The organism is Gammaproteobacteria bacterium, assembly GCA_024235095.1.
Lineage (GTDB): Bacteria > Pseudomonadota > Gammaproteobacteria > Competibacterales > Competibacteraceae > UBA2383.
Map to the genome: position 1 here is coordinate 2,061,893 of JACKNC010000001.1, position 57,671 is coordinate 2,119,563.

Consider the following 57,671-nt stretch of genomic DNA (forward strand, 5'->3'; position numbering starts at 1 on the left):
GGGCATCCATGATCGCTTGCATATCGAAGCCAGGAATCTTCATGTCGCCGAGCATCTTGGTGACGTCGAATTTGCTCATATCGAACTTGCTGAAATCGACGTTGGCGAATGGATTGAAGGGGTTGGGGGTAGACATGAGGGTTTCTCCTCTCAAGTGAATGACCAAGTTAAAAAGTTTGTTTTTTGTGCAATGCAGCACGATGGGTGTATTTTGCATACTGCAAAGCCAGTGTCAACTCTTTTTTTGCAGTGCAGCATTATTTTTTGCCCCATTATTTTACTCCCAGGCTTTTAGCGGCAATTTCATAGACATCTGGTGACAGTTCCGGCGTCGCCAGCACCCGCTCCAACGCATGGCGCATCCCTTCTTGACGCACCGGGTCGTAATGACGCCAGCGGGTGAACGCTCCCATCAGCCGCGCCGCGATTTGCGGGTTGAAAGTGTTCAAGGTCAATGCCTGGTCAGTTAGAAAAGTATAGCCGCTGCTATCAGCAGCGTGAAAATGAATGGGGTTCGCCTGACAGAAAGCGCCAATTAGCGCCCGCACCTTGTTGGGATTGCGCAAGTTAAAGGCCTCGTGCGCCATAAGCTGCTGAACCCGGTCCAATGTGCCGGGCTGGCGGGAGGTCGCCTGTAGAGTCAGCCATTTGTCGACGACCAGGGGTTCATTGCGCCAACGGTTGTAGAACACGGCCAGCGCATCATGCCGTTCGGGTCCGGCGCTGTTGACCAGCGGCGTTAATGCTCCAAGCTGATCGGTCATGTTGCGGGCGGTGTGGAATTGTTCGAGGCAGCGGGTCCGTAACTCAGGCTCCTCCAGCTGCATCAAATAATCCAGGCAGATGTTCTTCAGCGCCCGCTGACCCATAGCGGCGGCGTCAATGCGATAGCCTTCCTGCTCGCGGGCATGCAGGGTTTCGTAGGCCGTCAGCAATGGGTCGCGCAAGCGTTCCGCGAGGGCGCGCTGGACAAAGCGCCGGGCCATGTGAATGCCATCCACATCCACCACCGTCATCTGCTCCGCCAGCCAGGTTTCGCCAGGTAAGCTTAAAACCTGGGCTAACAGCGCCGGATCCGCCCCGGAATTTAGCGCGTGACCAAAAGTGGCGCTGAAAGATTCCGGTAGCCTCTTGGCCTGTCCCTGTTGGCGATCCTCGACCAGCGCCAGAATGAGACGAGTTGCCAGGGTCTGGCTAGCATCCCAGCGGTTGAAATCATCGCTGTCATACGCCAGTCGGAAGCGCAGGTCATCGTCGCTTTCGGCGCTGTTCATTTTCACCGGCGCGGAAAAGCCCCGCAGCAGCGAGGGAACTGGTCGCGCGGGAATATTGATGAAATGAAAGACGTGTTCCATTTCACGCAGTTCCAACACCCGGTTCATTCCCTGCGGCTCCTGCTCCCCAGCGAGTTGTAAGGGCAGGTCGCGCCCATCTGCGTCCAACAAACCCATCGCTAACGGGATGTGAAACGGTTCCTTATGCGCTTGGTCGGAAGTGGGCGGACAGGACTGCCGAATGGTCAATGTATAACGACGGGCATCGGGATCGTAGGCGTCGCTTACCATCAGTTCTGGCGTACCGGACTGACTGTACCAGCGCTTGAACTGGGTGAAATCAGCGCCATTCGCATCGGCGATGGCGGCGGCAAAATCGTCACAGGTCACCGCCTGCCCGTCGTGGCGCTGGAAGTAGAGGTTCATGCCACGCCGGAAACCTTCCCGGCCCAGCAAGGTTTGCATCATGCGGATGACCTCGGCGCCTTTGTTGTAGACGGTGACGGTATAAAAATTGTTGATCTCGATATAGGAATCCGGTCGCACCGGATGCGCCATTGGCCCGACGTCCTGCGGGAACTGACTGCTGCGCAGGATGCGGACATCCTCAATGCGCTTGACCCCGTGCGAACCAAGATCGCTGGAAAATTCCTGATCGCGGAATACGGTTAACCCTTCCTTGAGGCTGAGCTGGAACCAGTCGCGGCAGGTGACCCGGTTGCCGGTCCAGTTGTGAAAGTATTCGTGACCGATCACGCCCAGGATGCCTTGATAGTCGGCGTCGGTCGCGGTTTCCGGCTTGGCCAGCACATATTTGGTGTTGAAAATGTTAAGCCCCTTGTTTTCCATGGCCCCCATATTGAAATCGCCCACCGCTACAATCATGTAGAGATCGAGGTCATATTCCAGGCCGAAGCGCTCCTCGTCCCAGGCCATCGCCTGCTTGAGGGAATACATGGCGTGTTCGCACTGGTCGATGTTTTCCGGCTCCACATAAATATGTAGCGCAATCTGGCGTCCCGAACGGGTGGTAAACTGATCTTCGACCGCTGCCAGATGTCCCGCGACCAAGGCGAATAAATAACAGGGCTTGGGAAAGGGATCATGCCAGGTCGCCCAGTGGCGACCGTCGGTCAGTTCGCCATGATCAACAAGATTACCGTTCGACAGCAATACCGGGCAGCGGCTTTGGTCTGCAACGATTGTGGTGGTAAAAACGGCCATGACATCCGGGCGATCAAGAAAATAGGTGATGCGGCGAAAACCCTCGGCTTCGCATTGGGTGCAAAAATTGCCGCTGGATTGGTAGAGACCCTCCAACGCCGCGTTGTCCTGAGGGCGAATGCGGGTCACGGCTGTCAATTCAAACTCGGCGGGCGGATCCAGCAGCGTCAAAGAATCAGCGTCGAGTTGGTAACGGTTGGCGTCGACTGGCAATCCGTTGAGTTCCAGCGCCATCAATTCCAGGTGTTGACCGTTCAGCGCCAGGGGCGCGCCGGCGGGCGCACCCTCAGCGCGGATAATATGCAATTGGGAACGCACGATAGTGAAGTCTTCGCCCAGTTCAAACCGCAAGGCAATTTCTGGAATGCGGTAGCAGGGTGGGGCGTAATCCTTGAGATAGGTAGTCTTGGGAATTTGGTTTGACATGAGGTTGCTTTTGCATTGGAGAAAAGGACATGAAATGCTTGGAGGACAGACTGTCAGATTTGTTCGGGATTTGATTCAATCAGGGCGGTTCTGATCCAACTTGCTGCACTCGTTAAATAGAGCCAAGTTCACGATTGATCAAATTCATTACAAAACAGATAAAATTCACTGAATACCGCTAGGAGATGAATGCATGATTCCAAGGCCGATTTACGAAGTTCTGCCGTATGCTTACATGCTGGTCGGGGCATTCGCGATCATCAGTATCGATATCATTGTCGCCAAGGTCTGTGGACTTATTCTTATAATTCTTGGAGGGTTTATCTATCAAACCAGAAGGCGCTATCGCCACCGAAAAATGCGACTTGAGGATATGAAAGGCGCCAAGGCCCGCGCTAAAAAGACATTCGGCGGCGGCAGGCAGGATACCTTGAAATCCCAGCAGGATTTCCAGAAAGGCGAGGACTGCTTCGAACAGGGCGATTATTCGGAGGCGGTGAAGTGGTACCTGAAAGCTGCTGAGCAGGGTAATAGCTCAGCTCAGGTCAATTTGGGCGCGATGCACGCCGAGGGCTGGGGAACGCCTCGGGATTTCCAGGAAGCGCTGTTCTGGTATCGCGCAGCGGCCCAGCAGGGAGACGCCGTCGCTTTTTTTAATCTGGGGGTCATGTATGTCGAGGGCCAGGGTGTGCCGCGCGATCTTCAGGAAGCGCTTAAATGTTATCGGAAAGCAGCGGATCAAGGCAATGCGCTGGCCCAATTCAACCTGGGAATGATGTACGAACAGGATGACGATGCGCTGTCTCTTCAGGAAGCTGTTAGCTGGTATCGAAAAGCGTCTGAACAGGACTACGCGCCGGCGCAGGTTAACCTGGCGGTGATGTATGTCGAAGGGCGAGGCGTCCCGCAGGATATGTTGGAAGCGTTAAAGTGGTATCAAAAGGCTGCTGCGCAGGATTATGCGCCGGCTCAGTTCAATCTCGGGGTCATGTATTTTCAAGGCCAGGAAGGCATACCCAAGGATCTGGGCATGGCCTATGTCTGGTTTTACCGGTCAGCAGATCAAGGGGATGAGGATGCCCGGATCATGCGGGACAAGGTCGCAAGTCGTTTAACATCCGAGCAAAGAACCCATGCCCAGGAACTTTTGCAAGTGCTAGTTGAATAATACTGTTTCTTAACGGAAATTGAGCGGTTGTAAGCGATATGATCATGAGACTGAATCAGCGTCAACGACTACCCCTGGCATTCAATTTTCACCACGAAATCGCGCGCTTCGGTGGCAATCTCGGCTGTACCGCGGGCAGAACGGGGCGCGCGGCTCTGGCAATCCACACCCACGGCGTCCAGGAAGCTGCGCGCTAGGGCTGCCTTGATGGCAAAGTTGACATTTTGCGGAATGTCGCCGGTCATTTCGTGGACGCGCACGGCGTTCAGTTTGGAGCTGACCACGCCAACAACCGCGCCGTCGCCATCCAGCACCGGGCCGCCGCTGTTGCCGGATTGAATCGGCGCGGTAAATTGCAACGAGCGGGTATCGTCGCCGGGGCCAATCAGCGAACTGACGTTACCGGTAGTCACCTGGGGGCCGGAACCGAGTAAACCGCCAAGCGGATAGCCCACGACAATCACCGCTTCACCGAGTTGCGCCTGTCGTCCTTCGCGGAAGACCGCCACGCCTGGCCATGTCGTATCCGCCCGCAACAGCGCCAGGTCGTTGGTGGGATCAGCGAACACCGGCTCCAACCGACAGCGTTGACGAGGGGAGCGGGCCAGGATTTCTCTTGCGCCTTCAATGACATGGTGATTGGTTAAAATATAGCCCTCGGGATGAATGCAAAACCCCGTGCCGCTGAACGCGGTGAGACCGATGGGTTGACCCGAGCCATGCCGTGGTCCGGATCCGGCAATCGGTTGTGCGCCCGGCGCCGGTTGGGGGACCCGTAGCCCGAAATGCGCCGCCAGCGCCGGCAGTCCGGCGACAAATCCCTGCCCTACCGCTCGAAATTTCCATTGACCCTGGTGACGATACAGCTCCGCCATGATCATTGCGGTTTCGCCGCGACGGGCCGGCGGCAGCGGGAACAGCAACAACGGCTTGTCGGCTGCATCGGTCAGCCAGGCCCGAATCGCAGTGAAGACGCCAAAGGTCACGCCCGGCGGCATGCCCGGCTTGATCGCCAACACGATAGCGATGCGGGCGACAGCAGACGGCAACGCATCCAGTTCGATACGAAACGCGGGGGGATAACCAGCAAATGTCACTGAACCATCGGGAGAATCGGGTTGTTCGGCGCTGACCAAATCAGATAGGTCGCGCGCCTGCCCATCGACGCCCAGCAACACTGCGCCAGTCTGGGTTTGAGCCTCGAAATCCTCGCGCGGCTCGCCGCTGACGCCGACCACGACCCGACCGCTACCAATCGGTTGATTCTGTCCTGCTTGCAGTTCACGCATGACGCCCCCTCACGCCTAACCCGTCGCCTGTGCGTCCCCCTCAGCCTCGTTCTTCAAAGGGAGGAAGGTAAACGCCTATGTAATAGGCAGTAAATCAGAAAAATCATGAATAGCTGGAAATCCGTCCGGTGTCCGGGGCGGATCGACAGAATCTGGCCGCAGCACCGATACCAAGCGTCTGACGCCATAATCCCGCGCCGTGCGCAGAATCGATAAATTATCGTCCACCAACAACGTCGTCGCCGGATCGAAAGGCTCAATTTCCCGCAGCCGCGGCCAAAATTCCGGTTGTTCTTTGACCAACCCAAGGTCATGGGCGCAAATCATGGCGTCAAAATGTCCGGTCAATCGGGTCTTCTCCATCTTCAGCGCCAGGCTGTGCTGATGCGCATTGGTGACCAAGAGAATCCGCTTGCCGGCAGCGCGCAAGGCCATGAGAAATTCTACAACATGGGGATGGACCGCAATCAGGCCCTCGATTTCACGTTTCAGCGCCATAATGTCCAGCGCCAGTTCCCGCGTCCAGTAATCCAGGCAATACCACTCCAGTGTCCCCTCAATCGCCCGGGTGCGCGTCTTGATCTCGACGCGCGCCTGATCCAGTGACAAACCATGACGTTCGGCGTAGCGTTTCGGAATTAATTCCCGCCAGAAATGATTGTCGAAATGCAAATCCAGCAAAGTGCCGTCCATATCCAGCAGCACCGTGTCAATCTCTGGCCATGGCAACCGCAGGTCATGAGTCATGGAAAAACTCCGCCGACAAGCGGCTTGGGGTGAATTTTGTGTAGAATTAGTGCGTGAATGCAGATGGTTGATACGCACTCCACATCATTATAACGACCCACGAGGTTTTTCATGTCATGAACGACGTCCCTCCTATCGAATTGTCCGCCCTGGCGGAGCCGGTTCAGGCCATCGCCCGGGAGGCGGGACGCCGCATTTTGGACGTGTACGCCGGTTCCTTCAGTATTATCGAAAAAGCCGATCAAAGCCCGGTCACCGAGGCGGATCTCGCCGCTCATAACTGCATCCTGCGTGGCCTGATTCGCCTGACCCCTCAGATTCCGATCCTGTCCGAGGAAGCCTCCGAAATCGGTTTCGCGGAACGCAGCCAATGGGAATGGCTGTGGTTGGTGGACCCCCTCGATGGCACTCGCGAATTTATTCGACGCAGCGATCAGTTCTCCGTGAACATTGCGCTGATTCACCAACATGAGGCTGTGTTCGGACTGGTTCTCTCGCCTGTCGACGGCGTCTGTTACTACGCCTGGCGCGGCGGCGGCGCCTGGAAGAAACCCCGCAGCGGCAAACCCGCCTGGCGTATCCAGGTCGCCCAGAGCAGCCATCAGCCTCCCCGGGTGACTAGCAGTGAAGCTTCTTACCGGAGTCGCCGCTTGCAGGATTATCTGAAACAACTGGGCGACTATCGACATCTGTTCATGGGTAGCGCGCTGAAATCGTGCCTGATTGCTGAAGGGAAAGCAGATCTTTATCCGCGCTTCGGGCCAACCGGCGAATGGGATACGGCTGCTGCGCAAATCATTATCGAGGAAGGCGGAGGTCAGATGACCGATATGCAACTGCGGCCGCTGCGCTATAACGCCCGGCCTGTGCTGATTAACCCCGATTTCTTTGCATTCGGCGACACCGGACGCGATTGGTCCCGCTATCTATCGCAACGCCAATCCCGTGCGGTTAGTAATTAGTGATTTGTCAAAAGCAAACCAGACTTTATTGAGTTCCGCTATGCCCTACGAACGTTATCGCCTTGATCTGGAAAGGGAAGGATTCCAGCATGATCCTGCCCAGGAACGAGCTATTCTGCACTTGCAGAAAATCTACGATCAATTGATGGCTCAACCGGAGCCAGCGCCCATTAAGAAGACCGGCGGCCTGTTGAGCCGGTTAACTGGTCGCGATAAACCTGCCGCCGTCAGTAGCAGCCCTGCGATTCGCGGACTCTACATGTGGGGCGGCGTCGGTCGCGGCAAGACCTATCTGGTGGACACTTTCGTCGATGCGTTGCCTCTGGAGCACAAGCAGCGCATTCACTTTCACAGTTTCATGCGTGCGGTTCACGGTGAACTTAAACAGCTTAAACAGCAACAGGAACCCTTGCGCATTGTCGCTCAGCGCTTTGCCGAAAAAGCGCGCGTCATCTGTCTGGATGAGTTCTTTGTTTCCGACATTACCGACGCCATGTTGCTGTACGGTTTGCTGAAAGAGTTGTTTGCCCGTGGCGTGACGTTAATTACGACTTCCAACATCCCGCCTGATGATTTATACAAGGATGGCTTGCAACGAGCGCGCTTTCTACCAGCGATTGATTTAATCAAGCAACATCTGGATATTTTAAATGTGGATGGCGGCACCGATTATCGGTTGCGCTATCTGGAAAAGGCCGAGATTTATCATTATCCGTTGGATGACCGGGCCGAGCAGATTTTGCATGAAATATTCAGCAACATTGCGCCTGAGCCGGGGCATCGCGGCGGCGATTTGGAAATTGAAGGCCGTTTTATTCCCACCCTGCGCGAGGCAGACGATATCGTCTGGTTCAACTTCCGGGCGATTTGCGATGGGCCGCGCGGCACGAACGACTACATCGAAATCGCTCGCTGTTTTCATACGGTGCTGATTTCCAATATCCCGGTCATGGATTGGCAAATGGAGAATCAGGCGCGGCGTTTCGTGAATCTGGTCGATGAATTTTACGACCGGAGCGTAAAACTGATCATCTCTGCCGCCGCGCCGCCCCACGAACTTTATACCGGCCAAAAACTGAAATTCGAGTTCCAGCGCACGGTGAGCCGCTTGCAAGAAATGCAGTCGCATGAATATCTGGAACGGCCGCATGTGCCGTAGATTCTGCGATTCCGCTACTCGTTGTGCGTCCGCTCAAGGCGCATCCCAATAATGCCGGTTCCTGCTTCGCTCGCGTTCCGGCACTAACGGTTGACCCGGCTCCAGGCGAAAGGTCAGCGCGCCTTCCCAGGAGGAATCGAGCAAGGCCGCGCCGGTAGCCTGGTATCGAGCCACGGTATCGGCGCGCGGGTAGCCGTAGCGGTTGTGGTAGCCGGTTGCAAACAGGATGTAGCGTGGGTGAATCGCATCCAGAAAGATCGGCGTGGATAGATTACGGCGACCCTGATGCGGGGCGACCAGCACCTCAGCGGTTAACCCGTTCCCATAGGTTTTCGCCAGCGCGATTTCCGCACGGGTTTCGATATCGCCGGGCAGCAGCACTCGACCTGTGATCCCCTCGACTTTGAGAACGCAGGAGGCATTATCATCGCTGAAACCCTGCGGGGGCGGATGCAGCACCTGAAAGCGCACTCCATCCCATTCCCAAACCTGGCCGGCCCGGCACGGTTCCGCGCCGTCAATGGGCATTTGCTCAGGCACCGAGGTCAGAATGCGCTCTACTGGCAACAACTCTCGCAGTGAGCGCACTCCGCTCATATGCTGGCTATCGGCGTGGCTGACGATCAGCGTATCGACCCGCTCCGCGCCCTGCCAACGCAGGAAAGGCGCCAGTACTGCGCGTCCAGCGTCCAACGTGAAACCGAGCCGCCGGCCCGTATCGTAGACCAGGATATGATTCCGGGTGCGCACTACGGCGGACAGACCCTCGCCAACATCCAGCAAGGTGAACCAGAATCCGCCGGAGGCCGGTAACAAAATCGGCGGCCACAGCAACGGCAAACATAGAGGGATGCCCAGCCAGCGCCCCGGTAGGCCGCGAGGCGCCAGGAGCCAGGCCACACCGATCAGGGCCAGCGCCAACGTCCAAACTGGCGGTGTCGGACGGTGCAACACCAGATCGGGCCATTGATCCAACCCGCGGAGAATGTGCCATAACCCTTCCATGGTCATAGCCGCTAAATTCAGGATCAGCGACTGCAAGGCCGTGCTCACCGGCGTCAGCAGCGCCGCCAGCAGACTTAGGGGCAGCACGGTCAAACCCACCCAGGGAATGGCGATCAGGTTGGCAACCGGCGCTATCAACGGGAACTGTTGAAAGAACAAGAGCGTTGGCGGCAACAGTCCCAAGGTGATATTCAGTTGCAGGCGGACCGTTTGACCAAACGCATGGCGTTCATGCCAACGACCGCTGACACTGTAGAGAATCACCGCCACGGCTCCGAAGGACAGCCAGAATCCTACCCCCATGGGTGCGCCAGGATCGACGATCAACACCACCAGCAACGCCAGCGCCAGAATGCGTCCCGCCGCCACCGGACGCAAGGCGATCAACGCGAGCATGGCCACAGCCACCATGAGAAAGGAACGCTGGGCAGGCACCGCCAATCCGGACAACAGGGTATAACCACCGGCCCCGAACAGCGCGCCCAGCGCCGCCGCGCGAGTGGCCGGCCAGCACAGCGCCCAGGCGGGGACTCGACTCCATAGGTTCCAGACCAGCACAAACGCCAGGCTGGCGATCAAACCGACATGCGTCCCGGAGATCGCCATCAGGTGACTCGTGCCCGTGCGCCGGAAAGTTTCCCATTGCCAGGGACTGATGCCGCCTCGTTCACCCACCGCCAAAGCAGTCAAAATACCAGTATATGGATTGCCGGGTAACGCCTGTTGAAAACGGTCGGCGATCAATTGGCGATAACGGTTCACCGGATAACGCTCGGCTTCGGCCAACCGGCGCGGCGACGGGTGGGGGCGAATCGAACCGGTGGCGATGATACCCTGAGCGTATAACCAGCGTTCGTAATCGAAGCCGCCGGGATTGCGCAGTCCCCAGGGTTTTTTGAGTCGCACGGTGAATTGCCAGCGATCACCGACTCGCAAGGCCGGATCGGCGGCGGAGTCGGCTTCTACATCATCAGCTTCGCCATTATCCCACCAGGACAGACGCAATCGATGACTCGCCAGGAGCATCGAAGATTGCTCGTTGCCGTCAATCGAAGCAACCTCGAATACGAAGCGGATACTGCGACCTTCATGCTCCGGGATCGTCGCGATCCAGCCCTCGACCGGAAGTTCCATACCTTCCAGTTCATTAGGTAACATGGCAACCGAAGGGGCTAGTAACAAGGCCCATAGAAATCCTGCCAGGCTCCAAACCGGCAATCGCAACCAGGGGACGCGCCATACAATAAGCGCGACGCCGGGCAACGCCAGCGCCCAGCGTCGATCAGGCAATTCCGGGAACGCTTCCAGGAGCAGAATGCCAATCAAAAAAGCGATGGCGCCCAGGCGCATGGAGTATTAAATACCCAGTTGATTTCCAAAAAGAACCTTATGTGGTAAAGGGCGCTGTTCCATATTCATAATGAAGAATGCGGTTTCGCTGGTCATCAAAAGCGCCAGCACGATTCCGCTGAAAACATGATCTATAATTCTACTATGGCAGCTTTTAACGCTGCCGTTTTGATTTTGGAGAACAGCTTGCGAACGGTGCGCCCCAGGAAAGCGTGCCTTCCGCAAGCCGGTTTGCAATCATTTAGAAGGGCCGGTCATCCGGCTTTGCAGCGAAATCCCTATAATGAAAACACGCCATTTTCTCAGCCTGTTTGATTTAACTCCGACTGAATTGCGACAGATCCTGCAGCGCGCCAATGAATTTAAGATGCTGCGCCAGCGTGGGGAATATTCCGCGCCGTTTCCAGGCAAAGTGTTGGGTATGATTTTTGAGAAAGCCTCCACGCGCACACGGGTCTCCTTCGAGGCGGGCATGGCGCAGCTGGGCGGCAACGCGATTTTCCTGTCGCCGCGCGATACCCAGCTGGGCCGGGGTGAACCGATTGAGGACACCGCCAGGGTCGTGTCCAGCATGGTAGACCTGGTAATGATCCGTACCTTTGCCCATGCAAGCATCGAACGTTTCGCTGAATATTCCACCGCACCAGTGATCAATGGGTTAACCGACCACAACCATCCCTGTCAGTTGTTGGCGGATCTGCAAACTTTCATTGAACATCACGGCGAAATTCAGGGTCGAACCGTGGCCTGGATTGGCGATGGTAATAATATGTGCAACAGCTATCTAAGCGCCGCTTGTCAATGTGATTTCCAGTTGCGCATCGCAGTACCCCTAGGTTATGAACCGGATGCCGAGTTGTTAAAACGCGCGGCGGGTCGAGTGGTTCTGTTGCGCGACCCGCTGGCCGCTGCCCGGAATGCGGACCTGGTGACCACCGACGTATGGTCCAGCATGGGTAAGGAAGAGCAGCAAGAGCGGCGGATTCGTGATTTTTCGCCCTATCAAGTGACGTCTGAAATCATGGCCCAGGCTAAGCCTGACGCCCTTTTTCTGCATTGCCTGCCCGCCCATCGCGGCGAGGAAGTCAGCGCTGAGGTCATCGACGGACCACAAAGCCGGGTCTGGGATCAGGCGGAGAATCGCCTGCACGCGCAAAAGGCGCTCATGGAATTTTTGTTGCTTGCAAAATGAACCGACTTTGAACGCTCATTTATGAAAGAGTATGCGCTGATCCTGATCGGCACGATCCTGGTCAATAATTTTGTGCTGGTGAAATTTCTGGGGCTATGTCCCTTCATGGGCGTATCCCGCAAGCTGGAAACCGCCCTGGGCATGGGGCTAGCGACGACTTTCGTGCTGACCCTGTCATCCATTTGCGCCTATCTCACTGACGAGTATCTGCTGGCGCCGTTAGGACTCGAATATCTGCGGACCATCGCTTTCATTCTGGTCATTGCCGTGGTCGTCCAGTTCACCGAGATGGTCGTGCATAAAACCAGTCCGCTGCTGTATCAGGTGCTGGGAATTTATCTGCCGCTGATCACCACGAACTGTGCGGTGCTGGGCGTCGCCCTGCTGAATGTCCAAACCCGGCATGGCTTTGTTGAATCGGGCTTGTACGGCTTCGGCGCAGCAGTGGGTTTTTCGCTGGTGATGGTGCTGTTCGCGGCCATGCGCGAGCGCATCGTGACCGCGGATGTGCCGATCCCGTTTCGAGGTGCGGCCATCACCCTGGTAACCGCTGGATTGATGTCGCTGGCGTTCATGGGCTTTGCCGGTTTGGTGAGAGGCTAAGGAAGAATGATTGCCGCAATTATCGTGTTAAGTGCGCTGGCCGGCGTTTCCGGCCTGCTGCTGGGCTTTGCCGCCGTCCGTTTCAGGGTGGAAGGCGATCCGATTGTTGACAAGATCGACGCCATTCTTCCGCAAACTCAATGTGGGCAATGTGGCTATCCAGGGTGCCGGCCTTACGCCGAAGCCATCGCCGCCGGGGAAGCCGACATCAATCAATGTCCGCCGGGTGGTGAAAACGGCGTTGCCGCTTTGGCTGACCTGTTAGGCCGCGATCCCAAGCCGCTGAGCGCCGAGCATGGGGTTGCGAAACCGAAAATGCTGGCGGTGATCGACGAGCAGAACTGCATCGGTTGCACCTTATGCATCCAAGCCTGTCCGGTGGACGCCATTCTCGGCGCGGCCAAGCACATGCATACGGTGATCGCCAGCGAATGTACCGGTTGCGAGTTGTGTCTGGCGCCCTGTCCGGTGGACTGTATCGACATGGTCCCGGTCGCGCAGACCATTGCCACCTGGAAATGGACTTATCCCGACGTGACTGTTAAAGCCGCTGCATGAGCCGCTTGTACCCCTTCCACGGTGGGTTGAAAACCGTTCGCCATAAAACCGAATCCAATCAACAGCCGATCCAGCGTGCTGCGTTGCCGCGCCGACTGACCGTGCCGCTACGCCAACACATCGGCGCGATGGCCAAACCTCTGGTTGAATCCGGCAAGCACGTTCTAAAGGGCCAGATGATTGGCCAAGCTGACGGGTACATCAGCGCCGCGGTCCATGCACCCACATCCGGTGTAGTCACTGCGGTGGAGACCCGGCCTGTGCCGCATCCTTCCGGCTTGCCCGACCTGTGCGTGGTGATCGACAGCGATGGCGAAGAACGCTGGATCGAGCGCCAACCGGTGGATTATCGGACTTTACATCCCAGTGAATTGCGCAATGTCTTGCGTAACGCGGGCATCGTCGGTCTGGGCGGGGCGGCGTTTCCCAGTGCGGTCAAGCTCAATCTCGGCGGTCACTGCGAGCATCTGGAGACCTTGATCCTGAACGGCGCAGAATGTGAACCATGGATCACCTGCGATGATCGGCTGATGTGCGAACAGGCGGCGGGCATCGTCGCTGGATTGCATGTCATGGCTCACCTGCTGGCGCCGCGCGAGGTGTTGATCGGCATTGAAGATGACAAGCCGGAAGCGATTGCTGCTATGACCGAGGCATGCGTCGGAACCGGTTATGAAGTCCGGCCCGTACCCACCCGCTATCCCAGCGGCAGCGTCAAACAACTGGTCAAGCTGCTGACGGGTAAAGAAACGCCCGTCGAGGGCTTGCCGGTCGATGTCGGCGTACAGTGCTTCAATGTCGCTACGGCCTACACGGTGCATCGCACGGTCGATCATGGCGAACCGGTCATTTCCCGAGTGGTGACGGTAACCGGCCATGTCAGTCAGCCGGGCAATTTTCAGACGTTACTCGGTACGCCATTCGCTGAACTGGTTGAACAAGCGGGCGGTTATCGGGAAGGCGTGGAGCGGCTGATTATGGGCGGACCGATGATGGGTTTTGCCCTGCATAGCGACGAAGTTCCGCTGACCAAGGCGGCCAACTGCATTCTGGCGGCCAGCGCCGAGGAATTGACTCCGACGCAACCGGTCATGCCCTGCATCCGATGCGGCGCCTGCGTGGATGTTTGTCCCGCCGATCTGTTGCCTCAGCAACTCTACTGGCACGCCCGGGCCAAGGAGTTCGATAAGGCGCAGGATTATCACTTATTCAGTTGCATCGAATGCGGTTGTTGCAGCGTGGTCTGCCCCAGCCATATTCCGCTGGTGCAATATTACCGCTACGCCAAAAATGAAATCTGGGCGCAGGAGAAGGAAAAGCAGAAGGCTGAGTTGGCCCGGCAGCGCCATCAGGCGCGACTGGAGCGGCTAGAGCGTGAAAAGCAGGAGCGTGAGGCCAAGTTGCGGCAAAAAGCCCCGGCCAAGGCCGTCAAAACGGAGAGTGAACAGGGTGGTAAACTGGATATCGAAACCGCGGTCGCGCGGGCCAAGCTACGTCCCGACTCTTCTACTCCCACTGCCACCAGCAAGCAGGACGCTTGAACACCATGCGTTTTAAGATTGTTACTTCTCCGCATATTTCCCAGAATGTCAGCGTCGGCCAAGTCATGCGCCGGGTTTTGTACGCCATGATTCCCGGCATTGCTGCGCTGACTTGGTTCTTCGGGTGGGGCATCCTCATTAACCTAATCATTGCGACTGCCGTTGCACTGCTGGCGGAGACAGTGATGCTCACGGTGCGCGGTCGACCGCTGGCGCTCCATCTCAGCGACTTCAGCGCCGTGGTTACCGCCTGGTTGCTAGCCGTAGCGCTGCCGCCGCTGGCGCCGTGGTGGCTGACGGCTCTGGGCATTGTGTCAGCCATCATAGTCGCCAAACATCTGTATGGGGGGCTGGGTTATAACCCATTCAATCCAGCGATGATCGGTTACGTGGTGCTGCTGATCTCCTTTCCGCGCGAAATGAGTACCTGGCTGATTCCACATGGTCTGGATCAGCCGCATGCCCTGACTTTTCTGGAAACGCTGCAAGCGATTCTCAGCAACGAATGGCCAGCGCGTTTTACCCTGGACGCCCTGACCGGCGCGACCCCGCTTGATGCGCTGCGCACCCAGATCGGATTGGGGTTGACGGTGACCGAAATTCGCAACAGTCCAGTGTTTGGCATCGTCGCCGGTCAAGGTTGGGAATGGGCGGCGCTGGGCTTTCTGGCGGGCGGTTTATGGCTGATTTATACCCGGACCGCCGATTGGCGAATTCCAGTAGGGATGCTGGGCGGGCTGGCGGTGATCGCCACGGTCTTCTATCTGGTTGACTCACAGCGTTACGCGCCACCGTGGTTTCATCTCTGGAGCGGCGCGGCGATTTTCGGCGCTTTCTTTATCGCCACCGATCCAGTGACCGCCAGCACGACCCCGCGCGGTCGGCTGATCTACGGGATGGGCATTGGTATTCTGGTGTACATCATTCGCGGCTTTGGCGGATACCCCGATGGCGTAGCGTTCTCAGTGCTGCTGATGAACATCGCTGCGCCGACGATTGATCTCTACACCCAACCCCGGGTGTTCGGAGCGCGACGCGGATGAAGAAAGTCGCACGCAGCATGGGCATTGCCGCCTTGATCCTGACCGGGTTCGCCATGGTCGGTACGGGATTGGTGGCCGTGACCTACAGTGGAACCAGGGATATCATTGCCGAGGCGCAACGGGCGGCGCTGGAGGCCCGCCTTAATCAATTGGCGCCGGCGGATCGTTATGATAACCGGGTGACCGAGGATCGGATTGAAGTGATTGCCCCGGAGTGGTTGGGCACCGATCAGCCGGTCACCGTTTATCGGGCGCGCAAGGCGGGTCAACCGGTCGCACTGTTCGCAACGCCCACCGCGCCAGATGGGTATGCCGGCCCTATTCAACTGCTGATCGGCGTCTATGTGGATGGGACACTGGCCGGGGTGCGGGTGCTGGAGCACAAGGAAACGCCTGGTTTGGGAGATGGCGTTGAAGAACGGCGTTCACCGTGGATTTTAGCGTTTACCGGGAAATCGCTGGCAAATCCTTCCTCGGCGCAATGGAAGGTGAAACGGGACGGCGGCGCGTTTGATCAACTCACGGGGGCGACCATTACGCCCCGAGCAGTGGTTAAGGCAGTCCACAAATTTCTGGAGTATGTTCGGGATCATCAGCAAGAACTGTTTGCGCCGGCGGCGAAAGAGTAAGCGCTGAGACAGTCTATTAAAACGCTTCGCCATTACCGGCAAATGACCAGGGACGCTCCACGGTCGCCAGCGCAAAGGTCTGGCCTTTCACAACCCCATTCAGGAATCAACCTGTTTCGCCCACCACATCAACACCGGGAGGAGGAGTGAATTTCAGCAGACCCGGATCGAGGACCGGGTTGCGCTCCAGATGCTGAAAATCCAGCTGGGTGCGCTGGCCGAAATGATCCTCCAATTCCAAACTGACCAGCAGATCGCCCTTGAACGCCACTCGCAACAATCGGAATTCCGACTGTGGCTGGCGCGGCGTCAGTTCATACCAGCTCACGCCATTCTGCTGGCGAACCGGACCCACAGTAAAGGTCTCCTCAATCGGCGCCGCGCCGCTGAGCAACGCCAGGGGGGTTGAACTCAGCGCCGTGTCCAATTGACGAACGGTGACCTGCGCCAGATCAACATCATAGGCCCACAACCGCTTGCCGTCAGCAACGATGATCTGTTCCGCCGGCGTCTGATAATCCCAACGGAACCTGCCGGGCTTTTGCATCAACATTTGGCCGCTGGACGTCTGCACAATCCGGGACTGTTCATCGAACACCCGCTGGATAAAATCCGCCCGTAGCGACTGCAAGTCCTGGAAATAGGATTGCACCGGCGACTGAGGCGCAGACTGGACCGATAGGGTCAGGCTCCCTCCCAGAACCAGCGCGAGCAACATGCGCGCCCATCTATAAATCAGGTTATGCTTCCGAAGCATCAGGTAACTCCAAGTTAGATCAACCGCCGTGGCCTTCCCTTTCATCGTTCCCGCCGCCGTTCTCACCTTATCCCTGCGGCTCCGCCAACACATCATCAAGGTAATCTGGCGCGCCGGTCTGACGCAGATACTCCACGACCCGATTGACTTCGTGATCATCAACAAACGCCCCATGCACCCGTTGCGGCAATCCGGTTCCAGGAGGCAGATATAGCATGTCGCCATGCCCCAGTAATTGTTCCGCGCCCATCTGGTCGAGAATGGTGCGCGAATCCACCCGCGATGAGACCTGGAAAGCGATCCGGGTAGGAATATTGGCCTTGATCAGACCGGTAATCACATCCACCGATGGCCGCTGGGTCGCCAGAATCAGATGAATCCCGGCAGCTCGCGCCTTCTGCGCCAGACGGGCAATCAGTTCCTCTACCTTCTTGCCGACGATCATCATCATGTCGGCCAGTTCATCGATCACCACCACGATGAACGGCAACGGTTGCAACACCGCAATCTCGCCTGGGATTTCGGCGTTATCTGGGTTCCAGAACGGATCGGCCAATCCTTCTCCAGCATCCAACGCATCCAGCACCTTGCGATTAAACCCGGCGATATTACGCACCTTCAGCGCCGCCATCAGCCGGTAACGCCGCTCCATCTCGGCCACACACCAGCGCAGGGCGTTCACCGCTTCCTTCATGTCGGTCACCACCGGCGTCAGCAGATGCGGGATGTCCTCGTACATGGACAACTCCAGCGCCTTCGGGTCCACCAAAATCAGCCGCACATCGCGCGGCGGGGATTTGTAAAGCAAACTCAACAGCATGGTGTTGAGCGCTACTGACTTGCCGGAACCGGTTGTTCCGGCGACCAACAAATGCGGCATCTTGTTCAAGTTCGCCACCACCGGATTACCGCCAATATCCTTACCCAACACCAGAGTCAGCGGCGCGGTGGACTGGGCATAGGCCAACGACTCCAACGTCTCGCGCAGATGGACAATCTCCCGCTTGCGATTGGGGATTTCCAGGCCAATGACCGACTTGCCGGGAATGATCTCCACCACGCGGACGCTGGTCACCGACAAACCGCGCGCCAAATCCTTAACCAGATTGCTAATCTGATTGACCTTGATGCCTGGGGCCGGTTCGATTTCAAAGCGGGTAATGACCGGCCCCGGCTCCACGGCAACCACCTGGGCCGCAATGCCGAAGCTTTTGAGCAGGCTTTCCAGCCGGCGCGACATTTCATCGAGCAAATCGCTCCCATAGCCGGTCGTGCGCAGCAGCGGCGAGTCAAGCAACTCCAGCGGCGGCAGGACAACAGGTATGGACGGGCGTGGCGGCGCTACGCGACGGGCCGCAGTGGTCACGGGCGCGACCGTCCGGGATTGAGTCAGGGAGACTGGTTCGGCGGGAGTCACTGGCGTAGCCGGCACATCAGCAACCGCTTCCTTGCTCCGGGTCCGAGAAGCCGGTTGCGGGGGCGGAATAATCTCATCCTGCTCTTCACAGGAAGCGGTTAGAGGGAGAGGGGAAGCGTTGGTGGAGGATGAATGAGTAGACAGCACCGGTACCAGGGTTAAGTCGGATATTGATCGGTCAACTGTGGTCTCCTTGGACGGTTGAACCACCGCCTGTGGTTCCAGTAGTTCTACTGATGCGGAGGGCAGATTAAATATAGGCTCAATCCGCACCGAATGCCGACCTTCTCCAGCTATCGACCCGCACTCAGCACTTGCAACCGGAGATTGCAAGGCGGCGGGCTTGATGGTCAGTTCCTGGGCGTCATTGGCGTCGACAGGAGGCACTGCAACTGCTGCGTCCAGCAAATCCCCGGTATCGGTTTCCAGGCAGCGCTTACGCTGCCAGGCTCGCGACTTTTCGGCAACAGCATCTACCCACCCCATCAAGGTCTCACGTGATTGCTCCATCCATCGCGCCGCCAGCGAGCGTTCTGTCCGCTGCACGGCAGTCTCGGTGACCGATTCCGCAACGGGATTCGGGGAATTCATAGTTTCCCCGGAGTCCAGTTCGTCATCCTCCCGATCTGAATTGACCGCACGCTGACGGCGCGCTCCAGACGCCGAACCCATCATCCAGCGCAGCGGCGTCAGCGCCAACCAGCCAGCCATATCCAATACCCAGAGCGTCGCCTGGCCGATCCAATCCATCATCGTCACCCAGGGAACGCCAGTCATCAGTGTTAGGCTCGCCAGCAGCAGGGCAACCATGAACAAATTACCGCCAGCAAAACCAAACGCCCCGGTCAGAAACTGGCCGACATGCATCCCCACCAGTCCACCTGCGGAGCCATCACCCGGCATGGCGCCCGGCACAACCCGCAGATGCAATGCCGCTAGTCCACAGGCAGTAGCCAGCGCGACGGCAAATCCCAGAACCCGATACAACACAATTTCCGCATCCAGTTCCAGCAACGCCCCACGCTTGAATAAGCGCCAACCGGCGAACACCAGACCCAGCGGTAATAGATAAGCTGGATAGCCAAACATATACAGAGTAACGTCCGCAAACCAGGCGCCGACTATCCCACCGAGGTTATGCAGCTGGACAACCTCGACGGTATGGGTCCAGGCCGGGTCCGCCGGGTTGAATGTCGTTAATGCGACGATCATCGCCAGTGCGACTACAGCGAACAGCCAGAAACTGATTTCACGGAGTGCACTGTTGAAGAAACGGAAAATACCAACACGAATGACGGATGGTTCTTTTTTAATACGATATGCCTGCGCCAAAATTGCAGTCCTTACTATCTGAATATCGTTGGCATGACCCCAACGACAAAGCCCCGCATGGAGCGGGGCTTTGACTGGGATTAGATTGGTGGAAATTGTTATTTTGCAGCCGCGAATTTTTTAACCATCGTAGCTTGTGGACCCTTGGGTCCGACCTTAACGTCGAACTCAACTTTTTGGTTTTCCGCTAAAGTTCGGAATCCCTTGCCCTCGATTACTGAGTAATGAACGAACACATCACTGCTGCCATCTTCCGGGGCGATAAAACCGAAACCCTTTGCTTCGTCAAACCACTTCACAGTACCAATGCGCATTATGAACACAACCTCAAAAAAAATTTTTCCTTTGTGCCGAGCCGCTTTATCCAGCGAATACTAACAGAAGCGTTCGCCAGCCAGAGAATCGACGCTGGGTCTTTGGAGGCTTGCGACCTCTACCCAAGGCGAAAATTACGTGAAAGCTATGGATTCCGCAAGTAAATTTTATGTGCGCCTGCACAAGGCTCATGCGAAAATAACAGCCTTGATCAAACCCGGTATGATTAAGTCTTCTCAAACAAAACCTTATTAATTTTCGTGGAAAATCTCCTCGCTATTTTACAAAACCGGTTGACGGAATGTCCGACCCGTGACCGCGCCGGGTTGGTCCATCGCCTGCGTGGGCTGCGCCGGCGCTTGCGCGAGGGCAAACCGGTGGATCGCGGTCTGGAACAATTGACTCGCGAACTGGAGGCCGCTGCGAACCGGCTGAAGGAACGCCGCGCTCAATTGCCGATCCCCACGTTCGATAACGCTCTGCCGATCAACGCTCACCGTGAAACCATCGCCGCGGCGATCCGCGATCATCAGGTGATCGTGCTGTGTGGCGAAACCGGCTCCGGCAAGACCACCCAGTTACCGAAAATCTGTCTTTCCCTTGGCTTGGGCGCAGCCGGTTTGATCGGCCATACCCAGCCGCGCCGGATCGCCACTCGTTCCGTGGCGTCGCGCATTGCCTCGGAGCTAGGAACCACAGTCGGTGGACCCGTCGGCTACAAAGTGCGCTTTTCCGACCGGGTCGGGCCGGAAACTGTGGTCAAGCTGATGACCGACGGCATTCTGCTGGCGGAAACCCAAAGCGATCGGCGGCTCGACCAATACGAAGTCCTCATCATCGACGAAGCTCATGAGCGCAGTCTGAACATTGATTTCCTGCTGGGCTATCTCAAGCGCCTGCTGCCGCGCCGCCCTGACCTGAAGCTGATCATCACCTCGGCGACCATCGACCCAGAGCGCTTCTCCCGCCACTTCGACCATGCGCCGATGATCGAAGTCTCCGGGCGAACGTATCCGGTGGAATTGCGCTATCGGCCTCTGCTGGTGGCGGACGAGGATGAACGCGATCGCGATCTGCAACAGGCGATTCTGGACGCCGTGGACGAGGTCTGGCGGCAAGGGCCGGGCGATATTCTGATCTTTCTCTCTGGCGAACGGGAGATTCGCGAAACGGCGGAAAGTCTGCGCAAGCATCACCCGCCAAATACAGAAATTCTGCCGCTTTATGCCCGGCTGTCCGCTGCGGAACAGAATCGGGCGTTTCAGCCGCATGGCCGACCACGTATTGTGTTAGCGACTAATGTAGCTGAAACCTCGCTGACCGTGCCGGGCATTCGCTACGTCATCGACCCCGGTATGGCGCGCATTAGCCGTTACAGCCCGCGCGGCAAGATTCAACGCCTGCCGGTGGAAAAAATTTCCCAGGCCAGCGCGCAGCAGCGGGCAGGACGTTGCGGACGGGTCATGGCCGGGGTGTGCGTCCGTTTATATTCAGAGGAAGATTTCCAATCCCGTCCGGTCTTCACCGATCCGGAAATCCTGCGCACCCATCTGGCGGCGGTAATTCTGCAAATGTGCGCGTTGAATCTGGGCCGCCCGGAGGATTTCCCGTTCGTCGATCCTCCGGATTCCCGGCAAATCAGCGACGGATTTCGTCTGTTGTTCGAGTTGCAGGCGGTCGATGAGCAGCGCGGCGTCACCGAACGGGGCCGGCAGCTGGCGAAACTGCCGGTCGATCCCCGGTTAGGGCGAATGCTGCTGGCGGCGCAACAGGAACGCAGTTTACGCGAGGCGTTGATTATTGTGTCGGCGCTGGCGATTCAAGACCCTCGGGAACGGCCTCTGGAGAAGCAGCAGGCGGCGGATGAGAAGCATCGCCGGTTCCGCGATGAACGCTCCGATTTTCTGGCTTTGTTGAAACTTTGGGACTACTACCATGAGCAGGCCCGCCAGCTTTCCAAGAACCAGTTGCGCAATCTCTGTCAGAAGGATTTTCTGTCGTTCGTGCGGATGCGGGAATGGCATGACCTGCATCAAGAATTATTGGGGCGGGTCACCGAAATGGGGATGCGGCTCAATGACGAACCCGTGCCTTATGACCACTTGCACCGGGCGCTGCTGACCGGTCTACTCGGGCATCTTGGGTTAAAGCAGGAAGAGAACGCCTATCTCGGCGCGCGCGGACGGAATTTCTACCTGTTCCCCGGTTCCGGGTTATTCAAAAAGCGCCCGCGCTGGGTTATGGCGGCTGAACTGGTGGAGACCACCCGGCTTTACGCCCGCACTGTGGCGCGGGTTGAACCGGAGTGGGTGGAATATCTGGCTGGGCCGTTGCTCAAGCGCGCCTACGCCGAACCGCATTGGGAGAAGCGTTCTGCTCAGGTGACAGCCACCGAGCGGGTCACCTTGTATGGTTTGCCTATAGTCGCCGGTCGCCGCGTCAATTATGGGCCGCTGGACCCGGCGCTGGCGCGGACTCTATTTATTCGTCAGGCGCTGGTCGCTGGCGAATTTCACTGCAAGGCGCCGTTTTTCCAGCACAACCGGCAATTACTGGAAGAATTGACCGAACTGGAAACCCGCGCCCGTCGTGATTTGACCACCGATGAGGAAGCGCTGTACCGCTTTTACGATGAGCGGATTCCCGGGGGCATTTACAGCGGCCCGAGTTTCGAGATGTGGCGGAAAAAGGTCGAACGGGAACAACCCCGCCTACTGTTCCTGGATCGTGAAACCTTGCTGGCGCCTGCCGCAACGGCGGTTGATGGCGAGAATTTCCCGGATCACCTCAATCTTGATGGATTGAAATTGCCCTTGCGTTACCGTTTCGCGCCGGGTGACGAAGAGGATGGCGTGACCTTGACCGTACCGCTGGCCGCAGTGAATCAGGTCGATCCGAAACGGCTGGACTGGCTGGTGCCGGGCCTGCGGGCGGAACGCATGGCGACGTTGCTGAAATCGCTGCCCAAGGCGTTGCGGCGGAATTTCGTACCGGTTCCCAACTATGTGCAGGCGTTGCTGGAAGTCATCGATCCGGGCGAGGGGTCGCTGACCGAGGCGATGGCGGAGCGCCTGGAGCATATGACCGGGGTGCAAATTCCCGAGGATGCCTGGAATCCAGAGGCAGTTCCGCCACATCTGCGGATGCGCTTTCGAGTGGTCGACGCCGAAGATCGGGAATTGGCGGCAGGGCGCGACTGGACAGTGATTCAGCAACAGTTGCGTGGTGAAGCGCAGGCGGGATTCGCCGCGTTGCCCACACCGGAATTTGAGCGGGAACAGGTGCGCGACTGGGATTTCGGCGCACTGCCGGAAGAAGTCAGTTTCGTTCGGAATGGCATCCAGTTGCGCGGCTATCCGGCATTGATCGCCGAACCGGATGGAACGCTGGCGCTGCGAGTATTGGATTCGCCCGTGCGCGCGGAGGCGGCGACCCGGGCGGGTTTGCGGCGATTGATCGGCTGGCGGCTGGGGCCGGTGTTCAAGTCGCTGGCGCGCGATTTGCCCCAGTTTCAACAGATGACCCTGCATTACTTGGGACTAGGGACACAGGAGCAGTTGCGGGAAGATCTCCAGAATGTGATTCTTGACCGGGCGTTTCTTACCGATGAACCGTTGCCGCGCGACCGGGCAGTGTTCGAGGCGTTGCTGGAGCGGGGTAGAAACCGCTTGTCAGCGGCGCGAGCGGACATTGGACAAATGGCGGCAGAAACTCTGGCGGCTTATCACGATGCGCGCCGGATGTTGAGCGGTGAATTGTCGCCGGTCTGGGGCGAGGCGCTGACCGATATCCGTGACCAGTTGGCGCATCTGATTTATCCCGGCTTTCTCAGCCAGACTCCAGCGGAATGGTTGCCGCATTTGCCGCGTTATCTACGCGCGATGGCCGTGCGCTTGAACAAGCTTCGTCAGGCGCCGGACAAGGATCGGCAACGGTGTGGCGACATCATCCGGTTGTGGGAACATTGTAAGCGGCAACTGGCGCAGAATGCCGAACGGGAACGGCATGATCCGGAGTTGATTCGCCTGCGCTGGCTGGTGGAGGAGTTGCGCGTGTCCCAGTTCGCCCAGGAATTGAAGACCATCATTCCGGTATCGGTCAAACGGTTGGAAGAACAGTGGAATCGGGTGAAGAAAGGGTTATCCTGAACCTTGACCTGGAAAGGCAATAACGCGGGAATTGGGACTGACGAACCATGGATACCATCAAAATTCGCGGCGCGCGCACCCATAATCTACAAAACATCGACCTGGATCTGCCCCGCGACCGGCTGATCGTCATCACCGGCCTGTCCGGTTCCGGCAAATCCTCATTGGCGTTCGACACACTGTACGCCGAGGGTCAGCGCCGTTACGTGGAATCGCTGTCTGCCTACGCTCGGCAATTCCTGTCGCTGATGGAAAAGCCCGATGTGGATCATATCGAGGGCCTATCGCCGGCGATTTCCATCGAGCAGAAATCCACCTCGCACAATCCCCGTTCCACCGTCGGCACGATCACCGAAATTTACGACTATCTGCGCCTGCTGTACGCGCGGGCCGGCATTCCGCACTGTCCAGATCATGGCATTGACCTGGATGCGCAAACCGTCAGTCAGATGGTCGATCAAATCTTGATCTTGCCCGAAGGTCAGCGGTTAATGCTGTTAGCGCCGGTGGTCAAGGAACGCAAGGGTGAGCATGTCAAACTGTTGCAAGAATTACGCGCTCAAGGCTTCATTCGTGCCCGCATTGATGGCGAGGTTGTGGAACTGGACAGCCCGCCCACGCTGGATTTGCGCCGTAAGCATACAATCGAGGTTGTCGTCGACCGCTTCAAGGCGCGCAACGACCTAGCCCAGCGGTTGGCGGAGTCGTTCGAGACGGCGCTGCGTTTGGGAGAAGGCGTTGCGCGCGTGGCGTTCCTGGATGAACCAGAGCAACCCGAACTGCTATTTTCATCCGGTTATGCCTGCCCACTATGCGGGTACAGCCTGAGCGAACTGGAACCTCGGCTCTTTTCTTTCAACAATCCGGTCGGCGCTTGCCCGGAGTGCGACGGTCTGGGAGTCAAATCATTCTTCGATCCCGAACGGGTGGTCATGCATCCCCACCTGAGTTTGGCGGAGGGCGCGGTGTACGACTGGGGTCGGGATAATCGCTATCACTTTCACCTAATCGAAGGCTTGGCGCAACATTACGGTTTTGATCCGGAACAATCTTTCCAGACCTTGCCAGAGGGCATCCGTCAACTCATTCTTCACGGCAGCGGCGAGGAAACCGTAACCCTGGACTATGTCAACCACCAGGGGGAACCCTTCACTCTCCGACAACCGTTTGCCGGGGTGCTGCCTGAAATGGAGCGCCGCTACCGGGAAACCGATTCCAGCATCCTGCGTGAAATGTTAGCGCGGTATATGAGCAGCCGTCCTTGCCTATCCTGTCAAGGCGCGCGGCTGACCCGTTCCGCCCGGCATGTGTTCATCGCCGGACATGCTTTGCCCGATGTAGCAAGCTGGCCGGTTGGTGCGACACGCGCTTTTTTTGCCGAATTACGCTTGCCAGGCCGGCGCGGGGAAATCGCCGCCAAGGTTGTCAAGGAGATCGGCGAGCGACTGAATTTTCTGGTCAACGTTGGTCTGGATTATCTGAGTCTGGCGCGCAGCGCCGACACGCTGTCCGGTGGCGAAGCACAGCGCATTCGCCTGGCTTCGCAGATCGGCGCGGGACTGGTCGGGGTGCTGTACGTGCTGGACGAACCGTCGATTGGGTTGCATCAACGCGATAACGCCCGCCTGTTGGCCAGCCTGCTGCGCTTGCGCGACCTGGGGAATACCGTGATCGTGGTGGAACACGATGAGGAAGCAATCCGCACCGCTGACCAGGTTGTGGATATGGGACCGGGCGCGGGCGTTCACGGTGGCCGCGTCGTGGCGCAAGGAACGCCTGCTGACATCATGACCCATCCCGAGTCGCTGACCGGCGCCTATCTGGACGGTCAGCGACGCATTGCAATCCCAAAACAGCGCACCCCTTTCGACCTGAATCGGGTGTTGCGCATCATCGAAGCCCGCGGTAACAATCTAAAAAATCTGCATGTGGAGATTCCCATCGGATTGCTGACCTGCGTCACTGGCGTGTCCGGCTCCGGCAAATCAACCCTGATCAACGACACGTTGTACCGCTACGCCGCCCGCGATTTGAACAACGCCAACGAATCGCCTGCGCCCTGCCGCGATCTGTTGGGGCTGGAGTATCTGGACAAGGTGGTCAACATCGACCAAAGTCCGATTGGCCGCACTCCACGCTCCAATCCAGCGACCTATACCGGCTTGTTCACCCCGATCCGTGAACTGTTTTCCGAGGTTCCCGAAGCGCGCGCGCGCGGCTATAAGCCTGGCCGCTTCAGCTTCAACGTCAAGGGGGGACGTTGCGAAGCCTGTGAGGGTGATGGGGTCATTCAGGTCGCGATGCATTTTCTCCCTGACCTGTATGTACCCTGTGATCAGTGCAAGGGCCAGCGCTATAACCGGGAAACGCTGGATATCCGCTACAAGGGCCGCAACATTCATGAAGTGCTGGACATGACGGTCGAGGAGGCGCTGGCGTTCTACCAGGCCGTGCCGGCAGTGGCGCGCAAGTTGAAAACGCTGGTCGAGGTGGGATTGAGTTACATCAAACTGGGCCAGAATGCGACCACGCTGTCCGGCGGCGAAGCGCAACGGGTTAAGCTGGCGCGCGAGCTGTCCAAGCGCGATACTGGCCAAACTTTGTACGTTCTTGACGAGCCGACGACTGGTCTGCACTTCCACGACATTGAGCAATTATTGAAGGTGCTGCACGAACTGCGGGATCGAGGAAATACTATCGTGGTAATTGAACATAACCTGGACGTGATCAAAACGGCGGACTGGATCATTGATCTTGGGCCGGAAGGCGGCGGCGACGGCGGGGAAGTTGTGGCGACAGGGACGCCAGAACAGGTGGCGGCCCATCCGGCGAGTCATACCGGGCGGTTTTTGGCGCCGGTGTTGAAATGCAGAAAGCAGAATGCTTTTTAATTCGTAACTTCGCCGCTATTGAACAGCAAGCAATGATCAGCTTGCGTTTATTTCACAAGAAACCTTGAAGAATCTCAAGATGAACGAAACCTTAAAACCATTTTCTCCTCTTGTAGATGTTATTATTCCCGTTTATCGCGGTTTTGAAGAAACACAAAATTGTTTAGAAAGTGTTCTACTTAACTTCCAAAAAACAACTATTGAAATAGTTGTTGTCAATGACAATAGTCCTGATGTAGCTATTCAAGAATATTTAATTGACTTGGCAACTAATGGAAAAATAACTTTACTTGAAAACCCAATTAATCAAGGCTTTGTTAATGCTGTAAATCGAGGTATGGTGCTGCATCCGGAACGAGATATTGTATTATTGAATAGTGATACCGAGGTTCACGGCGACTGGCTTGATCGCTTGAGAAGTTGCGCTTACAGTGATTTGCAAGTTGGTACTGTCACTCCCTTTTCCAATAATGCAACGATCTGTAGCTACCCCCGATTTACTGAGATCAACTCACTGCCGGAAGATTGCACATTTGGTGCCCTTGATGATCTGTTCTCCAAACTAAATCATTCTCAATCATTTGAAATACCAACGGCTGTTGGCTTTTGTATGTACATTACTCGTAACTGCTTAGATCAGGTAGGATATTTTAACGCATCTTTTTTTAAGGAAGGATATGGCGAAGAAAATGACTTTTGCATGCGCGCCGTGGATGCTGGTTTTAAAAATTTACTTTGTGCGGATACATTCATTTATCACAAGGGCAGAGTTTCCTTTGCTGAAAAAGCTGATATTTTATGTGACCTTGCTCAGAAAAAAATTAAAAAATCATATCCTCATTATAGTACGCTTATTAATGATTTTTGCACTAGGGACCCAGCAAGGATTATGCGAAGACGCGTTGATCTGCATCGATTAATACATTCACCCCGGAAAAAAATATTGTTTGTTACACATACATGGGGTGGAGGTACGGAAAAGCATGTCCAGGACTTAACAAAATTACTCTCACCAGAGTTTGAAGTTCTTATCATGCGCCCGAAGAGCTTGCAGGAGGTTAGTGTAGAATGGGCTAAATCAGGAGAAGAGTTTATCGTTTATTTTTCTCTGCCTTACACCTATTCAAAATTATTGGATTTCTTAAAATATATAAGAATTTCATTTATTCATTTTCACCATATTATTGGAATTAATCAGCAAATTTTAAAAATTCCTAATGATCTGGAATTACCATATGAGTTTACTTTGCACGACTACTACCCTATCTGCCCACAATTCACTCTAACTAATAAAGACGGCAGCTATTGTGGCGAACCTGATACAGCAGGATGCTCCGTGTGCTTAGAGGAACGGCCAGCGCCTTGGGGGATGGACATACTCTCATGGCGAACGCTTTTTCGAAATCTGCTCAATAAAGCAAATAGAGTTATCACCCCGTCCCAAGACCTCCTGGAACGCACTCGAAAATATTTTCCTGATGCTACCTACGACTATCTGCCGCATCCTGAATTTTCTCCTATCTACTTTTCAAGTAAGAGTAATAATTATTTCCTTAACGGTGAGTTGAAAATTCTGGTTCTGGGAAGACTATCCTTGATGAAAGGATCAAGGCTAGTAGAAGCATGTGCAATCGACGCCAAACAAAGGAAACTACCCCTATATTTTAAAGTCATCGGATTTCCTGTTGAAGAAATAAAAGTAGAGCCTGAAATTCCCTTATCGTGCTATGGTGTATATAGCGATTCAGAACTTCCATTGTTAATAGCCCGTGAACGGGCAGATATTATATTTTTTCCAACTCTATGGCCGGAAACTTATTCTTATACACTTAGCGAAGCAATGCGTTCCAATTTGCCGATTGTAGCTCCTAGACTAGGGGTGTTTATTGAGCGGCTTGTGGAATATCCGATTGCGTATTTATTGGATTGGAATAGCAGCGCTAAGCAATACAATGATTTTTTTATTTGTCTAAAAAATGCAATTTTCTTGAAAGATGACAACAATGGTCAGAGAGAAATAACCACAATAAGTGATAAAAAGTATTTAGAACGTTATACGAGCACTTCTCCAGAAAGAAAATCTCTTTTCCTTTCTGATAAATATAATAAAAGTGATAATTATTCAGATTTAAATCTTAGTGAACATTTATATTCTAAAGATTTCCTTCCCGAACGCTATCTCTATACATTAAATCGAGAAGAATTATTAAACATTATTCGAGATTTACCTATTGTTAAAAAAAATTTATCAATTACTCAATCACAATTCGCCAGTTTAATTGATAAACTAATAGCTTCTAATCATGAGTTGTCATTATTAATAAACCAGTTGAAAAATGAACTTGAAAGTGAATCAGCAAGAAAACAAGAAATCATAAAACGTTTAAATATTGAAATTTCAATGCGTCGTCAAAATATAAATGAACTGGAAAATCAAATACGCCAATTCAAAAATTTTTTAGAGGAGATCTATTGTTCAACTTCCTGGAAAATAACTGCACCCATACGAGGCATAAAAAAATTTCTCATTAGACAAAAAAAATCTATATTTAATCATGCCTTCGGACTACGAAGCCAATTAAATACTTTGAGGACAAATGCACAATGTAACTATCCAAACATTTCACAATTCATTATAGAGCCTCCTTTCTATTTAATCCGTAAATATATCAGACCGATTGCTAAGAAGTTAATCTTGATATTTTTTAATGATATTGCTTATGAACAAACTTTATCATCAAAATTTTCTGAAAATACTAATAATAATGATTCTACAAATGGATCACATCAACTAATATCAAACTTTATCCCTAGCGAACGATTTAGACATGCTGATAAGCCATTCAATCTAGAAGTAACCGTTATTGTTCCAAACTATAATCACAGCGCATTTCTGAAAAGACGTCTCGACAGTATTTATCAGCAAACCTATAAACATTTCAGAGTTATCTTACTCGACGATCACTCGAATGACGCCAGCAGAGATATTTTGAATGAATATGCGAAAAAATATCCAGAAATAACTCAAAGTTATTTTAATGAACAAAATTCGGGCAACGCTTTTTCCCAATGGAAAAAAGGAATTAATTTGGCTGAGTCAGACATCATTTGGATCGCCGAAAGCGATGATTTTTGCGCCAATAATTTTTTGGAAACAGTTATTCCTTTCTTTATGGATGAAGCTATTCAGCTTGCTTACAGTCGTTCCCTTTTTGTTGAAACTGATGGTCAACCAACAGAATTTACATTTAATGATTATCTTTATGAATTAGATCAAAAAAAATGGTTGGTTGATTATGTTGAATCTGCTCATAATGAAGTTAACTGCTTTCTAGGTAAAAAAAATACTATACCTAACGTCAGTAGCGTCGTTTTCAGGAAACCTACTAAAGATTTTGCATTGTTTAACGACAATAATTGGTTAAATATGAAAATATGTGGAGATTGGGTTTTCTATCTGCATCTGATTCGCGGTGGAAAAATTGCATTCACTAATAAAACTTGCAATTATTATCGCTTCCATTCTTCTAATTCTTCAACAACTACTTATAAAAAACCAACTTATTATAAAGAGCATCAATTTGTTGCAGAAACGATAGCGCAACTCTATAAAGTTTCTGATGAAACATTATATGCGCACAAAGCTTTATTAGAGCGGTTTTGGGAACAGAATATGAAAAGTATAAAAAAAACCGATTTTGAAGAATTTTATAAATTAAATGAAGCGTTTAGTTATAAGGAAAAGAGGCTTCCAAATATACTTATGGCTTCGTTTTCTTTTTCCACCGGAGGAGGCGAAATATTTCCTATCCGTTTGGCGAATGAGCTTAAGAAAAGAGGATACGCTATTACTTTTTTCAATTTCAATAGGGAACCCGTTAATGATAATGTAAGAAAGATGCTCTCGAGTGATATCCCAGTATTCGAATGTACTCAAGAGATTGGTAATCTAGATCAATTTCTTATCAATTTTGGCATCGAAATAATCCATACTCATCATGCTAGCACAGAACACTTTTTTTCTGCTTATATGAATAAAACTAGAAAATCGATTAAGCATGTTGTTACTATGCATGGCATGTATGAAACTTTAGAACAAATACATGCTGATAAAAATCTTCCAGTTATCATTAAGAATGTCGATTTATGGATTTATATTGCTGATAAAAATCTCGATCTTTTTAAAGCAAAAGGTTATGATATTGAAGATAAATCTATAAAAATTGGCAATGGAATGGCTTATCCTGAAATTAATATCATTAATCGCAAAGAATTGAACATACCTGATGACGCTTTTGTTCTCTGTCAAGCCAGCCGATCCATTCCAGAAAAGGGCTGGGAAGAAGCAATTGAAATTATTAAAGAGGCAAGAGAAATCTCCCAAAAAAATATTCATATACTCCTGCTTGGCGATGGTCCAGTTTACCAATCTCTTCAGGAAAAAAAACTACCTGACTATATCCATCTACTTGGATTTAAGAACAACCCTGTTGACTACTATGCAATGTCAGATATGGGTTTTTTAGCATCACGCTTTAAAGGAGAAAGTTTTCCACTTTCAATTATCGAATGCCTGTTTTCAGGGAAACCATTTATCGCGAGTGATATCGGTGAGATTCGCAATATGTTAACCATTGAAAACGAAGTTGCAGGTGCTATATTTGCTCTAAAAAATAATTGGCAAATTCCAATTCACGAAGTAGCACAAATTATTGCTGATTTTTCTACTAATCAATCACTTTATCAAAAAGCTCAATCCTGCACACAAAAAGCGGCGGATCGCTTCAATATTAAAAATATCGTTGCGGCTTATGAAAGAGCTTATCAGCGTGTTTTATTTCAATGACATATATGGTCAATTTCCAAATATTCAACTGCCCCTCGCGTTAATTAGATCAATCACAGCACGATGGGCCGCTGCAAACCCAAAATGTTCTGCCATCACCGTCAGCCCCTTGTTAGACAACGTCCTCCATAAGGCTGGGTCACGGTAGAGACGCAATATCTGTCGGGCAAACTCCCAGGGTTCATCAGCTATCAGAACGGATTGGCCATTCTCCAGGAACATGCCCTCCACCGCTGGCGTCGTCGCCACCACCGGCAGGCCGTAAGCCAGACTTTGGTTGATCTTGCCCTTGACACCCGCCCCATAGCGCAACGGGGCCACCGATAAACGGCAGCCGTCGAAGAAAGCAGTCACGTCAGGAACATAGCCCAGGATATGCACATGCTCCGAAGCCAGGGCCACGATCTGAGCCGGCGGATCCGCTCCGATTACCGAGAAACGGATTTCCGGCTCCTGTTCCAGCACCAGGGGGAAGATTTCCCGGCAGAACCAGAGCATCGCGTCGGTATTCGGCGGATGGGCGAAAGCGCCGATGAAGAAAAGGTCGCGTCGCTCCGCAAAGGGCTTTCGGCTACCGTAGACACGGTGAATATTCGAGACCACCCGCACGTCTGCCTCCGGCGCTTCTTGGATCAATAGATCACGCTCCACCGTGCTGACCACCAATGTCGTATCGGCCTGGGCGATTAACTCCAGTTCCTGACGTTTGCGTCCTTCCGCGACAGTACGGGCAATTCGGTTCCCGGTCAGCTCGGCAAGACGCATTTCACGCAGGAAGTGTAAGTCCACGGTGTCATAGACGATGCGGGCGTTTCGACAATAGCGCCGGGCAGACGCCATCACCTGCGCCGCTGCATCGGCGCGGCTCAGAATCACCAGTTGGTAGTCGTCGCCGTGCGTGCGCAAGTGCTGGTCGATAGACGTGATATAGGGGCGGTAAAGCACCTCGACCCCCTGCTTCTGCAGATCGGCGACGTAGGGTTCAGGCGCTTCCAGGTTAGCGGCGGCAAAGGTGACCTTGAATCCCAACTCCTGCAAAATGGTAAACAGGTTGAGCATCCGCAACGAACCCGACTCCTTATCAGGCGTCAGCATATAAACATCGACGACAAAGGCGCGGCGGCGCACGTGGCGCTCTTTCTGGAACTCCAACGCCTCGCCCCGCGAACCATGCGACGTCAATGCTCCTTGCCAGCGCTCAAGAAACTTCCTTTGATTAATCGACTGAAACCGTTTCATGCCGCTAGTTGCAGTCTCATCGGTTCCCGCGCTCACCCCTTCACAATGCACAACCTGGGACCAGGGCTGGTAGTAAACCCGATAGCCTGCCGCGCGGACCCGGAAAGCCAGATCGGCGTCTTCATAGTAAGCTGGGGCAAAGTGGGTGTCGAAACCGCCCAGATCCTCGAACAGATCGCGTCGAATGGCGAGCGCTGCGCCAGAGACATAATCCGGCTCACGCACATAGCTGTATTGAGGCTTGTAGGGATCATCGAGATGCCCATAGTTCCAGGCGGAGCCATCGGCGGAGAGAATGCCGCCCGCCTCCTGCAAGCGTCCGTGTGGATAGATCAGCCGGCTGCCTACCAGACCGGCGTTCTGAAACGTCTGGAAAGTTTCAATTAAAGCATCCAGCCAACCTGGCTGAACCTGGGTATCGTTGTTCAGGAAAATCAGGTAATTCCCGCGAGCAACGGACGCCGCGCGATTGGTTGCTCCCACGAAGCCCAGGTTATCAGGGTTGACAATCAGGCGCACCCCTGTGTAGCTGGCGAGTGCTTTGGGCGTCCCGTCGGTGGAGCTATCATCGACGACGATCACCTCAAAATGATACCGACTCCTATCCGCCGCCAGCGCCGCCAAGCAATGGTGAGTAAAGCGGAACTGGTTAAAGACCGGGATAATGATGGAAACCTCTGGAGTTTCATGGTAGGGAAAAGCAAGGGGAGAAAACGGTTCACGCAGGTTGAACAACCGGGGACGCCGTGGCGGCTTGAGAGCCGTAGCGCTGAGTCGACGGCGGATCTTTTTAGCCAGAACCCAGAGACCTTCAGTCTTCAGAACATGGAAGGAGCGCGAGACAAGGAATGTTATCAGATTGAGCGTCGGCAGCTTAAGCATTCACCTCCCCCCTTTGCAAAAGGGATTGCGCATCGGCAACTCGTCCAAAATCCTTTTGTTAAAGGAGGGGACCGAACGGATATTCGGTGGCTTACTTTTCATTTGCGCCATTGTCGCCAGGCGTGAACCAGGCTTCTCAAGGGTTCAGTGATTCGCCAGGAGGTTGACCGGTAAACCGCTTCAAGCTGGCCGGATTGTTCGAGTATTTGGCTGCGCAGATCGTGCGCGAGGGCCGACAATTCATCCATCCGTCGCTGATTTTCTCTAAATAAATCCTGATCGCGCCGATACTTGCTTTCCAGTCCAAGCAGCATCTGTTCGAGTTGGGCGATGGAATCCGCTAATAGCTCGCCTGACAGCACAGCGACAGGGCCATGCGGCGGCTGATGAATAATCCCATCGCGCAGGGCTGCAAAAGCCTCGCTTAAATCGGCTCCCGACCAGATTTTTCGCCATTTCTCAAACAGCGCTGCCCGACCCGCTGCAATTTTCGCGGTATCCGCCTTCTGGTCAAAGCCAAACCCGGAATGGCCAAAATTGCGATAGCAGGCAGTCACCCGGTCCACATGCAAAAACTTGCCGTGCTCCGCCAATTGCAGCCAGAAATCCCAATCCTCGTATAGCGCTAGACTTTCATCCAATCGGCAACCTGTTTCCCACAACGCCCGGTCAAACAACACCGCATGCATCGGGATATAGTTTTGCGCGCGCAGACTCGGCAAATGGAAAAGCTGGTTGAACAGGGCTTCAAAACAGGGGGTAGCGTCGTCCCGGTAAGCGATCATCCGCACCCCGCTGTAAGCGACCTGCGCCCAGGTTTGTCGTTGCAAGGCGTCGATGAGCACCGAGACATGTTCCGGGAAGAGCAGATCATCATCATCCAGGAACCCGAGGTAACGGCCTCTTGCGGCTTCCAACCCGGCATTCGCGGCAGCGCTCCGATCCAGCGCTTGACCATGATCAACAAAGCGCAACGAAAAACGTCCAGATTCTACAACCGGTGGCGGATGGCTGGAACCGAGCGCATTCACCACGACTATCTCAATGTGGGGATAGGTCTGGTGAGCGATGCTATCCAACGCCTCGGGCAGGGTGGGACGCGCCATACTGCGAACGATGATGCTGACCAGGGGTAAATCAATAGAACTGGCGTTTCCCGTTAGCACGTCACGACTCGCATCAGCTTCCCATCCAGCCAACCCTGGATACTCTCCGCCAACTGCTCAACCATGCGCTGGCGGGATTCGCGGCTGCCCCAGGCGCTGTGCGGAGTAACAATCAGATTGGGAATATCTTGCGCCAATAACGGATTACCATCGACGGGTGGCTCTAAACTCAACACATCCACGCCCGCGCCGCCCAACGCGCCCTGGCGCAAGGCATTGGCCAACAGCGTTTCATCCACCAAGCCGCCGCGCGCCGTGTTGATCAGGATGGCGTCACGCTTCATTAGCGCCAGTTCCCAAGCGCCAATCAACCCCCGGGTTTCTGGAGTCAGCGGACAATGCAGACTGAGTACGTCCACTTGCGGCAGCAGGATCGGTAATGGCATCCGGCCTTCCTGTTCCTCGACGACGCCAGGGCGCTGGGCAATCAGGACTTTCATACCGAAAACCTCGGCAACGCGCGCCACTCCTCGTCCCAATTCACCGTAGCCAACGATGCCCAGCGTTTTACCTGTCAACTCGCGGATGGGGTAATCCAACAGGCAGAACTGACGCGCCTGTTGCCAGCGCCCCTCTCGCACCGCCTGACGGTACTCGGACAAGTGGGTGATCAAACTCAGCAACAGCGCGAAGACATGCTGAACCACCGAGGCCGTGCCATAGCCGCGGCAATTACAGACCGTTAGACTGTGCCGCGCCGCCTCCTCCAGATCAACATTGTTCACCCCGGTCGCGGCCACGCAGATCAGTTTCAGGCGCCGGGCCTGACCCAGGGCGGCGGCATCCAGTTTCACTTTATTGCTGATCACAACTTCGGCTTCGGCAATGCGTTCGGCGACTTCATCAGGAGCCGTTGCCGAGTAACAGCGCAGTTCCGGTAAAACCCGGTTCAGATTGCCAAAGTCGAGATCGCCGCAGTCTAGCGAATCCCGATCGAGAAACACACCCAGCATGGCAAGGGAACCTCCAGTAGTAGATTTGCTTCATTATAGGCATCCAACCCTCAAGACTGCGAGACACCACAGCGCCATGATGAAATCAACCATTACTCCTGCCTTCGCCCATGATCGACTGGCCTGCACCGGAATATTACTGGCTAACCTGGGTACGCCCGATGCCCCCACACCATCGGCTCTTCGCCGGTATCTGGGCGAATTTCTTTGGGATTCCCGGGTTGTCGAAATCCCCCGGTTCTTATGGTGGCTGATCCTGCATGGCGTCATTCTCCGCATCCGTCCCGCTCAATCCGCGCGCAAGTACGCCAGGATCTGGACTCCGGAAGGTTCGCCCTTGCTAGCGATCAGTCGCCGGCAGGCGGCGGCGCTGGCCAAGACCCTGGCTGAACGCTGCCCCGGCCCGGTGCAAGTCGCGCTCGGTATGCGCTACGGCCAACCCTCTATCGCCTCTGCCCTGGCTGAATTACAGGCCGCGGGCGCTGAACGGTTACTGGTGCTGCCCCTTTACCCGCAATATTCTGCCACGACCACGGCCGCGACCTTCGACGCAGTCGCCGCCGAATTGCGGACTTGGCGCTGGTTGCCGGAGTTGCGTTTTATTACGCAATACCATGATGATCCGGGCTATCTCGACGCCTTGGCCGCGCAGATCCGGGCTGACCGCGCGGGACGGCCTGGCGAGCGACTGCTGTTTTCTTTCCACGGCTTGCCCAAACGCAATCTATTGGCCGGCGATCCCTATCACTGCCAGTGCCATAAGACCGCCCGGTTGGTGGCTGAACGGCTGGAGCTGGCGCCGGAACAATGGGCGGTGGCTTTCCAGTCCCGCTTTGGCCGCGCCGAATGGCTGCAACCCTATACCAGCGTGTTGCTGATGGAGTGGGGGAAAGCCAGCGTCAAGAGCGTGGATGTGGTGTGTCCCGGCTTCGCTACGGACTGTCTGGAAACTCTGGAAGAAATCGCCATGGAAAACCGTCAGACGTTTCTCGACGCTGGTGGTGAGCGTTATCGTTATCTGCCCGCGCTGAATGATGCTGCTGACCATATCACCGCCCTGGCTGGGCTTATTGAACGGCATGCGGCGGGTTGGCCGGAATTCAGCGCCCAGTACGATATTGACGCCCTCTATGCCGAATGCGCCGCCCGCCGGGGCAGGGTTGTTAAGTTCTTATCGAACCGCAATAATCTTTAATAATTTTTTGACGCTTGACATGAAAAATATCGCACTATCCTTAACTGATTCATTTGCAGGACTACCGCGTGCGGACGCCCTGACCTGCCCAATCGATTCGATGTACACTTTGCCCCGCACCCTACCCACCCTATCCGCGCCGATGTGCTGGGTGACTGCGCCATTTTTCGCGGTTCGCCACCGGAGACTGCTAACGGGAATATTGACATGAAACCGAGCATTATCAACGCGCATTCAGCTTACAGCTTCACCGACTACTTCAAGCTCAGCAGCTACATTGAAGAGATTCTTGGCTATTTCGGCTACACTCTCAGCAAGGCTGAATACGACTTGCCCCGCAGCGCGGCGCCGCTCGAACGTCTAGCCGATCTCACGATGCGCCTCAAAGAAAATCTGCCGCACGTTAGCCTGACCAGTGAAGCCGCACGACGCGAATTTTTGATCGCTCCAGTGCTGATGGACGTGGTGCATTACACCGGCGTCAATATCAAAGTAGAATGGTTGCTGACCATCAATGAACAGCTCAAGGGAACCTTGGACTATTACTTGGAAGCCCAAGGCAGATTACTGGTGATCGAAGCGAAAAATGCCGATATAGAAAGCGGTTTCAGCCAGTTAGCGGCGGAATTGGTGGCATTGGATCACTGGACGGAAAGCGCCGCTCCCTTGCTCTACGGCGCGGTGTCCACCGGCAATATCTGGCAGTTCGGCGTGCTGCGCCGGGCGGAAAAACACATCACGCAAGACCTCAACTTATTTCGGGTGCCTGCTGACCTAGAGGATTTATTGCGGATTCTGGTGGCGGTGCTCAACGAAAAATAGCAGGTAGCGTAGCGCGTAGATACATACCATCTCGGCGGTCAAGGGATGAGGTCCAATCACCCAGTCATTATATCGGGACCAAGTCCTGTTGTGGTGAATCTGAAAAGGCTGGTTCGAAAGTTACGTCAGTTTGAAGAAACACATGCGTTTTTGCAACTCTTGGGCCTGATCGCCCATGGTGGCGCTGGTGGCGGCAGTCTGCTCGACCAAAGTGGCGTTTTGCTGGGTGGTCTGATCCAGTTGCAGGATAGCTTTATTGATATGTTCGACGCCGCTGGCTTGCTCCTGGGTAGCAGCGGCAATTTCGGCAACGATATCACTCACTTTCTTGGTGGCGATCACGATCTCTTGCAAGGTTTGCCCGGAGTGCGCAACCAGCTTGCTTCCACCTTCTACTTTGGTAACGCTGTCGGTGATCAACGTCTTGATCTCCTTGGCGGCGTTCGCGCTGCGCTGGGCCAGCTTGCGGACTTCACTGGCCACGACGGCAAAGCCTCGTCCTTGCTCGCCCGCCCGTGCAGCTTCTACCGCTGCGTTTAAAGCCAGCAAGTTGGTCTGAAAGGCAATTTCATCAATGACACCGATGATGTCCGCGATCTTGCGGCTGCTTTGGTGAATCGCGCTCATCGCCGTCACGGCTTGTTCAACGACCTGTCCACCCCCTTCAGCTTGGGTGCGGGCTACGCCAGCGAGTTGATTCGCTTGTCCAACATTGTCGGCGCTTTGCTTAATGGTGCTGGTCAGTTCTTCCATCGAAGAAGAAATCTCTTCCAATGCTGAGGCTTGCGTCTGAGTGCGTTCGCTAAGATCATGATTGCTGCTAGCAATCTCGCCACTGGCGTTATCCACATTGGCGGTAATTTCTTGCACTTGACCAAGAACGTCACGCAAGTGCTCTACCATTGATTTCATATCGAACAGTAAACTACTGTTATCCTTGGTCTTGGTGTCAATGGCGCCTGTAAAGTCTCCAGCCGCGAGCTGTCGGGTAATAGCGGTGGCATAAGCAGGATCACCGCCTAATTGCCGGATGACCCCACGGGCGATAATCAGTGTTATGACAAAAGAAATAATCGCAGCAAGTACAAAGAATGCGCCTATTAAAATCACTATTTGGTTAAATCTTTGCAGGCTGCTGACCCGCGTTTGCTCGCCAAGTTGGCGCTGTTCCTCTAAAACAAGCTCGAGTGATTGATGCAGGCCGCGAAACACGTCATCCGCCGTCTGCATGGCCATTGTGCCTAAAGCGGGATCGACCTGACTCAGATCAATGCTCTTGATGACGGCTTCGCGGTAGGCGGTTACGTTTGAAAATATCTTGTCAAGCTCCGCCACCGCTATTTTTTGCGAAGCCTGCTTGAAGAGGCTATTAGCGGATTGAATTTTTTTATCAATCTCTTGAGTGCTTTCTTTAACTTTTTCGGCGCTAAGGCTTGTAATTATGGTAAACAGCCGGTAGGTCAGAGCATGGGCGTCTGTGATCTGTTGGTATCCATTTTGGAAATGCGCGACTGAATCTTGTGTAGAAAGAAGATCATCGCTTATATTCCGCTCTTCGTATAAACTGAAATACGCAATGATCGCAAAAATAATCAGAAAAGCTATTGATATTCCAGGAGCGAGGAAAATTTTATATTGGAATCTCATTTTCATTGCCTCAATAAAAATTGCCTACTAACTGTGCGGTCAGTAGGCAACTAACTGTACTATTCATGCTTCAGCGTTTGTAAATTCCAGCGCATACAGCAGTTTTATCCACACTCTCACAAAATAAAGTCTTAGGCAAAACTTTCTTTGTTACCGGATCCATGAATTTAAAATCCACCGAGTAACTGTTATTCGGAGTCTTGGCTTTTTCGACAATCTCGTGATTGAACGCTTTGCCATCCAGATCCTTTACATCAAGCATATCTTTTCCAACGATTTTATCATTAGCGCCATGAGCTAGGACCGTTCCTTTAGGGCTAATAACAACGATATATAAATCCCGGTCAATAAAATCCTTATTTTTAGCAGTAAAGTCCGCATAGGCTTTCTCCGGGCCGGAACTCTTAATATGTGCAACCGCCTTTTTAACGAGGGCCTGCGCTTCTTCAGCAGTGCCAAACTCTGTGGCGTAAACAATTGAGGTTAATCCACAGAATAGAGCAAAACTTAACAAGGTTCTCATGTCTCACACTCCTGGTTAACTGGCTAAAAAGAGATAAAAAATGAGAAAATTCGATACGCTTGCAGGAAATTACTGCAAGAAATATCTCTTTATATTAACAGCATTCTTTCAATAGATCAAGAAATAGATAAATTAATTAACGTTAAGTTCCTTGATAAAATAGGGGTAATTATTGGATTGCATCAAAATTATTACGTCTGAACAGCCCGTTCCAGGCGCAACCAGGCTTCCAGCGTACAGGCTACGGACCAGGCTTGCGCTGGCGCGCCGCGCGGATGATGGGGCGGAACACCATCGAAGATTTCGCTGACCGCGCCCAGCCCAGCGTCATTCAAATGATCACGGATCGGCTCCAGCCAGCGTTGCGCTTTTGTAGCGTCGCCATGCGTCCGATACTCGGCCAACGCGTAGTGGCCCAGCAGCCAGGCCCACACCGGTCCTTGGTGATAGCTGCTATCGCGAGCCAGCACGTCGCCGACGTAGTGGGGCCGAAAATCGGCATGGCGCGGCGACAACGACCGTAAACCATAAGAAGTCAACAACTCGCGGCCACAAATCCGCACAACTTTCCGCTGAGCAGCGCGGTCGAGCGGGCTGTAATGCAGGCTGACCGCCAATATCTGATTCGGACGCACCAAAGTATCAGGGCCTTCGGGACCATCCAGTACGTCAAACAATCCATCGCCATCGGGTCGGATGAAGCGGCGAAACCCTAATTGCGTCTGGTGCGCCAGGTCTTTGTAAAAGGCCGGCGACTGACCTAAAGTCCGGGCGCAATCGGCGACGCTCAATAGCGCGTTGTACCAGAGCGCATTGATTTCCACCGGCTTGCCGATGCGCGGCGTTATCACCCAGTCATCGATTTTGGCGTCCATCCAGGTCAGTTGCAGACCCGGCTCGCCGCATTTGAGCAGACCATCCATCTCATCCAGCCCAATACCGAAACGAGTTCCCGTCACATGCCAGGCAATGATTTCCTGCAACACCGGAAAGACTTCTGCCAGGGTTTTAACATCGCCCGTGACCTCCAAATAAGCCCGCCAGGCTTCGATATACCACAGGGCGGCGTCAGCGGTGTTGTAAGCCAGCGGTTCGCCTGCGGCGGAAAACAGGTTGGGCAACATGCCCTGATCGGTAAAGCGGGCGAAGGTCAGCAGAATCCGGCGCGCGATGTCAGGCCGCCCGGTCGCCAACGTTAAGCCAGGCAACGCGATCATGGTATCGCGGCCCCAGTCGCCAAACCAGGGATAGCCAGCGATGATCGATTGACCATCTGGCATTCCCGGCAAGGGCCGGTCAACCAGAAAGCTGTCCGCCGCCAGGACCAATTGCCGGATCCAGTCCGGCGCCCCTTTGAATTCAGGAACGCTCGTTTCAGCTTGAGTCAACAGTTCAGCTTCGCGGCGCAAAAAACGCTGCAACGCTGCGTCTAAATCGCAGGAGGCATATTCATGCAAACTGGCGACAACACCCGTCCAGACGCCGGGTTGCAGGTTCAAAACAGCTTCGCCGATACAGAAATTATGATCGCGATGCGGCAAACCACGCTCGTGCTCCACCGGCAGATCGTAATCCTCGAACCAGTTGACCTCATCGACCAGGGTTCCGCCACAGGCCCATAACCGCAGCGCGAATTCCGGAACGGAAATGCATCGCTGCGCGGAATCCGGCGCTTCAATCACCGGCTGAAATTCGCTCATAACCGTCTTGCAGTGATGGTCGCGGCCATTGATCAGCAACCGAACCCGCAGTTGCGGCGCATGGTCACCGCTCTCTGGGGTCAGTCGCCAGGCGACATAACTGGTGTTGGCGCCAGGCTCCAGCCAGATGCGCTGTTCCAGAACGAGGTCGCCCAAGGCAAAGCGCCAAACCGGCATCCGCCCTTCCAGATGGAAAGATTCCAGGTGAACATAGCCTTGCGGATTGATCACCAGGCCGCCCCAGCGGTTGCTGAACAGTGGGATGTCCCGTTCACCGTCGGTGAGGGTAGCGTCAGCCTTGGCGAAAACCAGCCAGCGGTCATGCGGCGGCGGTAGTGGCGCAATCAGCAGACCGTGATAGCGCCGGGTCAAGGCGCCGGCGATCGTACCGGCTGCGTAGCCCCCCAGCCCGTTAGCTAGCCACCATTCGCGCCGTTCGGCCTGGATTAAATCGCCGCACAATGCTCGGCCGCAGCGGATGAAATCGGGTAATTCGCCCATCATGGATATCCCCGGTCGATAAGTCGGAAACCTGGAAACCGTGTTGCAATCTTCAGGAATAGGATAGGGAATTTATGCAGGCTTCCAGGGTAATTCGTGAGCGCGTTTGCGGGGTAGTGCATCGTCCTCGCCTCTCTTTTTCACGTTGCTTGGCGCGACCTACGTCCCCACCTTGTGAATACGCATAGCTAAACATATTATGGGCGACGTCATGAGATAAAGCGATGACGTATGAGAGGATGAGACTGACTAATAATTGAATTTAAGAATATTTTCTTGACTTCGTGGAGACTGATGAGATGAAAATTGAACTTGAGGTTCAGAATGTCAAATGCCAGGGTTGCGCCAGCGCCATTCGCGATGGACTCGGCAAAAATCCGCAAATACGGGAAGTGCAAGTTGATGTGCCAACCGGTCGGGTCACCGTGGAAGCCGACAGCGATATTCGGGCGGAGCTGGGCGCCACGCTAAAAGGATTAGGCTACCCCGAAAAGGCTTGAAAAAACGCCCCTTGCCTAACGGGGGCGTTTTCGCAATACCTGCCTAGAAGCGGGTGCCTACATTCAGACCAAATACCCAGGGGTTGATTTTGACAGTGCCAATTCCTTCGCCGTTCAGCTTGGCGTCGGACTCGATATTGATGTAGCGCAGGTCAGCATTCACAAACCAGTTGGGCGCTACGTCGACATCAACGCCCAACTGTCCGGCAATACCCCAGGAGTCATCCAGTTTCAGACTGCTGCCGCTCAAAGCGCCTTTAGTTTTTTCACTAAAGAACTTGGTATAGTTCAGACCGAGGCCCGCATACGGGTGAATCGTACCGCTAGGCATGAAGTGATATTGTACGCTAAGGGTAGGTGGTAGATGCTTGGTTTCACCAATTCTTCCGGCGCCAGTCAGACTGATGTCGTGCTTGAAGGGCCAGGCGCCCAACAATTCCACGCCAATGTTTGGGTTGACCATATAAGTGACATTGAAGCCCAGGCTATAGCCATCGTCCACGTCAAGATCGGCGCCAGGCCCCAAACTCAGATTATCGGATTTTGGAAATACGCCGTAGATACCACCCCGGACCACCCAGTCGCCAGCCTCATAAGCCTGGACGGTTCCCGCCAGCAAACCACTGGCCAACGCCGCTGCCAAAGCACTCTTAAACGTTTTGGAAGACATCACGCGCTCCTTGAAAAACCATTTGTCGATATTGTTCGGATTGAAGAATCAAGGCACTATTAAATGCAGGGTCATTGTATGCCACAAGCAACAAATTAGTCAAAAATACTGATGTCTATCAAAATAGCAACGCTTATCGCATTCAATGATATTCGAGCGGAGGTAGAATTTGCGCCACCTCCTCAAACGTGGTCAGGCCCGCAGCAATCTGTAAGGCTGCGCTCACCCGCAAGGGCCGCATCCCATTTTCACGGGCTAAGCATCGCAAGACCTCTTCATCGACTCCGATCTGAAAAAGTCGACGCAATTCCGGGGTCACTTTCAGCAACTCGTACAGACCGATCCGACCCAGATAACCGGTGTTACGGCATTCCAGGCAGCCGTGCGGTTTATTGATAGTTTCCGGTTTGGGCAAGGACAGGGGATGAATCAGCGCTTCCCACAGCGCATCATCGATCTGATCAGGCTCCTTGCAATGGGGACAGAGGGTGCGCGCCAGTCGTTGCGCCATGACGCCGATCAGCACGTTCTGAATCAGATAGGGCGGGATGCCCAGGTCGAGCAAGCGGGTGATCGCGGAAACGGCGTCGTTGGTGTGCAGGGTCGACAACACCCGATGACCCGTCAGGGCCGCCTGCACCGCCATCTGCGCGGTTTCCAGGTCGCGAATCTCGCCCACCATGATAATGTCGGGATCCTGCCGCAGCAGGGTGCGGATGCCTTGGGCAAAGTTGAGGTCAATGGCCGGTTGCACCTGCATCTGATTCAGTTCGGGGATGATCATTTCAATCGGGTCCTCGACCGTGCAGACATTAACTTCCGGCGCCGCCAGATGGCGGAGCGTGGTGTACAACGTGGTGGTTTTGCCGGAACCGGTCGGACCGGTGACCAGCACGATGCCATGCGGTTGGGCGATCATGGAGCGCCAGACCGCTTCCTCGTCCGGCGCGAAGCCAAGATGAGCAAAATTTTTGGCGGCGGTGTCGGGGTCGAAAATGCGCAACACGCATTTCTCGCCAAAGGCGGTCGGCATGGTCGATAGCCGTAGTTCAATCTCGCGGCCCGCTGGGGTGAGCGTTTTGATGCGGCCATCCTGGGGACGCCGCTTTTCGGCGACATCCATGCGCCCCAGAATTTTAATGCGGCTGGTGACCGCGTTCATCACCGCCGACGGCAGTTGATAAATCGAATGCAATGCGCCATCGATGCGGAAACGGATGTGTCCCTGCTCACGGCGCGGTTCCAGATGAATATCGCTGGCGCGCTGGGAGAAGGCGTATTGCAGCAGCCAGTCCACAATTTGGACAATGGGACGCTCGTCGGCGCTCAGCTCGCCGCGCCGGCCCAGTTCCAGCAACTGCTCGAAATTGAGAATCCCTGAAACCGGCTCCAGCGCGCCCTTCATCGCGCCACGCACCGAGCGCGATACTCCGTAAAACTCCAGTTGGTAGCGGTTGATATCCAGCGGATTGGTGATCACCCGCTCGATATCGCGGCGCAGGGTCTGGCGCAGGACGGTTTGCCATTCGGTCAACCACGGTTCAGCCGTGGCGAAGATGACCCGGTTCTCGTTAGCGGCGACCGGCAGAATCTGATAGCGCGCCGCGTACTCGTAGGAAACGAAAGGCAGCAGGCGTTCAACCGCTGCAATATCGAGTTTGAGGGGATCAATCCGCCAATACGGCAATTCCGCCTTGCCCGCCAGCCACTCAGTCAGCAGTTCCAAGCTGAGCGGCTGGTATGGAGGCTGGCGTTGATGCAATTGCTTGTTGGCAATGACCACCAGTGGATGCAATTGAGTACGGTCGGCCTTGGCGCCCAGACCGGACCGCTCCACTTCCATTGCATCGACCAAACCGTCGGCAATCAGCTCGTCCAGCGCTTCTTTCAGCGTCAACCGATGTTCAGGTTGGCGCGATCGGGAAGAGGGTTGGGAATGTGGGTTGCCGCCCTGCGGGAACGTCTGGCTCGTAGGCGCAGCGAGGAAGCCAGATCGCCTCACACGGGTTCCAGCTTGGCGTAGGCGACCACCAGCCACTTGGGGCCGCCTGCGGCGGGGAAATCGATGCGCGCCCGGCTATGGTAACCTTCGCCTTCGACCGCCAGCACCACCCCTTCGCCGAATTTGGCGTGACGCACCCGCTGGCGCGGTTGCAGCCCACCGGAAGCGGTCGCTGTCGGCGGGGCGGCGGTTAATGTTCGCGCGCGGGGTTTGGTGCGGGCGCGAACATCCTGGGTTAACGCCTCTGGGACTTCCCCCACGAAGCGCGAGGGGCTTTGCGGACTTTCGCGGCCATACCAGCGGCGTTGCTCGGCATGGCAGAGATAGACTTGTTGCCGGGCGCGGGTCAGGCCGACATAGGCCAGGCGGCGTTCCTCCTCCAACTGCCGTTCATCGGCAGCCGAGCGGCTGTGGGGAAACAGTCCTTCTTCCCAGCCGACCAGGAACACCAGGGCGAACTCCAGGCCCTTGGCCATGTGCAAGGTCATCAATTGCACGCAATCTTCGCCAGCCCCGGCCTGGCGTTCGCCGGATTCCAGAGCGGCGTGGGCGAGGAAGGCGTTCAGCCAGTCCAGTGAAGTCGGTTCGGTGCCGATGATCACCGGGTCGATATGAGCGATGAAGCGGACGGTGACGTTGATCAGTTCGTCCAGATTTTCCACGCGCATTTCACCTTTGTCGGCCTGATCTTCCTCGTACATGGCGCGTAAACCGCTGTGCGTAATGACTGCGCCAACCCGTTCCGGCAGTGGCTGTTCGCGGGTGTTGGCGTCCAGCATCCCGATTAGGTCCAAAAACCGGCGCACGGCGTGAGCGGCGCGTCCGCCGAGGCCGTGGTTATTAGTAAGGCGCATCGCGGCTTGCCACAGGGAACTGCTATCAACGCGGGCGGCGTCGCGCAGCAAATCCAGGGTGCGTGCGCCGATGCCGCGCGGCGGAGTGTTCACAGCGCGCTCGAAGGAGGGATCGTCGTCGCGATTGGCGACCAGACGCAGATAGGCCAGCGCATCCTTGATTTCAGCGCGTTCAAAGAAGCGCAGACCGCCGTAAATGCGGTATGGCAGACCCATGCCGAGCAGGGTTTCCTCGAACAGGCGGGACTGGGCGTTAGAGCGGTAGAGAATAGCGGTTTCCTGGCGCTGACCGCCGTTTTCCGTCCATTGGCGGATGTGTTCCGCCACAAAGCGTGCTTCGTCTACCTCGTTGAAAGCGGCGTAGATGCGCACGGGGTCGCCGTCGCCAGCGTCGGTCCACAGGTTTTTGCCCAGGCGACGGGCGTTGTGGGCGATCAGGGCGTTGGCCGCCTGGAGGATGACGCCGGTGGAGCGGTAGTTCTGTTCGAGGCGAAGGGTTTGCGCGCCGGGAAAGTCGGTGGAGAAGCGCTGGATGTTTTCGACTTTCGAGCCGCGCCAGCCGTAGACGCATTGATCGTCGTCCCCGACGATGAAGATATCGCCCTCGCCGCCGCTCAGCAGGCGAATCCATTGGTACTGAACCGTGTTGGTGTCCTGGAATTCGTCCACTAGGACATGTTGGAAGCGTTCGCGGTAGTGGGCGAGCAGTTCGGGGTGGTCGCGCCACAGTTCGTAGGCGCGCAGCAGCAATTCACCGAAATCCACCAGGCCGACACGGTCGCATTCGCGCTGGTAGGCGGCGTAGATGCGCTGGTTTTGCCGGCGAGCGGGTTTGCCGTCGTCGACCACATCGGCAGGCCGCTGCATCTCATCCTTGCAGCGGTTGATGAAAGCGGCGGCGGCGGGCGGCGGCCATTTCTTTTCGTCCAGGCCGAGTTCGCGCAGCACCCGTTTTACCAGGCGGTTCTGGTCGTCGCTGTCGAGAATCTGGAAGGCGCGCGGCAGGCCGCTGTCCTGCCAGTGCTGGCGCAGCAAGCGATGGGCGATGCCGTGAAAGGTGCCAATCCATAGGCCGCCCAGCGGTTGCTCCAGCATGGCTTCAACTCGTCCGCGCATTTCAGCAGCGGCCTTGTTGGTGAAGGTGACAGCGAGGATGGACCAGGGCGAGGCGTTTTCCACCGCCAGCAGCCAGGCGACCCGCCGGGTCAACACGCGGGTTTTGCCACTGCCGGCGCCGGCCAGTACGCGCAGAGGCCCCAGCGGGGCGGTGACCGCTTGGCGTTGGGGTTCGTTAAGATTATCGAGAATCCAGGAAACGTCCATGACGGGGGATTCTAGCAGAAAATCCTGGCGAACCTTGCCGGGTTGAAGGAGAGCCTGGCTATGGTTTGGAAATGTGGCGCGAAAAAATATGGCTTATTCATAATAGCAGTTGGCGTCATTTTTCAATAAGAAACGGTTGCAAGAGCAACCCATATAACCGGGTCGCCCGCCAATCCCGGAAATACTCCAGGCCGATGGTCATGCCGCTATGGCCATCCTGTGGCTGTTCCCGGTAGGTGCCGAACAACCGATCCCACCAGGGCAGGTTGAAACCGAAATTGCTGTCGGTTTCCTCGACCCGTATTGAATGATGAACCCGATGCATGTCCGGGGTCACCAGCACCCAGCGCAATCGTCGGTCCAGTCCATCTGGCAAACCTACATTGCCGTGATTGAACATGGCTGTGGCATTCAGGATAATCTCGAACAGCATCACTGCGACTGGCGGCGCGCCCAGCAGCACAACCAGCGCCAGTTTGATCAGCATCGATAGGACAATTTCCAGTGGATGGAAACGCAGGGCGGTGGTGACATCGAAATCCAGATCGGTATGATGCATCCGGTGCAAGCGCCACAGCGCGGGAATCTTGTGAAACACGACGTGCTGCGTGTAGATGGCCAAATCCAGTAGCAGCAGCGAAGCGATCAACGCCAGCCAGAGCGGGATATGGAGCCAGCGAAACAGCCCCCAGCCATTGGCTTCCGCCAGTCCCGCTGCGCCAACCGCCAGCATCGGGAACACCAACCTCAGTACTACGCTGTCCACCACAATGATGCCGAGGTTGGCCGGCCAGCGCCGGATTCGCGCCAGCGTCAAGGTCCGGCGGGGCGCGCGCCATTCCCAGAACATCATGGCCAGTAGCACAGTGAAGAAGCAGCCAAGCCGGAGGATGGTTTCGTAGTGAAGCAGATCGGTCATGCTCAACTCCATGCGGTTTATAATGCGCCCTGCGGTAAACGTGAAAACCTTTGACCATCCACCACGGAGGATATTCCGGTGTCCCGATTAACCCAGATCATCCCCGGCCAGTTTCCCGGTGCCCGGCTACGCCGGATGCGCAGTGACGACTTTTCACGGCGATTGGTGCGGGAGACTGTGTTGACCTCCGCCGATCTAATCCAGCCGTTGTTCGTTATCGAAGGCCAGCAACGCCGCGAACCGGTGGCGTCGATGCCGGGCGTGGAGCGATTGACCGTTGATGAATTGCTGCATGAAGCCGAGAAGTTGGCAATGCTGGGCGTGCCCGCTGTGGCGCTATTCCCGGTGACGCCGCCGGAGGCCAAATCGCTGGACGCCGCCGAATCCTGGAATCCCGAGGGTCTGGCGCAACGGGCAGCGCGCGCGCTGAAACAGGCGATTCCTGAACTCGGCGTCATCACTGATGTGGCGCTGGACCCGTTTACCAGCCACGGTCAGGATGGGCTGATTGATGATTCCGGTTATGTGCTGAATGATGAGACCGTGGCCGTACTGGTCAAACAGGCGCTTTCCCACGCCGAAGCAGGGGTCGATGTTGTCGCGCCCTCGGACATGATGGACGGACGAATCGCCGCCATCCGCGAGGCGCTGGAGTCCAACGATTTCATCCATACCCGGATTCTGGCCTACTCTGCTAAATACGCCTCCAGCTTTTACGGGCCGTTCCGCGATGCGGTCGGTTCGGCGGGAGCCTTGGGCAAAGGCAATAAATACAGCTACCAGATGGACCCGGCTAACAGCGACGAGGCGCTGCGCGAAGTAGCGATGGATCTGGAGGAGGGTGCGGATATGGTGATGATCAAGCCAGGAATGCCCTATCTGGACATCGTGCGCCGGGTCAAGGATCAATTCGCTGCACCGACCTTTGTTTACCAGGTTAGCGGGGAATACGCCATGCTCCTGGCGGCGGCGCGCAACGGTTGGCTGGATGAACGGGCGGTGGTCATGGAATCGCTGCTGGCGATCAAACGAGCCGGGGCGGACGCCATTCTGACGTATTTCGCTGGAGCGGCGGCGAACTGGCTGCGGCAGGGATCATGAAGCAGGGAACCGTGTGGGTGCTGGCGGCGCTGGGCATCGCGCTGAGCATGTTTTTCCTAGCGATCATGCGCCCACCGGGTGGTCAGTCGTCGCCACCGGGTCAGGATTTGCCCTGGCAGATTACCGTCAGCCCGGATGGCGCATCCCTGAGCGTGTTCGGTTTGACCCTGGGCGAGAGTACGCTGCGGGATGGAGTGAATAAGCTGGGCCGGCGTTATGAATTGGGTATGTTCGAGGATCAGGCCGGACGGTGGAGCCTGGAGGGGTATTTTCGGGATGCAGTTGTTGGCGGATTGAACGCGCGGCTGGTGTTATCGGCGCGACTGCCGGAATCGGCCCTAGCGGCGCTGAAGACCCACGCAGGCGAGGGTAAGCCAACGATGGATCAAGGTCGCCGCTATCCGGTGACCGAGGCGGATCAGGATTTGGCGTTGAGCGCTGTGATTACAGCCATCACCTACCTGCCCGTGGTGAAGTTCGACGCCGACCTGGTCCGTCAACGCTTTGGCGAACCGGCGGAACGGATCGCTGTTCAGGATGGCGCGCACTGGTTGTATCCAGCGCTGGGGCTGGATTTGCTGCTGGGCGACAATGGTGGGACCTTGCTGCAATATGCGCCGCCAGCGGAATTTGAACAACGGCTGCGGGCACCGTTAGGCGAAGTTGACGATAAGGGGAATCGATAACAATGCAAACCGGTCAACCCGATCAATATGCGGTGATGGGCTATCCCATCGCCCATAGCAAATCGCCGCGAATTCATGCTCTGTTCGCCGCTCAGACCGGACAGAATCTGGAGTATCGCGCCATTCTGGTGGAGCCGGGCCATTTCCCGGCAGCAGCGCGCGCTTTCCGCGACGGGGGCGGCAAGGGTCTAAATATTACAGTCCCATTTAAGCAGGATGCCTGGGTTTTCGCTGATCTCCTCAGCGCCCGTGCTGAGAGAGCGGGCGCTGTCAACACGCTGCTCTTTGAACCCAATGGGGTCCGGGGGGACAATACCGACGGATTGGGGCTCGTGCGAGATTTAACTGTCAATCACGGTTATCCGCTCACCGGAAAACGGATTCTGCTGCTGGGTGCAGGCGGCGCGGCGCGGGGCGTGTTGCAACCCTTGCTGGCGGAAAAGCCGGCGCAATTGATGATCGCCAACCGCACGGCGGAAAAGGCGCTGGGGTTGGCGCTGCGCTTCAACGATTTGGGGCAGGTATCCGCGTCCGGCTTTGGTGAATTGGCGGGGCGGCGGTTCGATCTGATCATCAACGCCACCGCCGCAGGTTTGGACGACGCCGTTCCTCCCCTGCCGGACGAGGTGCTGGCGGTGGAGGGCTGGTGCTATGACCTGATGTATGGCCGGGAACCGACCGCGTTTGTCCGCTGGGGCCGGGAACACGGCGCGGTCCAATCTCTGGACGGGCTGGGGATGTTGGTGGAGCAGGCGGCGGAGTCGTTTCATCTGTGGCGGGGAGTGTGGCCAGAGACGAGGCCAGTAATCGCAGCGCTCCGGGAAAGTTGAGTTAACTGGTGATCAGCAACCGCCCCGCCATCAAAACCACCACCAGTAAAAACACCGGACGAATGAACGGCGCGCCGTAGCGAATAGCGCTATGCGCGCCAAGAAATGCGCCGCACATCAGCAGCACTCCCATGCTTAGTCCGACGACGTAGTCGATATTGCCGAGCGCGACGAAGGTCAGCAGGGCAGTCAGGTTGCTGATAAAGTTCATGAACCGGGCTACTCCGGCAGCCGCGACCAAATCCAGGCGGAACAGCCTCATCGCTGTCGCCATCCAGAATGCGCCGGTGCCGGGACCAATGAAGCCATCGTAAAAGCCAATCAAGCTGCCGGCGGTCACTTGGACACTGCGCGGATGCGTCGTGGGCGGTTCCGGGACGCTCACGATGGCAGGGCGGACGCGACGCGGCCAGATCAGATAGGCCGACGCCAGCAGAATCGCTAGGGGCAACAACTTTTTCAACACTCCGGCGCTCATCAGATAAATCAATACTGCCCCCAGCAGCGCACCGGCGAACGTGCTGAGACTCATCGCCCACCACAGCGCAGGTTGAAGCAGTTTTTTGCGGATAAAAGTCAGCGAGGCGCTGAAAGTGCCAAACGTGCCGATTAATTTGTTGGTGCCCACCACTAGATGCGGCGGCATCCCGATACTCAACAGCGTTGGCATGACCAACATGCCGCCGCCGCCAGCGATCGCGTCAATAAAGCCCGCTAGTAAAGCCACTGCGCCCAGTAGCAACAAGGTGGCAAGATCGAGGGTCAATTCCATGAAATCAGGCGATTTCCTCAGCGAGCCTCGCCAGCAAGCTGTGTAGCGCAGCCGGATCGGGCAAGCGGTATTCAGCCACCGTTGGCGCTTCTGGCCCAATGCCCAGCGCGATTCCTCCCAGCGCCCTCGTTGCCGTCAGCGCTGGTTCGTCGTTGATCGCATCGCCAGCATACAGCACAGTTACCGGCCCAACGCTGTCTTGAGCGACAATCGTCTGCAATGCTGTGCCTTTATCTTGTCCAATTTCCGGTAATACTTCGATAGCCAACGGGTTGTCCAGGAGACGCAAACGGTACGCATGAGGCGCGAGCAGCGAAAATGTCCGCATTCTTAACGACTCGACCCGGTCTGCGGCCAGTAACCGATAGTGAACGGTAAAACCGAACGGTTTTTTCTCCACCCAGGCGCCTGGATAATCGGCCATTGCTCCTTCCACAATGGCGCACAGTGGATCGAGAAAAGCACGGCTTTCCAGAGCCTCGTTAGTTACACAGCGCTCTCCGGCAATGCGCAATTCCAGACCGGTCGATCCGCCGTAGCGCAAAGCGTCCAGCTTGACCATGTCGATCAGATTATCCAGCGCCCGGCCACTGACCACGCCGACGGTGATCCGCGGCCATGCGGCCAACTGCGCCAGCACCTCGCGCAAGGCAGGATCGAGGTGCGCCAGCCGGGGATGATCCACCAGGGGCGTCAGCGTCCCATCGTAATCAAAGAGCAACGCCAACCGGTATCCCGAGCGATAGGCAGCCGCCAGTTTTTGGGAGATAAAAGTGATCATGGGATGGTCCTTGCAGCAGCCATTTTCAATCGAATTCTAAGCAAAATAGCCCACTCTGGTATAAGAATTAAAGAAACCACCCAAACAGGCGGAATCCCATGCTCCCGACGGCCTACCAGCATCTTCATCGCGACCTGCAAACCTTCATCCCGTCTGCGCGCCTGATCAGCGATCCCTTGCGCACTCTGGCCTATGGAACCGACGCCAGCCTGTACCGGCTGATTCCCCAACTCGTGGTGCGGGTCGAGAGCGAGAATGAGATGAAGCGCGTCTTGGCTCTGGCGCATCAACATCGCACGCCGGTCACGTTCCGCGCCGCTGGCACCAGTCTGTCCGGGCAGGCGGTTAGCGATTCGGTGATTCTGCAATTGGGCGATGGCTGGCGGGGCTGGCGCATTGGCGACAGCGCGGCGACCATCAGCTTGCAACCGGCGGTGATCGGCAGTCACGCGAATCGCTATCTGGCTCCTTATAAACGCAAGATCGGTCCAGACCCTGCTTCGATCAACGCCTGCTGGATCGGCGGCATCGCCGCCAATAACGCCAGCGGCATGTGCTGCGGCACTGCGCAGAACAGCTATCAAACGCTGCATAGTATGCGAGTTATGTTGGCCGATGGCGCGATGCTGGATACCGGTGATCCGGCCAGCCGCACAGTGTTCAAGGTCAGTCACAGCGCATTGCTCGCGCAATTGGCGGAACTGGGTCAACGCACGCGGGCTAATACCGCGCTGGCCGAACGGATTCGCGCCAAGTTCAAAATCAAGAACACCTGTGGCTACAGCCTCAACGCTCTGGTGGATTATGAAGACCCGTTTGAAATCCTGCAGCATCTGATGATTGGCTCCGAAGGGACACTGGGCTTCATCGCTGAGATTACCTATCGCACGGTCGAGGAGCATACCCACAAGGCCACGGCGCTGCTGATTTTCCCGGATATTCAAACCGCCTGCACAGCGGTCGCGGCGCTGAAAAGTCAGCCGGTGGCGGCGGTGGAGCTGATGGATCGCGCTTCGCTCCGTTCCGTGGAGAACAAAGCGGGTATTCCCGACTACTTCAAGACCCTGCCGGAGACTGCCGCTGCCCTGTTGGTGGAAACGCGGGCAGCGGATGCAGAAACATTGTCTGCTCAGGTGGCTGCCGTGACCGGGGCGATCAATGACCTGCCGACCCTGGTTCCACTGCACTTTACCGACCGTCCCGAGGAATTTAGCCGCCTGTGGGCCATCCGTCAGGGATTGTTTCCCTCGGTCGGTTCCGCGCGGGCCGCGGGAACGACTGTGATTATCGAGGACGTCGCGGTTCCTGTGCCGCGCCTGGCGGCGATGACCCTGAATTTACAAAGCCTGTTCGACCAGCATGGCTATCGCGGCTCCATCATTTTCGGCCATGCGCTGGAAGGCAACCTGCACTTCGTGATTACGCCGGACTTTAGCCAGCCCGAGGAAACCGTGCGCTATCATCGCTTCATGGACGATGTCTGCCACATGATCGTCGACAAGTACGACGGCTCGCTGAAAGCCGAGCATGGCACAGGCCGTAATATCGCACCGTTTGTGGAACTGGAATGGGGGCAACAAGCCTATCAGTTGATGCGTGAAATCAAAGGATTGTTCGATCCTCACGGCTTGCTGAATCCCGGAGTGATTCTCAACGACGACCCTGAAATTCATATCAAAAATCTCAAACCGATGGCCGCAGTCGATCCGCTGGTTGATAAATGCATCGAATGCGGCTTCTGCGAACCGAACTGTCCCTCGCGTGCTTTAACCCTGTCGCCGCGACAACGGATTGTCGGTTTGCGCGAACAGGCGCGGTTGCGGGCCTTGGGTGCGGATTTAGAACGATTGAAGACGATCAGCACGGCGTATGCCTATCAGGGTGTCGATACCTGCGCCAGCGACGGGCTGTGTGCGCTGGCCTGTCCGGTAGGGATTAATACCGGGACGATGATGCTCAAGCAGCGCGAACAGGGCCGGGGCGCATTGGCGCGTATGGTGGGCAACCAGGCCGCGAACTCTTTCTCCACAGTAACCTTTGCCACCCGCGCCAGCTTGACCGCCGCCGATCTGGCGCATCGAGCGCTGGGTACGACACTCTTAGGCGGTCTGACCGGCATGACGCGCAAGCTGTCTGGCGGTCGCCTGCCGCCCTGGCATCGCTGGTTGCCAACCGCTGGCGTACTACCCAGACTTGAGAAAGCAGGCGTTGAAGCAGAACGTCCCCGCGTAGTCTATTTCCCCAGTTGCGCCAGCCGGACTATGGGGCCAGCCCGGGACGATCCGGAGAACGAAGCTCTGCCAATCAAGACTGTTGCCTTGTTGCGCAAGGCCGGTTACGAAGTGGTGATGCCGGACAACGTCGCGGGTCTGTGCTGCGGGCAGCCTTTCGCCAGCAAGGGCCTGCCAGAGCAGGCCAGCGCCAAGCAGGATGAATTGGAAAGGGCGTTGCGAGTCGCCAGTCGCGACGGTCGAGACCCGATCGTGTTCGACACCAGTCCCTGCGCTTTCCGGGTAAAACCGGGCGAGGCGTCGACTCAGCTCCAGGTGTACGACATCGCCGAATTTATCCACGATTTCGTACTCGACCGGCTAGAATTGGAGAAATTGCCGGAAACCGTGGCGCTGCACTGCACGTGCAGTAACATCAAGATGAGCTTACAAACTAAACTCAAAGCCATTGCCGAGGCGTGTGTGGAAAAGGTGGTTGTCCCCGATGCTATTTCCTGTTGCGGCTGGGCCGGGGATAAGGGCTTTACCTATCCTGAATTGAACGCCAGCGCCTTGCGGGATTTAAAAGCTGCGTTGCCGGACAATTGTCAGTCCGGCTATTCCACCAGCCGCACCTGCGAAATCGGTCTGTCCCTGCACAGCGAGCGCTATTACCGCTCGATTGTGTATCTGGTAGATCGTTGTTCAAGTCCGCGCTAATCTATCAGTGAATCAAATTCGATCATATTGAGGATTTTATTATGTTTCATCGTTTTTTCACCGTATTAGCAACTTGCGTTTTGGCGCTGACCCTGGCGTTGCCGACTCTGGTCAATGCGCAAAAGCTTAATCAGCAACTGGCCGGCGGCAGCGTTCTGGAAGTCATCAAACGACGGGGGACAATGAAGATTGGCATGTCGACCTTTGTTCCCTGGGCGATGCGCGACAAAAATGGCGAGTTGATCGGCTATGAAGTCGATGTCGCCAAAAAACTGGCCGAGGATATGGGAGTAAAAGCGGAATTCGTTCCGACCGCCTGGGATGGCATTATTCCTGCCCTATTAGCCGGTAAGTTCGACATTATTATCGCCGGTATGTCCATTACCCCGGAACGGAATCTGACCGTCAACTTTTCCTTGCCGTATGCCAATTCCGGCATCCAGATGGTGGCTAATAAGGAGTTGGCGGATGGATTCAGCACACTGGAAGATTTTAACAAGCCCGAAATCGTGTTGGCGGTGCGGCGTGGCGCGACTCCGGCGACCGCTGCTCGGCGGATGATGCCCAAGGCCACACTGCGGCAGTTCGACGAGGATGCGCTGGCGTTGCAGGAAGTGCTCAATGGCAAGGCCCATGCCTTTGTCACCAGTACGCCTACACCGGCTTTCGAGGCGTTGAAACATCCCGACAAGTTGTTTCTGCCGATTGCAGAGCCTTTCGTACAGGGCGCAGAAGGTTTCGCATTGCGCAAAGGCGATCCCGACGCGCTGAACTTCTTTAATAACTGGATCATGCTGCGCCAGCAAGACGGCTGGCTGAAAGAACGGCATGATTACTGGTTCAAGAGCCGTGACTGGGCTGGGCAGGTTATGGAGTAGGAGCGCTATCAGCCATCATTCGGCTGGCCAGTTCCGCCAATTCGGCCTCGAATCCAGCGACCAGCTCTGCCGGTTCGTCAACGACGCCACTGTCCGTAGCCACGCCGACCGTGATCGATTCCGCGTAACTCAGCACGCAAAAACCAATGCCAATGCCGGTCACTTGCGGCACCCAGCCCAATCCCCGTTCGATCAGCGATCCGGCCAGATATAGTTTTTCCTCCGGTCCCGGCACATTGGTTAGCACGGCGGTCGCCTTGGTCCCATACAGCCGCATGATCCCGTGCTCCAACCAGTGAGGGAACCGGCCGACCAGCTTGATCAGCAATCGGTTCGCGACCGCTTCCGGCGAGGCCTTGACCCGCTCCATCCGCGCCCGCACTGCTTTCAGGCGCGCGACTGGATCCGCAATATCCAGCGGCAGGCTCAGAAAGATCACGGCGAATTCATTGCCCAGGCGAATTTCCTCCTGATAGGGCCGCAGATTGAACGGCACTGCCAGGCGTATTTTCAACCCAGACCGCATTTCGCCTCGCGCTCGCAAATAGCGTCCCAGCGCGCCCACCGTAGCAGTCAACATCACATCGTTCACTCGTCCACCCCAGCGCTGGCGAATGCCAGTGATCTTGTTGAGCGGGATCGACGCTGACCAGGCCATGCGTTTCTGTCCGTTCAACCGTCCACGCAAGAGAGTTCGGGTATCGGGCGGCAGCAACGGCTGGCGCAACAAGGTCGCCAGGAACGCCATGCTCCAGCGCCATCGTTCCCGCCAGCCCAGCATCGGACGTGGCGCCTTGGCGGTTTTCGCCGCCAGCCGGGCTTGCATTCGCCGTTCCTCCAAACTCGACGCTTGCGCCACTGTCGCTTCGTCTGGGTGAGGCGCCCGGTCAGCCAGGGTCAGGAATACTCGCAACAGTGCGA

41 protein-coding genes (2 of these 41 running past the window's edge) are annotated in these 57,671 nt (G+C 55.7%); 20 read left to right on the top strand and 21 right to left on the bottom strand.

Annotation, left to right across the window (positions count from 1 at the left end; all coding sequences use genetic code 11):
• Together H6973_09180 and pepN are read right to left on the bottom strand one after the other, a co-directional pair.
• A protein-coding gene (locus H6973_09180) for a phasin family protein (GenBank protein MCP5125784.1) crosses the window boundary here: on the bottom strand, positions 1-136 show its start. The gene continues 326 nt to the left of window position 1, outside the view; the window shows 136 of its 462 coding nt (coding positions 1-136); its start codon is at positions 134-136; its stop codon lies beyond the left edge, outside the window.
• A 136-nt stretch (positions 137-272) separates the two neighbouring features.
• Entirely contained in the window at positions 273-2,924 is a 2,652-nt protein-coding gene (gene pepN / locus H6973_09185) for an aminopeptidase N (GenBank protein ID MCP5125785.1), read from the bottom strand.
• A 193-nt stretch (positions 2,925-3,117) separates the two neighbouring features.
• On the opposite strand from pepN, the gene H6973_09190 reads away from it, so the two are divergent.
• Positions 3,118-4,092, top strand: a complete 975-nt coding sequence (locus H6973_09190; GenBank protein ID MCP5125786.1) for a sel1 repeat family protein — start codon at positions 3,118-3,120, stop codon at positions 4,090-4,092.
• A 68-nt stretch (positions 4,093-4,160) separates the two neighbouring features.
• Here H6973_09190 and H6973_09195 read toward each other — a convergent pair whose 3' ends face one another.
• On the bottom strand, positions 4,161-5,381 hold the full coding sequence (locus H6973_09195) for a trypsin-like peptidase domain-containing protein (protein ID MCP5125787.1): 1,221 nt from the start codon (positions 5,379-5,381) through the stop codon (positions 4,161-4,163).
• Between the two features lie 75 nt (positions 5,382-5,456).
• Positions 5,457-6,128 (bottom strand): GMP/IMP nucleotidase, encoded by a 672-nt coding sequence (yrfG, locus tag H6973_09200; GenBank protein ID MCP5125788.1) that lies wholly within the window; start codon positions 6,126-6,128, stop codon positions 5,457-5,459.
• A 116-nt stretch (positions 6,129-6,244) separates the two neighbouring features.
• Here yrfG and cysQ point away from each other — a divergent pair, with 116 nt between their 5' ends.
• On the top strand, positions 6,245-7,090 hold the full coding sequence (cysQ, locus tag H6973_09205) for a 3'(2'),5'-bisphosphate nucleotidase CysQ (GenBank protein MCP5125789.1): 846 nt from the start codon (positions 6,245-6,247) through the stop codon (positions 7,088-7,090).
• A gap of 40 nt (positions 7,091-7,130) precedes the next feature.
• Entirely contained in the window at positions 7,131-8,249 is a 1,119-nt protein-coding gene (locus tag H6973_09210; protein MCP5125790.1) for a cell division protein ZapE, read from the top strand.
• 33 nt (positions 8,250-8,282) lie between these two features.
• Here the strand turns inward: H6973_09210 and H6973_09215 are convergent, their stop codons facing one another.
• Complete coding sequence (locus H6973_09215; protein ID MCP5125791.1) at positions 8,283-10,604, bottom strand: DNA internalization-related competence protein ComEC/Rec2; 2,322 nt, start codon at positions 10,602-10,604, stop codon at positions 8,283-8,285.
• 283 nt (positions 10,605-10,887) lie between these two features.
• Here H6973_09215 and argF point away from each other — a divergent pair, with 283 nt between their 5' ends.
• From argF to rsxG, 6 genes are read left to right on the top strand one after another with little or no spacing between them, the layout of a single operon-like run.
• The gene (gene argF, locus H6973_09220) at positions 10,888-11,796 is read left to right on the top strand and encodes an ornithine carbamoyltransferase (GenBank protein ID MCP5125792.1); all 909 of its coding nucleotides are present in this window, start codon (positions 10,888-10,890) and stop codon (positions 11,794-11,796) included.
• 21 nt (positions 11,797-11,817) lie between these two features.
• Positions 11,818-12,399, top strand: a complete 582-nt coding sequence (gene rsxA / locus H6973_09225; protein ID MCP5125793.1) for an electron transport complex subunit RsxA — start codon at positions 11,818-11,820, stop codon at positions 12,397-12,399.
• 6 nt (positions 12,400-12,405) lie between these two features.
• Positions 12,406-12,957: an electron transport complex subunit RsxB gene (rsxB, locus tag H6973_09230; GenBank protein MCP5125794.1), complete on the top strand. Its 552-nt coding sequence runs from the start codon at positions 12,406-12,408 to the stop codon at positions 12,955-12,957.
• The gene (gene rsxC, locus H6973_09235) at positions 12,954-14,498 is read left to right on the top strand and encodes an electron transport complex subunit RsxC (protein ID MCP5125795.1); all 1,545 of its coding nucleotides are present in this window, start codon (positions 12,954-12,956) and stop codon (positions 14,496-14,498) included. The genes rsxB and rsxC overlap by 4 nt, the downstream gene beginning before the upstream one ends.
• Positions 14,499-14,503: 5 nt before the next feature.
• Positions 14,504-15,541 (top strand): electron transport complex subunit RsxD, encoded by a 1,038-nt coding sequence (gene rsxD / locus H6973_09240; protein ID MCP5125796.1) that lies wholly within the window; start codon positions 14,504-14,506, stop codon positions 15,539-15,541.
• 17 nt (positions 15,542-15,558) lie between these two features.
• Positions 15,559-16,170 carry an electron transport complex subunit RsxG gene (rsxG, locus tag H6973_09245; protein MCP5125797.1) on the top strand — a complete coding sequence of 204 codons (612 nt, stop codon included), beginning with the start codon at positions 15,559-15,561 and terminating at the stop codon, positions 16,168-16,170.
• A gap of 106 nt (positions 16,171-16,276) precedes the next feature.
• Here the strand turns inward: rsxG and lolA are convergent, their stop codons facing one another.
• The 3 genes from lolA to H6973_09260 all read right to left on the bottom strand — a co-directional run bounded on the left by lolA (position 16,277) and on the right by H6973_09260 (position 19,990).
• Positions 16,277-16,972 (bottom strand): outer membrane lipoprotein chaperone LolA, encoded by a 696-nt coding sequence (gene lolA / locus H6973_09250; protein ID MCP5125798.1) that lies wholly within the window; start codon positions 16,970-16,972, stop codon positions 16,277-16,279.
• A gap of 22 nt (positions 16,973-16,994) precedes the next feature.
• Positions 16,995-19,154 (bottom strand): hypothetical protein, encoded by a 2,160-nt coding sequence (locus H6973_09255; protein MCP5125799.1) that lies wholly within the window; start codon positions 19,152-19,154, stop codon positions 16,995-16,997.
• Positions 19,155-19,774: 620 nt separating this feature from the next.
• The gene (locus H6973_09260) at positions 19,775-19,990 is read right to left on the bottom strand and encodes a cold-shock protein (protein ID MCP5125800.1); all 216 of its coding nucleotides are present in this window, start codon (positions 19,988-19,990) and stop codon (positions 19,775-19,777) included.
• 255 nt (positions 19,991-20,245) lie between these two features.
• On the opposite strand from H6973_09260, the gene hrpA reads away from it, so the two are divergent.
• The 3 genes from hrpA (at position 20,246) to H6973_09275 (ending at position 31,876) form a co-directional block, all read left to right on the top strand.
• The gene (gene hrpA / locus H6973_09265; GenBank protein ID MCP5125801.1) at positions 20,246-24,139 is read left to right on the top strand and encodes an ATP-dependent RNA helicase HrpA; all 3,894 of its coding nucleotides are present in this window, start codon (positions 20,246-20,248) and stop codon (positions 24,137-24,139) included.
• A 47-nt stretch (positions 24,140-24,186) separates the two neighbouring features.
• Positions 24,187-27,030, top strand: coding sequence for an excinuclease ABC subunit UvrA (gene uvrA, locus H6973_09270; GenBank protein ID MCP5125802.1), 2,844 nt, complete (start codon positions 24,187-24,189; stop codon positions 27,028-27,030).
• 79 nt (positions 27,031-27,109) lie between these two features.
• Positions 27,110-31,876, top strand: coding sequence for a glycosyltransferase (locus H6973_09275; GenBank protein ID MCP5125803.1), 4,767 nt, complete (start codon positions 27,110-27,112; stop codon positions 31,874-31,876).
• A gap of 24 nt (positions 31,877-31,900) precedes the next feature.
• On the opposite strand, the gene H6973_09280 is transcribed toward H6973_09275, so the two are convergent.
• The 3 genes from H6973_09280 to H6973_09290 form a co-directional block, all read right to left on the bottom strand.
• Entirely contained in the window at positions 31,901-33,997 is a 2,097-nt protein-coding gene (locus H6973_09280; GenBank protein ID MCP5125804.1) for a glycosyltransferase, read from the bottom strand.
• Between the two features lie 98 nt (positions 33,998-34,095).
• Positions 34,096-35,163: a glycosyltransferase gene (locus H6973_09285; protein ID MCP5125805.1), complete on the bottom strand. Its 1,068-nt coding sequence runs from the start codon at positions 35,161-35,163 to the stop codon at positions 34,096-34,098.
• On the bottom strand, positions 35,157-36,116 hold the full coding sequence (locus tag H6973_09290; GenBank protein MCP5125806.1) for a 2-hydroxyacid dehydrogenase: 960 nt from the start codon (positions 36,114-36,116) through the stop codon (positions 35,157-35,159). Before H6973_09290 ends, H6973_09285 begins: the two co-directional genes overlap by 7 nt.
• 79 nt (positions 36,117-36,195) lie before the next feature.
• On the opposite strand from H6973_09290, the gene H6973_09295 reads away from it, so the two are divergent.
• Both H6973_09295 and H6973_09300 read left to right on the top strand, forming a co-directional pair.
• Complete coding sequence (locus H6973_09295; GenBank protein ID MCP5125807.1) at positions 36,196-37,311, top strand: ferrochelatase; 1,116 nt, start codon at positions 36,196-36,198, stop codon at positions 37,309-37,311.
• Between the two features lie 207 nt (positions 37,312-37,518).
• The gene (locus tag H6973_09300) at positions 37,519-38,133 is read left to right on the top strand and encodes a hypothetical protein (GenBank protein ID MCP5125808.1); all 615 of its coding nucleotides are present in this window, start codon (positions 37,519-37,521) and stop codon (positions 38,131-38,133) included.
• Positions 38,134-38,253: 120 nt separating this feature from the next.
• Here H6973_09300 and H6973_09305 read toward each other — a convergent pair whose 3' ends face one another.
• From H6973_09305 to H6973_09315, 3 genes are all read right to left on the bottom strand, one after another.
• A complete protein-coding gene (locus H6973_09305; protein ID MCP5125809.1) occupies positions 38,254-39,786 on the bottom strand; it encodes a hypothetical protein in 1,533 nt (510 codons plus the stop codon).
• 64 nt (positions 39,787-39,850) lie between these two features.
• Complete coding sequence (locus H6973_09310; protein ID MCP5125810.1) at positions 39,851-40,303, bottom strand: cache domain-containing protein; 453 nt, start codon at positions 40,301-40,303, stop codon at positions 39,851-39,853.
• Positions 40,304-40,494: 191 nt separating this feature from the next.
• On the bottom strand, positions 40,495-42,507 hold the full coding sequence (locus tag H6973_09315) for a glycogen debranching enzyme family protein (protein MCP5125811.1): 2,013 nt from the start codon (positions 42,505-42,507) through the stop codon (positions 40,495-40,497).
• 296 nt (positions 42,508-42,803) lie between these two features.
• Here H6973_09315 and H6973_09320 point away from each other — a divergent pair, with 296 nt between their 5' ends.
• Positions 42,804-43,004: a heavy-metal-associated domain-containing protein gene (locus H6973_09320; protein ID MCP5125812.1), complete on the top strand. Its 201-nt coding sequence runs from the start codon at positions 42,804-42,806 to the stop codon at positions 43,002-43,004.
• A 43-nt stretch (positions 43,005-43,047) separates the two neighbouring features.
• On the opposite strand, the gene H6973_09325 is transcribed toward H6973_09320, so the two are convergent.
• The 4 genes from H6973_09325 to H6973_09340 form a co-directional block, all read right to left on the bottom strand.
• Complete coding sequence (locus H6973_09325) at positions 43,048-43,674, bottom strand: outer membrane beta-barrel protein (GenBank protein ID MCP5125813.1); 627 nt, start codon at positions 43,672-43,674, stop codon at positions 43,048-43,050.
• A gap of 142 nt (positions 43,675-43,816) precedes the next feature.
• Positions 43,817-45,517 (bottom strand): type II/IV secretion system protein, encoded by a 1,701-nt coding sequence (locus tag H6973_09330; GenBank protein MCP5125814.1) that lies wholly within the window; start codon positions 45,515-45,517, stop codon positions 43,817-43,819.
• Positions 45,518-45,672: 155 nt separating this feature from the next.
• Positions 45,673-47,853 carry a DNA helicase II gene (gene uvrD / locus H6973_09335; protein ID MCP5125815.1) on the bottom strand — a complete coding sequence of 727 codons (2,181 nt, stop codon included), beginning with the start codon at positions 47,851-47,853 and terminating at the stop codon, positions 45,673-45,675.
• 115 nt (positions 47,854-47,968) lie between these two features.
• A complete protein-coding gene (locus tag H6973_09340) occupies positions 47,969-48,772 on the bottom strand; it encodes a sterol desaturase family protein (GenBank protein ID MCP5125816.1) in 804 nt (267 codons plus the stop codon).
• A 135-nt stretch (positions 48,773-48,907) separates the two neighbouring features.
• Here H6973_09340 and hemB point away from each other — a divergent pair, with 135 nt between their 5' ends.
• The 3 genes from hemB to aroE are packed head-to-tail and all read left to right on the top strand — an operon-like array spanning position 48,908 to position 51,389.
• A complete protein-coding gene (gene hemB / locus H6973_09345; protein MCP5125817.1) occupies positions 48,908-49,873 on the top strand; it encodes a porphobilinogen synthase in 966 nt (321 codons plus the stop codon).
• Positions 49,870-50,559 carry a hypothetical protein gene (locus H6973_09350; GenBank protein ID MCP5125818.1) on the top strand — a complete coding sequence of 230 codons (690 nt, stop codon included), beginning with the start codon at positions 49,870-49,872 and terminating at the stop codon, positions 50,557-50,559. The genes hemB and H6973_09350 overlap by 4 nt, the downstream gene beginning before the upstream one ends.
• Positions 50,560-50,561: 2 nt before the next feature.
• A complete protein-coding gene (gene aroE / locus H6973_09355) occupies positions 50,562-51,389 on the top strand; it encodes a shikimate dehydrogenase (protein MCP5125819.1) in 828 nt (275 codons plus the stop codon).
• 1 nt (position 51,390) lies between these two features.
• On the opposite strand, the gene H6973_09360 is transcribed toward aroE, so the two are convergent.
• The gene (locus H6973_09360) at positions 51,391-52,161 is read right to left on the bottom strand and encodes a TSUP family transporter (protein MCP5125820.1); all 771 of its coding nucleotides are present in this window, start codon (positions 52,159-52,161) and stop codon (positions 51,391-51,393) included.
• Positions 52,162-52,165: 4 nt separating this feature from the next.
• Complete coding sequence (otsB, locus tag H6973_09365) at positions 52,166-52,942, bottom strand: trehalose-phosphatase (protein MCP5125821.1); 777 nt, start codon at positions 52,940-52,942, stop codon at positions 52,166-52,168.
• Between the two features lie 98 nt (positions 52,943-53,040).
• Between otsB and H6973_09370 the strand changes: the two genes are divergently transcribed.
• Together H6973_09370 and H6973_09375 are read left to right on the top strand one after the other, a co-directional pair.
• Complete coding sequence (locus H6973_09370; protein MCP5125822.1) at positions 53,041-55,872, top strand: FAD-binding oxidoreductase; 2,832 nt, start codon at positions 53,041-53,043, stop codon at positions 55,870-55,872.
• 41 nt (positions 55,873-55,913) lie between these two features.
• Positions 55,914-56,750, top strand: a complete 837-nt coding sequence (locus tag H6973_09375; GenBank protein MCP5125823.1) for a transporter substrate-binding domain-containing protein — start codon at positions 55,914-55,916, stop codon at positions 56,748-56,750.
• On the opposite strand, the gene H6973_09380 is transcribed toward H6973_09375, so the two are convergent.
• Positions 56,740-57,671, bottom strand: the 3' portion of a protein-coding gene (locus H6973_09380) for a wax ester/triacylglycerol synthase family O-acyltransferase (protein ID MCP5125824.1). The gene runs 505 nt beyond the window's last position; only the last 932 of its 1,437 coding nucleotides appear in the window; its start codon lies off the right edge, out of view — the gene reads right to left on this strand; its stop codon occupies positions 56,740-56,742. The two genes, H6973_09375 and H6973_09380, sit on opposite strands and share 11 nt — an antisense overlap.

What these genes read in the sequence shown, in the direction of transcription:
- pepN (MCP5125785.1), bottom strand. Translation starts at nt 2,924, where the DNA reads ATGTCAAACCAAATTCCCAAGACTACCTATCTCAAGGATTACGCCCCA.
- H6973_09190 (MCP5125786.1), top strand. Translation starts at nt 3,118, where the DNA reads ATGATTCCAAGGCCGATTTACGAAGTTCTGCCGTATGCTTACATGCTG.
- H6973_09195 (MCP5125787.1), bottom strand. Translation starts at nt 5,381, where the DNA reads ATGCGTGAACTGCAAGCAGGACAGAATCAACCGATTGGTAGCGGTCGG.
- yrfG (MCP5125788.1), bottom strand. Translation starts at nt 6,128, where the DNA reads ATGACTCATGACCTGCGGTTGCCATGGCCAGAGATTGACACGGTGCTG.
- cysQ (MCP5125789.1), top strand. Translation starts at nt 6,245, where the DNA reads ATGAACGACGTCCCTCCTATCGAATTGTCCGCCCTGGCGGAGCCGGTT.
- H6973_09210 (MCP5125790.1), top strand. Translation starts at nt 7,131, where the DNA reads ATGCCCTACGAACGTTATCGCCTTGATCTGGAAAGGGAAGGATTCCAG.
- H6973_09215 (MCP5125791.1), bottom strand. Translation starts at nt 10,604, where the DNA reads ATGCGCCTGGGCGCCATCGCTTTTTTGATTGGCATTCTGCTCCTGGAA.
- argF (MCP5125792.1), top strand. Translation starts at nt 10,888, where the DNA reads ATGAAAACACGCCATTTTCTCAGCCTGTTTGATTTAACTCCGACTGAA.
- rsxA (MCP5125793.1), top strand. Translation starts at nt 11,818, where the DNA reads ATGAAAGAGTATGCGCTGATCCTGATCGGCACGATCCTGGTCAATAAT.
- rsxB (MCP5125794.1), top strand. Translation starts at nt 12,406, where the DNA reads ATGATTGCCGCAATTATCGTGTTAAGTGCGCTGGCCGGCGTTTCCGGC.
- rsxC (MCP5125795.1), top strand. Translation starts at nt 12,954, where the DNA reads ATGAGCCGCTTGTACCCCTTCCACGGTGGGTTGAAAACCGTTCGCCAT.
- rsxD (MCP5125796.1), top strand. Translation starts at nt 14,504, where the DNA reads ATGCGTTTTAAGATTGTTACTTCTCCGCATATTTCCCAGAATGTCAGC.
- rsxG (MCP5125797.1), top strand. Translation starts at nt 15,559, where the DNA reads ATGGGCATTGCCGCCTTGATCCTGACCGGGTTCGCCATGGTCGGTACG.
- lolA (MCP5125798.1), bottom strand. Translation starts at nt 16,972, where the DNA reads ATGAAAGGGAAGGCCACGGCGGTTGATCTAACTTGGAGTTACCTGATG.
- H6973_09255 (MCP5125799.1), bottom strand. Translation starts at nt 19,154, where the DNA reads ATGGTTGCCCTGCTGCTGGCGAGCCTAACACTGATGACTGGCGTTCCC.
- H6973_09260 (MCP5125800.1), bottom strand. Translation starts at nt 19,990, where the DNA reads ATGCGCATTGGTACTGTGAAGTGGTTTGACGAAGCAAAGGGTTTCGGT.
- uvrA (MCP5125802.1), top strand. Translation starts at nt 24,187, where the DNA reads ATGGATACCATCAAAATTCGCGGCGCGCGCACCCATAATCTACAAAAC.
- H6973_09275 (MCP5125803.1), top strand. Translation starts at nt 27,110, where the DNA reads ATGAACGAAACCTTAAAACCATTTTCTCCTCTTGTAGATGTTATTATT.
- H6973_09280 (MCP5125804.1), bottom strand. Translation starts at nt 33,997, where the DNA reads ATGCTTAAGCTGCCGACGCTCAATCTGATAACATTCCTTGTCTCGCGC.
- H6973_09290 (MCP5125806.1), bottom strand. Translation starts at nt 36,116, where the DNA reads ATGCTGGGTGTGTTTCTCGATCGGGATTCGCTAGACTGCGGCGATCTC.
- H6973_09295 (MCP5125807.1), top strand. Translation starts at nt 36,196, where the DNA reads ATGAAATCAACCATTACTCCTGCCTTCGCCCATGATCGACTGGCCTGC.
- H6973_09300 (MCP5125808.1), top strand. Translation starts at nt 37,519, where the DNA reads ATGAAACCGAGCATTATCAACGCGCATTCAGCTTACAGCTTCACCGAC.
- H6973_09305 (MCP5125809.1), bottom strand. Translation starts at nt 39,786, where the DNA reads ATGAAAATGAGATTCCAATATAAAATTTTCCTCGCTCCTGGAATATCA.
- H6973_09310 (MCP5125810.1), bottom strand. Translation starts at nt 40,303, where the DNA reads ATGAGAACCTTGTTAAGTTTTGCTCTATTCTGTGGATTAACCTCAATT.
- H6973_09315 (MCP5125811.1), bottom strand. Translation starts at nt 42,507, where the DNA reads ATGATGGGCGAATTACCCGATTTCATCCGCTGCGGCCGAGCATTGTGC.
- H6973_09320 (MCP5125812.1), top strand. Translation starts at nt 42,804, where the DNA reads ATGAAAATTGAACTTGAGGTTCAGAATGTCAAATGCCAGGGTTGCGCC.
- H6973_09325 (MCP5125813.1), bottom strand. Translation starts at nt 43,674, where the DNA reads ATGTCTTCCAAAACGTTTAAGAGTGCTTTGGCAGCGGCGTTGGCCAGT.
- H6973_09330 (MCP5125814.1), bottom strand. Translation starts at nt 45,517, where the DNA reads ATGGAAGTGGAGCGGTCCGGTCTGGGCGCCAAGGCCGACCGTACTCAA.
- uvrD (MCP5125815.1), bottom strand. Translation starts at nt 47,853, where the DNA reads ATGGACGTTTCCTGGATTCTCGATAATCTTAACGAACCCCAACGCCAA.
- H6973_09340 (MCP5125816.1), bottom strand. Translation starts at nt 48,772, where the DNA reads ATGACCGATCTGCTTCACTACGAAACCATCCTCCGGCTTGGCTGCTTC.
- hemB (MCP5125817.1), top strand. Translation starts at nt 48,908, where the DNA reads ATGCGCAGTGACGACTTTTCACGGCGATTGGTGCGGGAGACTGTGTTG.
- H6973_09350 (MCP5125818.1), top strand. Translation starts at nt 49,870, where the DNA reads ATGAAGCAGGGAACCGTGTGGGTGCTGGCGGCGCTGGGCATCGCGCTG.
- aroE (MCP5125819.1), top strand. Translation starts at nt 50,562, where the DNA reads ATGCAAACCGGTCAACCCGATCAATATGCGGTGATGGGCTATCCCATC.
- H6973_09360 (MCP5125820.1), bottom strand. Translation starts at nt 52,161, where the DNA reads ATGGAATTGACCCTCGATCTTGCCACCTTGTTGCTACTGGGCGCAGTG.
- otsB (MCP5125821.1), bottom strand. Translation starts at nt 52,942, where the DNA reads ATGATCACTTTTATCTCCCAAAAACTGGCGGCTGCCTATCGCTCGGGA.
- H6973_09370 (MCP5125822.1), top strand. Translation starts at nt 53,041, where the DNA reads ATGCTCCCGACGGCCTACCAGCATCTTCATCGCGACCTGCAAACCTTC.
- H6973_09375 (MCP5125823.1), top strand. Translation starts at nt 55,914, where the DNA reads ATGTTTCATCGTTTTTTCACCGTATTAGCAACTTGCGTTTTGGCGCTG.